The organism is Polynucleobacter sp. UK-Mo-2m-Kol15 (assembly GCF_018881505.1).
Lineage (GTDB): Bacteria > Pseudomonadota > Gammaproteobacteria > Burkholderiales > Burkholderiaceae > Polynucleobacter.
In genome coordinates this window covers 56,607-112,860 of record NZ_JACVQC010000001.1, presented here as the reverse complement: position 1 = coordinate 112,860, position 56,254 = coordinate 56,607, and the positions used below count along the sequence as shown (strand labels likewise).

Genomic DNA, 56,254 nt, shown 5'->3' with positions numbered 1-56,254 from the left:
AAAGGCTTATCGCCCACAGAAGCAACTATTTGGATAAATCGCCGTAAGGCTGCTGTTTTGGATTTGCGCCCAGAAGCGGACTACAAGATCGGCCACCTGCCAGGGGCGAAGCATATTTTGGCCGAGCAAATTTCTGCGGGAATCGATAAGCTCAAACTAGACCGCAAAAACCCCGTCATTTTGGTGTGTCAGTCTGGTATGAGTGCACGTAAGGCGGTTCCAGAGTTGAAAAAACAGGGTTTCCTTGAGGTTGCTGTCTTAGATGGTGGCGTTCAGGGCTGGCAGGCTGCAGCTCTCCCTTTAGTTAAATCATAGCGAGACGAAGATATGCCGCCAGTCACGATGTATAGCACGCAAGTTTGCCCTTACTGCGTAATGGCTGAGAAGCTTTTACAGAAGAAGGGGGTTGCCAATCTAGAGAAGATTTTGATTGATCGCGATCCTGCACAGCGCGAGATCATGATGACTCGCACGGGTCGCCGTACTGTCCCACAAATTTATATTGGTGAAACCCATATTGGTGGTTATGACGATCTAGTTGCATTAGATCGGGCCGGCCAATTAGACCCACTATTAGCTTAAAAAAATTTACCCAGAAAGCTTCCTATGACTGAACAAACCACTTTCGCTACAGGCGTCACTGATAACTCAAAAGAGCCTGGTTTCCGTATTCAACGGATCTACCTCAAGGACTTATCTTTAGAGCAGCCCAATGCACCGCAAATTTTATTGGTTGCAGCTGAGCCTCAAGTTGAGGTTGAGGTAGATGTTGCTGTTGATCGCCTGAGTGATGAAGTTTTTGAGGTTGCCTTAATCGCAACAGTTACTGCCAGGGTGGATGGCAAGGTACTTTTTTTGGTTGAAGCAAAACAAGCAGGTATTTTCGAATTTAGCAATATTCCTCCAGAGCAAATTGATCCAATGTTAGGTATTGCTTGCCCAACGATTTTGTATCCATATTTGCGTTCAAATATTGCGGACACTATTAGCCGTGCTGGTTTCCAGCCAATTCATTTGAATGAGATTAATTTCCACGGCATGTATGAGCATCGCCTGATGCAGGCTGCGCAATCTGCTGCAACCGAAAGTGCCTCTGTCGATCAAAGCAAAATCATTCTTCCTCACTAAGCAGATTTAATTAAGGCTCACAGATCATGAAAGTGACGCTGCTTGGAGCTGGATCATGGGGTACTGCCATGGCTGCGCAAGCAGCCCACTATCTTCGCGCGGGCGATGTCTGTCTTTGGTCACGAAGTGCTGAGCAGTTAGAGGGTATTCGGAAGTCTGGTGAGAACGTAGGCTACTTGCCTGGCGTCATCTTGCCTAAGGGCTTGCATTTAGAAGTGAGTTTTGAGCAAGCTATCGAACGCCTTTCTGAAAATGATCTTTTGGTGATTGCCACTCCAATGTCGGGTTTATCAGAAACGGTAGCGCAAGTTTTACGCCTCGCAACTCATCCACTCAATATCGTGTGGTTGTGTAAAGGCTTGGAGCCAAGTACAACATTATTGCCACATCAAGTAGTAGAGCGCGAAGATCAACTACATAGCCATGGCCTCCATCATTTTTATGGAGCTCTATCGGGACCTAGTTTTGCTCAAGAAGTTGGCAACGGCATGCCTTGTGCATTAACTATAGCTAGTAAATCAAATGCCTTGTGCGATATTGTTCAGGATGCCTTCCATCACGGCAATATGCGTATCTATGCCAGCGATGATTTGGTTGGTGTTGAGCTGGGAGGTGCAATTAAAAACGTTTTAGCAATAGCGGCTGGCATTGGAGATGGCCTAAATCTTGGCCTCAATGCACGCGCTGCAGTCTTAACTCGCGGCCTTGCGGAAATGATGCGATTGGTGAAGGCAGTGGGTGGTAGACCTGAGACCTGCATGGGATTGACCGGCGTAGGTGATTTGATTTTGACTGCAACTGGCGATCTCTCTCGTAATCGTCGCGTTGGTTTGGCGCTTGCTGCAGGAAAACCTTTACCTGAAATTTTGGATAACTTAGGTCATGTTGCTGAGGGTGTTTTGTGCGCTTCCGCGGTTGGCAGCCTTGCCCAACGCCTAGGTGTCGAAATGCCAATTACCGCCATGATGGGCGAAGTCTTGTCTGGAAAGCTTTCACCGCATGATGCAGTGAAAAAACTCATGGGGCGCGATCCCAAAGTCGAAGTTTAAGTTTCTTAGCTTCCGCCAAGCAATCCATTTTGGCGCCAAGCCTCATAAACCACAATCGCTACCGTATTCGAGAGATTCAAGCTGCGACTACTATTTTGCATTGCTAAGCGCATTTGGTTAGGCTGAGGAATTGAGTCTCTCACCTCCTCGGTGATGCCTTTGGTTTCTGAACCAAAAACAAAATAATCTTCAGGTGAGTATTGCCCGTCATGAAACTTTCCTGATCCCTTGGTAGTTAAGGCAAAAATACGCTCAGGTTTTGGTCTTTCATCAGCAAGAAATTGGGCCCAGTTTTTATGAACGTTTACTTTGGCAAACTCATGATAGTCCAGTCCAGCTCTACGAAGTTTGGCATTTTCCATCGGGAATCCTAAGGGCTCAATCAAATGTAGCTTAGCCCCCGTGTTTGCGCATAGACGAATGATGTTGCCTGTATTGGGTGGAATTTCTGGCTCGAATAAAACAATGTTAAACATGCTCTGATCTTTGCGATGGACGAAGTGTTCTCAGTAGAACCCAATTAATAACACGAGATGCACCATTGTCCTTCAATACGCGGGCGATTTCGTTTAATGTTGCGCCACTGGTCATTACGTCGTCAAATACAATCACTGAGGCAGACTCCAGTCGCCGCTGATATTGAGGGTGAATATAAAACATGCCTTGAATGGCGAGTTGGCGATTTTCACGGCTCTCCTTAGCCTGATTCTGGACAAAGTGATGCCGCCTTAAGATGTGCGGGTTTTTATGGATGCCTTTTTCACAATCAATCCGCCTAGCCAGCTCCCAGCTCTGATTAAAACCACGGCTACATAATTTCTCAGGGCTTAGCGGAACTGGCAAGAGAAAGTCTGCTTGTAAATTATTTAAGCTGGTAGCCATTAGTTGATTCCAAATTGACGCTAGTCCATGTGCATGAGCAAGTCGTCGCTGATATTTAAATTGATGCAAGGCAGACTGCAATCTGCCGTCATATCGATCAAGACAGTATGTTTCGTCAAAATCGGGTGGCTCTAAGATGCAGCTCTGACAATATTTTTTTAACAGTTCGTTTGCTTGAAGAGTATGGCCGCATTGTTGACAGCATTCGTAATTGAATAACTGCTCTGATTTCAATTGGGATGCGCAATTCATGCACAGGGTGCGTTTCTGAAATTCCCCGCAAATAGTGCAAGAGCTGGGTAGTAAATGAGCAGAAATTGCTTCAAAAATATTCTCTATTGTTCGCATGGGTCGCTGAGTATACTGAGCCAATGACCCAATCAATGAGATGGCTTCAGGATGAAATTGCAGCGCGTATGTTGCAAAAATTGGATATCGTGAAGTTGGAAGCAAAGGACGTCTTACTGATTCCAGATTTTCCTGGAGCGCATGCCCCTTTTCTGACAAAACGTTTTCCAGGAATTCGTTTTCATAGTGCGCCAGAATGCGAGCTATCCAGTTTTGATTTATTCAAACTGAGGGTCTCTCGTTTTTGGAATTCAAGAATGAAGTCAGCATCTATTATTTCTATTGCTGACTATAAGAAAACAGGCCGCATTAATCTTCCTAGCAATTCTATCGATTTAGTAGTCAGTGTTCTCCTAATTCAGGACTTAGCCGATCCTAAGCATTTCTTGCAAGAGTGCTGGCGAGTGCTCAAAGAGGGTGGATTGCTGACATTGAGTTACTTAGGTCCCGATACTGCCAAAGAGCTCAACTCCGAACTTTTGGCGCAGCAATTACCGCTTCAAAAGTTAGCCAGCCCCTGGGATATGCACGATATGGGCGACGCTCTACTAGGTGAGCGTTTCTCAGACCCAGTAATGGATATGGAGTTCCTGTGTTTAGATTATGAGTCTGACGCCGTTCTTCTGGCTGATGCAAGGGCATTACATTTGCTTAATCCCAGCAGTCAAAGTAGCGCTTTAGAGACTCCATTACCCAAAAAACTAACATTAGAGGTGGTTTATGGGCATGCCTGGGCTTTAGGTAAGCACCTTGCCAAGGCGCAGGATCATGTTGCTTATGTTGATTTAAATCAAATAGGGCGCAATACTAGGAGTGATTCTGCTTGAGTGTTAGTGCTCACTATCTATTAAACCATTGCCAAGATTGAGCCTGCCCTGCCCGGCCCGGTTTGTTGTTGAGCTTAATTAACCCTATAATTAGCGCTGGTTGAATTGCTTCAAACCGTTTTTTTGGGCTTTCTGAGGCCGTATCGCCGCAGTAGTTCACGACAATAAACAGAGAATAAGATGAATTTATTTGGAAAAGTCACTAGGGCTTCGCTCTATTTAGTAGCAGCCTTTGGCACAGCGTTAGCAAGCGCTGCAGAAGATATGCCAGGCGGCCCAGTAGTTAATCAGTTGAACTTTACGGCCCCAGCTACAAAAATCATGGCTGAGATCCATTGGCTCCATTGGATGATGCTGATCATCTGCGCGCTGATTTTTATTGGCGTTTTTGGGGTTATGTTTTATTCAATCTTGAAGCACCGCAAATCTTTGGGCGCCAAATCTGCCTCATTTCATGAGAGCACCACAGTTGAGATCATTTGGACAGTGATTCCATTGCTGATCGTTATTGGTATGGCTTTGCCTGCAACAAAAACTGTTGTGGCAATGAAAGACACCACCAATTCAGATATCACAATTAAAACTACTGGCTACCAGTGGAAATGGGGTTACGACTACATCAAAGGCGAAGGCGAGGGGATTAGCTTTTTGTCTACCTTATCGACCTCGCGCGAGGCTGTTAATAACTTGGCACCAAAATCAAGTACCTATTTGATGGAGGTTGATAATGAGATGGTCGTGCCTGTTGGTAAGAAGATCCGCATGATTACCACTGCAAATGACGTTATCCATGCATGGGCTGTTCCAGCATTTGGCGTAAAGCAAGATGCGATCCCTGGTTTCGTTCGAGACACCTGGTTCCGTGCAGAAAAAATAGGTACTTACCGTGGTCAATGTTCAGAGCTATGTGGTGCGCAACATGCTTTTATGCCGATCGTAGTGAGAGTCGTTTCCCAAGAGGATTACACCAAGTGGGTTGATGAGAAGAAAAAAGAAATGGGTGCTTCTTCCGATGATCCGACTAAGGTTTACACCTTAGATGAGCAAAAAGAGCGCGGCGCTAAGGTTTATGCAGCTAACTGCGCAGCCTGCCATCAGCCAAACGGCAAAGGTGCAGGGGCCTTCCCGGCGCTTGATGGTAGCAAGATGGTGCTTGGACCTAAAGCAGCTCAATACGACATTCTGATTAACGGTAAGGGTGCAATGCCAAAGTGGGCAGGCGTGATTTCTGATGGTGATATTGCTGCAGTAATGACCTACACCCGTAATGCATGGGGCAATAAAACGGGCGAAGCGATTCAGACCCAAGATATTGTCTCAGCACGTGCTAGTAAGTAATCAATTTAAGAATTTATACAGATCAAACTAAACCGGAGTAATCCATGAGCACCATTTCAACTACCCACGATCACGCACACGACCATGCGCATGATGATCACACGCCACATGGTTGGCGTCGTTGGTTGTTTGCAACTAACCACAAAGATATCGGTACGATGTACCTGATCTTCTCGTTTATCAGCTTACTGGCTGGTGGTGTGATGGCTTTGGGTATTCGTTTGGAATTATTCCAACCCGGACTGCAATTCTTGCGCCCTGAGTTCTTCAATCAGTTAACCACCATGCACGGTCTAGTAATGGTGTTCGGCGCGATCATGCCAGCCTTCGTTGGATTTGCGAACTGGATGATTCCTTTGCAAATCGGCGCATCCGATATGGCTTTCGCTCGCATGAATAACTTTAGTTTCTGGATTCTTCCGGTGGCTGCTTGTTTATTGTTTGGCTCATTCTTGGCACCTGGCGGTGCACCTGCTGGTGGTTGGACTTTGTATGCTCCATTGACCTCACAAATGGGCCCAGGCTTAGACATGGGTATTTTTGCGCTCCACTTATTAGGTGCATCTTCCATCATGGGTTCGATTAACATCATCGTGACCATCTTGAACATGCGTGCACCTGGCCTGACATTGATGAAGATGCCAATGTTCTGCTGGACATGGCTGATTACTGCTTACCTGTTGATTGCTGTAATGCCTGTGTTGGCTGGTGCAATCACCATGGTGCTCACGGATCGTCATTTTGGTACTTCTTTCTTCTCCGCAGTTGGCGGTGGCGATCCAATCATGTTCCAGCATATTTTCTGGTTCTTTGGTCACCCAGAGGTTTACATCATGATTCTTCCAGCATTCGGAATCGTGAGCGAGATTATTCCTGCCTTCTCAAGAAAAACTTTGTTTGGTTATAGCTCGATGGTTTATGCAACTGCATCCATTGCGATTTTGTCATTCATCGTTTGGGCTCACCATATGTTCGCAACTGGCATGCCGGTAACTGGCCAATTGTTCTTTATGTATGCCACGATGTTGATTGCAGTTCCAACAGGTGTAAAGATTTTCAATTGGGTTGCGACAATGTGGAAAGGGTCTATGACCTTTGAAACTCCTATGTTGTGGTCAGTTGGATTTATTTTTGTATTCACCATGGGTGGTTTTACTGGCTTGATCCTTGCGATGGCGCCGATTGATATTGGTCTTCAAGATACGTACTACGTGGTAGCTCACTTCCACTATGTATTGGTAGCTGGCTCCTTGTTTGCAATGTTTGCTGGCTTCTACTACTGGTGTCCAAAGTGGACTGGCTATATGGCAAGCGAAACTCGCGGCAAGATCCACTTCTGGACTTCTATGATTTTCTTTAACATTACCTTTTTCCCAATGCACTTCTTGGGCTTAGCTGGCATGCCACGTCGTTACGCTGACTACCCAACACAGTTTGCTGACTTTAATACGATTGCCTCTATTGGCGCCCTTGGTTTTGGTTTGTCTCAGGTTTACTTCTTGCTTTTTGTTGTGTTGCCAGCCTATAACGGCAAAGGCGAAAAAGCTTCGATGAAGCCATGGGATGGTGCTAAAGGTTTGGAGTGGACAGTTCCATCGCCTGCCCCACACCATACATTTGAGACGCCTCCTGACGCTAAAGAGTTACATGCTGCAGGAATCTAAGTTAACGGCCGTGCAAAAATCCCAATCTGCTAGTAATCGCAGATTGGGTTTTATCCTTTTGAGCGTTGCCATTGTGTTCTTTGTTGGGATTGTGCTTAAGCGGAGCTTACTGGGCTGAGGCTCATCACTCTTATGTCTGCTATTGCCTCCGTTAACCGCCAAATCTTGCTAAAGCTTCTGATTGCTTCGGTGATGATGTTTGGTTTTGGTTACGCACTTGTGCCAATGTATAAGGCCTTATGTGAGGTTACTGGTATTAATGTAGTGACTAGCAAGAATGACTATGGTATTCGCGCATACAGCGCCAATAAGGTTGGCAATACTCAAGTTGACTATTCGCGTAAGGTAACTATCGAGTTTGACTCGAATAGTCGCGGACCTTTTACGTTTCGTCCGGTGAAGAATTTTTTAGAGGTGCATCCAGGTGAGATGACAGAAATTGTTTACGAAGTAACAAACAATTTGAATCGTCCTGTCGATGCCCAAGCCATTCCAAGTTATGCGCCTAAGAGCGCTATGGAGTTTTTTACTAAATTAGAATGTTTTTGTTTTCAGCAGCAAACCTTGGCGGCTCATGAAATGAAGAAGATGCCGGTGATGTTTGTGATTGATGCTGGGCTTCCGGCTGATGTGAAAACGATTACCTTGTCATACACCTTTTTTGAGTTAGGCGTGGGTCAGCAGCCTGCAGGCTCAACAACCCCTAAATCGAAAACGGCGTCATGACTAAGAAAAGCACCTTTATGCAATCCATGATCGCAGTATTGTGGGCTTTTTTGGGTGTGCGTAAAAAATCAGGTTTACAAGAAGATGTTGCTTCATTAAGTTTTGTCCACATTATTATTGCGGGAGTTTTAGGTGCCTTGATTTTTATGGGCATACTCCTTTTGATAGTTAAAGCAGTTGTGTCCCATTGATTATTTTTTGATTGAATAGAGAGAATAAGATGTCATCCAATTCAACCCCTTACTATTTCGTTCCCGGACTATCCAGCCATCCAGCGTCAGCAGCTTTAGGTTTGCTGGCTTTTGGTGCCGGTATGTCTGGCTGGGTAAACCATGCGGCTTGGGGCGGACCAGTAACTGCAGTCGGTGTACTTTGGGTGATATTTGTCCTGTACAACTGGTTTGGAGACACTATTGCCGAGTCTAACTCTGGCAAGAATGGGGTGAACGTAGATATTTCCTACCGCTGGTCGATGGCTTGGTTCATCTTCTCCGAGATTATGTTCTTTGGCGCCTTCTTTGCAGCCTTGTTCTACGCGCGTAATATTGCGATGCCTTGGATGGGTGATGTGGAAAGCAAATTAATTTGGCCTAACTTCACAGCAGTTTGGCCAAATGATGGCCCTGCTGGTTTGGTAGAGAAATTTACAACCATGGGTCCATGGCCAATTCCTACGATCAATACTTTGTTGCTCTTGAGCTCTGGTGTCACTGTGACTTATGCTCACCATGCGCTTCGTGAAAACCACATGAAGAAAGCCATTAATGGCTTAGCTGCTACAGTTTTGCTTGGCATTATCTTCTTAGGCTTCCAGGTATATGAGTACTATCATGCTTACTCTGATCTGAATTTGAAGTTAACGTCAGGTATCTATGGTTCAACCTTCTTTATGTTGACGGGTTTCCATGGCTTTCACGTATTCCTCGGTGGTCTCATGTTGGCTATCGTATTGCGTCGCATGATTCGCGGTGACTTTACTGCTGAGCACCACTTTGCGTTTGAAGGTGCTGCTTGGTACTGGCACTTCGTTGACGTTGTCTGGCTTGGTCTTTACATCGCTGTATATTGGATGTAAATGATAAAAAAATCGGGGCAATGAGCCCCGATTTGCTTTGAGTTGTTGTGCGTAACAGTGGGTGATTAGTTTGTTCCCACTCGAACGCCAGTAGCTTCGATATACCCAAAGTAGTGGGCGATCAGAATCCCTAAGAAGAGTACGATTGATAGCCCAATGCGCAACATGAGCGACTGAACCATTCTTGAGCTCCCGCCTTTGTCTTTCATCATGAAGTAGAGAGCGGAGCCTAGGCTTCCTACAATCATTAGTAGTGCAACTGGAATAATCCATTTCATCTCAAAATACCCCTGTGAATATATTTACTAGCCTATTTACTAGCCGTGCAGTTGCTACATTATCAGCCCTTGTGGTTATTTTAGTGGGCTGTGGTGCTGGTATTTGGCAGTTAAATCGGGCAGAGCAAAAGATTCTCTTGGGTGAGTCCTTAGGTGCAAAACTACAAATGCCCATCTTGAATGTGAATGAGGATGACCTCAGCTTGGAGCAAGCTGCAGAGCGTCGTATTCTGGCTCGTGGCCGTTTTATGAAAGCCGAGGCAGTTTGGCTAGATAACCGCCCTCGTCCGATTCCTGAGGGTGGTACAGGTGCTGCTGGGCAATCAGGTTTTTATCTAATGATGCCGCTGAAATTGGATGGCCAAGAGACCATTCTTTGGGTCAATCGGGGATGGGCCCCTCGTAATAACGAAAATCGTATTGAGTTACCCCCAGTCAAAACAGTCGATGAAGTGGTGATGATTGAGGGAGTGGCTTTCCCTCATCCGGGCAGAGTTTATGAATTAGGCCAAAAAGACGATATCAAAGCCAGTCCCAGGATTGAGCAAAATTTTGATTTGGCCCTTGAGGCTAAACATTACGGATGGAAGCAATTGCCATTTATCCTTCGCGAGTCTAATTCCCTAAAAAAAGATGGTTTAGTGAGAAATTGGCCCTCCCCAACAAATGGAGTCGATCGCCATTATGCTTATGCCTTCCAGTGGTTTGCTTTGGCACTGACTGGATTTTTATTTTGGCTCATTAATGGGCTAATGAAATATCGGCGAGAGCTTGCTGCGAATGGAGACAGAGGGTGAGTGATAAAGAACTATTGATTCCAGCATCACAAACAGATGCATCTAAGGTGGATACCCAAACTCGACGTGGGCGCATTCAGATGCTGCTCTTATTGCTCGCCTGTGCAGCACCAGTCATCGCTTCCTATTTGGCTTATTACGTTTTCAAGCCAGAGGGTGGGAAGACCAATTTTGGAACTTTGGTTCAGCCGGTACAGGATATGAATCCAGCCTGGTTTGATATTCCTTTCAATGGAAAGTGGACCTTACTGGTGGCTAGGCCAGCGGGGGAGTGCACCATTAAAAATGAGTCTTGTCTTGAGGCTTTATTTTTAATGCGTCAATTGCGAATTGCAGTTGGTCGTGAGAGTAGTCGCGTTCAGCTAGTTTGGGTAAATATAGATGGCAAGCCAGTAGATCCAGAGGTATTACTGGCCTACGATCAAAAGACGGCAGGATTTCAGGTTGTAGATTTACCGGTGGATCCTAAATTAAGAGCAGAATTTGATGCATGGCTTAATCGCGATGGAGCTGGCCAGAAGATTCAGTTAATTGATCCGAGTCCAGCCAAGATGATGATCTTTCCTGTGACAAACTCCCCCAAGGAATTTGGCAGAATGAAAAAAGATCTCGAGAAGCTACTACGCCTCAATCGTAAGGGTGAAAAATTGCAATGAGTAGCTTGCTATTGCTTGCGGAGTTAGCTGCAATCGCAATTGTCTTTGCAGGCCTACCTTTGGCGTATCTCTGGACTAGGTCGGACTATCACTTTTTCCAAAAGCTCAATTGGGTTTTGGTATTCATGACATTTGATTTGATTGTGTTTGGGGCATTTACTCGACTAACTGACTCCGGCTTAGGCTGTCCAGATTGGCCTGGGTGCTATGGCACATCAAACCCATGGCATGCGATTGGTGAGATCCAGTTAGCTGAAGCCACCATGCCTACGGGCCCAGTAACCGTCATCAAGGCTTGGATAGAAATGATTCATCGCTATTTAGCAATGACTGTTGGAGCATTAATTTTGATTCAGGTAGTAGTTTCCTGGGGCAAGCTCAAGAGCTTGGGTAAGTGGCCCTTATTGGGTAGTCTTGGTTTACTGGTTTTAGTATGTATTCAGGGGGCATTTGGTGCCTGGACTGTGACCCTTAAATTGCAACCCATCATTGTGACAATTCATTTAATGTTGGCTTTGGTTTTGTTGGCTTGCTTAACTGCTTACGCACAAAAAAAATGGGAAGAAAAATCTTCCACAGTTCATTACTTTCAGGCCAAGCCACTTTCTGCAAAGTTGCTCTTACTTGCTGCGATAGTTTTATCCATGCAAATATTTTTGGGTGCGTGGGTAAGTACAAATTACGCAGTGTTAGCTTGCCCTGATTTTCCAACTTGTATGGGAACTTTTGCGCCTGAAATGGCTTGGCAAGAAGGTTTTACTTTATGGCGTCAATTGGGGCTAAATGCTCAGGGTGAATCCATTTCCCCTGTCGCTTTGCAAACCATACATTGGGCGCATCGCCTATTTGCTGTGATTGCTGTATTTGTCTTGGGATTCTTGGGGATAAGCGCCTTCCAATTAAATGATCCTGCATTATGCGGAATGGGTAGGATAGCCAAGCTGCTATTAGGCTTACTCATTCTTCAAGCGCTGACAGGAATTTCTAATGTCGTTTTTCAGTGGCCACTTCTCGCTGCATTAATGCATACCGGCGGTTCTGCCGCATTGGTATTCTGTTTAGTTCGCCTGACTCAATGGTCCTCTTGGAGCGCTCCGATTCATATTAAGATGGTCAAATCATTATGAGCAGCCCAACTTCATCTAAGCCTGTAGCGATGCCCCGTTGGCGTCAATACTGGGTTCTTACTAAACCTCGCGTCACTCAGCTGGCAGTTTTCTGCGCAGTGATTGGGATGTTCTTGGCCACTCCCGGCATGGTTCCTTATCCAGTTCTGATTGGTGGCATTGTTGGTATTTGGTTGCTAGCGGGCGCTGCTTTTGCGGTGAATTGTTTGATTGAGCAAGTTGTGGATGCGAAGATGAAGCGTACTGCTTGGAGACCATCTGCAACTGGCGAAGTAACCCCTTCTCATATCATCATTTTTTCGATTGTTCTCGGCAGTTTGGGAATGCTTATCTTGTGGAAATTCTGCAACCCATTAACCATGTGGCTAACCGTAGCAACTTTTGTTGGTTACGCTGTGATTTATACCTGGCTGCTCAAGCCTGCAACACCTCAGAATATTGTGATTGGCGGACTATCCGGCGCTATGCCGCCAGCCTTGGGGTGGGCAGCTGTCACTAATAGTTTGTCTGCTGAGGCCTGGCTCTTGGTGCTCATTATTTTTGTTTGGACTCCACCACATTTTTGGGCGCTCGCCCTATATCGTCGTGATGATTACGTGCAAAGTGGTCTGCCAATGTTGCCAGTCACTCATGGAGAGCGATTTACACTGCTCAATATTTTGCTGTATACCCTAATCTTGATTGCTGCTACTTTGCTGCCTTACATCTATGGCATGAGTGGTCTCTTATATTTAATCTCCGCAATTATTTTGGGTTTCATATTCCTGGCTTATGTGATTGCCTTGTTTGTTTCTTACACTGATGCGTTAGCAAAGAAGACTTTCCGTTTTTCAATTACTTACTTATCTTTACTTTTTGCAGCGCTATTAATAGATCACTATTTCATTTGAGATGAATATGCATTTATCAATACTTTCTATCCATCTTGTACGCATCTTGATGGTGTCCCTAATTGCTTCAGCTCTCGTGGCTTGCAGCCCCAAGCAGAGTTTCAAGAATGTCGATATTACTGGTAGCAAGGCATTTGGTACGGATTTTAGTTTGCTCGATCCCGATGGCAAAGTCAGGACATTAGCCGACTTTAAAGGTAAAGCAGTTGTTGTGTTCTTTGGCTATACGCAGTGTCCAGATGTTTGCCCTACGACACTGACTGAGATGCAGCAGGTCATGACTTTATTGGGTCCCCAGGCAGATAAGGTGCAAGTGCTATTTGTCACTGTGGATCCTGAGCGAGATAGTGCCAGCATCTTGAAGCAGTATGTGCCAGCATTTGATTCACGTTTCTTGGGCTTACGTCCAGCTGATGAGGTGGCATTAGAAAAAGTCGCTAAGGACTTTAAGATTTATTACAAGAGGGTGCCCGGCATGACTCCCGGTTCATACACGATGGATCACACTGCAGGAAGCTATGCCTTCGATCCACTAGGGCAACTTCGCCTTTATATCAAGCATGCGCAAGGCGCTGAGACCTTGGCGCAGGACTTGAAGGAACTACTGAAGTAAAAGCTGGAATGTAAAGGCTGCTTACGCAGTTTCAGTTAGCAAAAGGCTGCGCATCTTTTTAAGAGCAGCAGTTTCAATCTGACGAACACGCTCTGCGGAGATGCCGTATTCATTGGCGAGATCATGCAATGTTTTTGTGCCATTACCATCTGCGTCCATTGCTAGCCAACGTGATTGAACAATATTACGACTGCGCTCATCCAAGGCCATGAGTGCTTGACTCAGTTGTGGGCCATGTAAATCATCAGTTGCAGCAGCAGCCATCATCTCAGTAGGCTCTTGACTATTATCAGCCAACCATTGAATTGGAGCATAAGCTGAATCATCATCAGTGTCGTCAGCCTCTAGGGCTACGTCGCCGCCAGCAAGACGCATTTCCATTTCTTTTACGTCAGAGCCTTTGACATCCAAAGCCTTTGCTAAAGCCTCAACCTCATTTGGGGTGAGGGCGGCTAGAGTCGGTTTGTTACTGCGAAGATTGAAGAACAACTTACGTTGTGCTTTAGTTGTTGCAACTTTAACTAAACGCCAATTCTTGAGAATGTACTCATGAATCTCCGCCTTAATCCAATGGATTGCATAAGAGACTAAGCGTGCACCTTGGTTGGGGTCGTAGCGCTTGACGGCTTTCATCAAGCCAATATTGCCTTCTTGAATTAAGTCCGCATGGGGAATGCCATAGCCTAAGTACTGACGAGCAACGGACACAACCAAACGGAGATGCGAGAGAACTAAAGTTTTTGCAGCATCCACATTTTCAGTGCGACGAAATTCTTGTGCGAGGTGAAGTTCCTCTGCAGCGCTGAGCATCGGCACGCGATTGACGTAGGAGATATAAGAGTCGAGCGTGCCAACCCCAAGGGATGGCAACATCGGAAAGGCAAGCGAAGCCGCAGCAGTCTGCGCTGCTGGCAGTGTTTGCCTTGCTTGCAATTGCGGTTTGTATGCTTTCTTTTGAACCATTTTTTATAGATCTTTTAGGTGTTAATAGGCTTCTATTTTAGCACTCTTGTCAAGAGAGTGCTAATGGTTTTTTAATTCTATAAGCCTATGATTTAATTGAATAATTCAGAAGAATATTCGGTGGCTGTAAAGGGCGCTAAATCATTAATCCCCTCGCCTTTACCTAAAGCTAAAACTGCTGGTTTTGACCCCTCATTGAGGGTGTGAGCAAGTGCGCAGATCACGCCACCTTTGGCAGTACCATCTAACTTGGTCACGATTAAGGCAGAAAGCCCCAGGGCGGCATGAAAGGCCTTTACTTGGCTTAAGCCGTTTTGACCGGTATTACCATCAAGCACGAGCAAAGTCTGGTGAGGGGCCCCAGGAAGGGCTTTGCCAATCACTCTTTTAACCTTCTTCAACTCTTCCATGAGATGGTCTTGGGTAGCCAGTCTTCCCGCAGTATCAATGATGAGAATATCGCTCTTGCGAGAAATCGCAGCATGAATGGCATCGTGCGCTACCGCTGCCGCATCACCGCTCTCTTGCATGATGACATCAACCTGGTTACGTCCACCCCATTCAAGAAGTTGATTGCGTGCCGCTGCACGGAAGGTATCTCCAGCAGCCAGTAAAACGGATTTGCCTTGAGACTGAAAGAGTTTGCAGAGCTTGCCGATGGTAGTGGTCTTCCCTGCACCATTGACGCCAATCACAAGCCACACCTCTGGTATGGTCTTTTGCTCATGCACATATAGGGGGTTAGGGTTTGGCTCCAAAGATTTTAAGAGACTTGCGACCTCTTGAACTAATAGTTGCTTGAGATCATCAGGATTATTGGTCTTTTCTGATTTGGCGGCTTTACGAAGCTTGCTAATCAGTTGCTCAGTCGTAGGGAGACCCACATCGCTCAGTATGAGAGATTCTTCTAGGGCATCAAACCAGGCTTCATCAGTCTGATTGGATTTGAATAGGGATCCGAGGGTTTTACGTAGGCCGAACATAATCGATACAATTTAATACTTGCATCTTATCAATTAAATTCTTGGGATAGGTGATCTTACAGATGCGCTCCACTTTATTGCATTTTTCTTTCTTTTTGCTGATTTGTTGCCAAACTGCCTGGGCAGCCACTGACAATAGCACAGCCAATACTCATGAGTATCAACTCTCCAATGGACTCAAGTTAATTGTGCGCGAGGATCATCGTGCGCCTACGGTTGCACATATGGTCTGGTATCGTGCTGGATCCATGGATGAAGTCAATGGTAAGACCGGGGTAGCCCATGTACTTGAGCACATGATGTTTAAAGGTACCGATAAAGTGAAGTCAGGTGATTTTTCTCGTTTAGTTGCAGCGGTCGGCGGTCGAGAAAATGCATTTACCTCCCGTGATTACACAGCCTATTTTCAGCAAGTTGAAAAATCCAAACTAGATGAAGTCATGAAGCTGGAAGCTGATCGCATGTCTAATCTGAATTTTGACGATGCAGAGTTTCTGAAAGAAATTCAAGTGGTCATGGAAGAGCGTCGTTTGCGCACTGAAGATAATCCTACCAGCTTGCTATATGAATCGCTGATGGCGACTGCTTACATGAGCTCTCCTTATCGTCATCCGGTAGTGGGTTGGATGAATGACCTAGTGAATATGAAAGCTGTCGATGCACGTGATTGGTATCGCAGTTGGTACAAACCGAATAATGCAACAGTAGTAATTGCAGGTGATGTTGACCCTAAAGCTATTTTGCAAGCTGTGGAAAAATATTATGGAGTCGCTTCTGCAAAAGGGTTGCCAGATCGCAAGCCACAGATTGAACCTCTGCAAAGAGGAATTAAGCGGGTACAAGTCAAAGCGCCAGCAGATAACGCTCAGCTAGCAATGGCATGGAAGGTGCCCAAGCTCGAAGTGGGCAAGCTAGATGATGATGAGCCTTATGCATTGGAGATTTTGGCTGCAGTACTCGACGGTTACGACAACGCCCGTTTGAATCGTGTGATGGTAAAGCAAGAGCGTGTAGTTAATGATGTGGGTGTCGGCTATGACATGATCTCTAGAGGGCCTGAACTCTTTTTGATTAGCACCAGAATGGCTAAAGGCAAAACTGTAGAACAGGCTGAGAGCAGTATCCGGAAGGCCTTAAAAGAAATTGTCGATAAAGGCATTCTTGAATCAGAACTGAAACGTATCAAGGTACGCATTCTGTCTGATCAAATTTATAAGCGCGATTCAATCTTCGGTCAGGCAATGGAAATCGGCACAACAGAGATGGCGGGATTCTCATGGCGCGATATTGATGTGATGCTAGAAAAGATGCAGACTATTACTCCCACACAAGTCCAAGCCGTTGCAAAAAAATATTTAGTCGATGATGGGCTAACTATTGCTGTATTAGATCCGCAAGCGCGTCAGTCTGGTGAGAGCAAGCAAGGAGGTAATCATGCTGCTAAATAAATCAATTAAGCATGCTGGTCTGGCAATCTTACTGATAGCCGGAGTGGTTACATCTGCCTTTGCAATATTACCCATTGAGAAGCTAGACTCGTTCAAGGGCGCACAGGCTTATTTAGTTCAAACCAAAGCGCTACCCATGGTCGATATTGAAATCAGTATCGATGCGGGTGATCGCTATGATCCAGTGGTAAAGAGTGGCTTGGCCACCGTGGCTGGGAAGTTAATGAACTACGGCGCTAGATCTGAGAAAGGTGCCTTGAGTGAAGCGCAGATTGCTGATGAGATTGCAGACTTAGGTGCAAACCTTGGAGTTTCTGTTAGCGGTGAACGTGCTGTCATGCGCATTCGAACTTTGAGCCGTAAAGATTTACGTGATCGTGCTGTTCAATTAGCATCAGCCATGTTGAGTGCACCCACTTACGATCCCAAGATCTTAGTACGTGAGAAGCAAAGAATGACGACTGCATTGTTAGAGGCAGAGACAAAGCCGGAGTCAGTCTTAGATCGCCGTTTTAGAAAATCCGTTTATGGAAACTATCCTTTAGCCAATTCACCATCGGTGCAAAGTATTGCCAATATCAGCGCAACTGATTTGCAGCAGTTTCATAAACAGTTTTATCGTGGCGATCGGATGATTGTCAGCATCGTAGGTGATGTGAGTAGGGCAGAGGCTGCTGAAATCGTTCAAGGCTTATTACAAAGAGTTCCTCAGTCTGGCCCTTCTATAGCTAAGCTGCCAGTGTTTGAGCGCTCGCCGGTGGAGCCTTTAAGTCAACGCGAAGTTACCATTCCATTTGATACGCAACAAGCACATATTGCTATGGGAATGACTGCGGTAACCCGCAACAATCCCGATTATTTTCCATTGCTAGTCGGGAACTACATTTTGGGCGGCGGCGGTTTTGTATCTCGTCTGATGTCAGAAGTTAGAGAAAAACGAGGTCTTGCTTACAGTGTGTTTAGTTATTTTTCGCCAGGTAAGGATGCGGGAATATTTCAGGCTGGCGTACAAACAAAGAGTGATCAAGCTGCATTAGCACTTGATGTAATGAGCTCGACCATTGCGCAATTTATTACTGATGGGCCTTCGCAATCTGAGCTCGATGCTGCCAAAGCCAATTTGATTAATGGCTACCCCTTAAGAATTGATAACAACCGCAAATTACTTGATAACGTGTCGTCCATTGCTTGGAATGATTTGCCTCTCGATACAATGGAAGTTTGGACTAAGGAAGTTGAAGCAGTGAGTCTAGATCAACTAAAAGCAGCGTTTCAAAAATACTTAGCTATGGATCGGATGAAGATTGTGGTTTTGGGGGCTAAAAAATAAATAAGCTAGCAAAATCAGAAAAGGGAAGGCAGCCTAGTAAGTCTGCTAAACACTCAGATGCCCCCCAAAAAATTCGTATTATTGGCGGGATTTGGCGTAGTCGATTATTGAGTGTGTTGGATTTACCTGGCCTACGTCCGAGCACTGATCGCGTTCGTGAGACTTTATTTAATTGGCTTGGGCAGAATCTAGTAGGTTTGAGTTGCTTGGATATATTTGCTGGTACTGGTGCTTTAGGTTTTGAAGCTGCTTCACGACATGCTCATTCAGTAATTTTATTGGAAAAAGACAAAAAGGCCCATGCCAAGCTCTTAGCGAATTTTGCTTTGCTTCAGTCATTTCCTGCTCCTGGATCCGTACAGATTTTGCACAGAGAGGGCGTGGAGTTTTTAAAGCAGCAGGCCGATGGCTCATGCAATTTGATCTTTATAGACCCGCCATTTGAGGAAGAGGCCTTGTTAAATCAAGCGCTTGTAGAGGCTGCTCGTATTTGTAATGACAGGGCTGGCGGAGGGATTTATGTCGAGTTCCCTGCTAATCGCTCTCGTGAGCAGATTGAGGAATTGCTGCCTGATTGGCATTGTGGCAAGTACTTAGAGGCCGGGCAGGTAAAAGCTTGTCTATTTCGCTCTAAGAGGGACTAAACTCTTGCTTGTAGCTGAAAAAGCCTGAGGAGCATTATGACTATTGCTGTATACCCTGGAACATTTGATCCCTTTACTCGTGGTCACGAGGACTTGGTGCGCCGCGCCTCAAGTATTTTTGGCGAACTGATTGTTGGCGTTGCCGATAGTCGCAGTAAGCGCCCCTTCTTTACCTTGGATGAGCGTATTGCAATTGCTAAGGAGGTTCTTGGCCATTATTCCAATGTCAAAATTGTTGGTTTTTCTGGGTTACTAAAAGACTTTGCCCGTGAGCATAATGCCCGCGTAATCGTGCGTGGCTTGCGTGCAGTATCCGATTTTGAATACGAGTTTCAGATGGCTGGTATGAACCGCTATTTATTGCCTGATGTTGAAACTCTATTTCTAACCCCTTCCGATCAATACCAATTTATTTCCGGAACCTTTGTTCGTGAAATTGCTTCGATGGGTGGTGATGTCAGTAAGTTCGTATTCCCATCCGTAGAAAAATGGTTGGTCCAAAAAATTGCTGCCGTCAATCAAAGCAAAGAGTAAGGTTGGTAAGTAAATAAAATGGCTTTAATGATTACGGACGAATGTATCAACTGTGATGTGTGTGAGCCTGAATGTCCAAACGATGCAATCTACATGGGCCTGGAGATCTATGAGATTGATCCCAATAAGTGCACTGAATGTGTCGGTCATTACGATGCACCACAGTGCCAGCAGGTTTGCCCGGTTGACTGTATTCCAATGAACCCTGCGTTTCCAGAAAATCAAACGCAGTTAATGGTGAAGTATCAAGCCTTAACTGCAGCTAAAAAAGTGCTAGCTACTAAGTAGCACTCACTGTGGGCGTGCGATCTGTGCCCTAATTCGTTTTTGAATGAAGTTCTAGCATTGCCGCTTGAGCATCACCTTTGATAAATAACCCAAGAATTTGTAAGCCATTTCCAATGCTGGCGTCAATTTGTTTTTGTTCTGCCTGCAAAGGTCTTCTCAACACATAGTCAGCTACATCCATGACTCGTGCACCTTCTGCAGCCAGATCCCGGGGATGGCCAATACCCAGGCGTAAGCGCCAGTAGTCAGGCGTTCCCAGATGGGCATGGATATCTTTTAGGCCATTGTGTCCACCAGTACCCCCGCCAAGCTTAATGCGTGCAGTACCAGGCTTTAGATCCAGCTCATCTTGCACTACTAGTACATCCTGAGGTGTAATTTTATGAAAGCGACATAGTGCCCCAACAGCTTGCCCACTAAGATTCATATAAGTGCTGGGCTTGAGTAAGAAGAGATCCTCGCCCCCCCATATAGCCCTGGCTACTTTGCCATGAAAGCGTTTTTCAGTTTCAAAGCGGGTATTCAATTGTTTGGCAAGAGCGTCAACAAACCAGAAGCCAGCATTGTGCCGATCTTCTAGGTGCTCTTCGCCTGGGTTGCCAAGGCCAACAATTAATTTAGTCATGATGAATGCTCAAGGATAAAAGTATTTTCACAAAAAAGAAAACCCGCTTAGTAGCGGGCTTCCTCTGTCGCAAAGATTGGGCTTAAATAATTAAGCTTTGTCCTTGGGGGCTTCAGCAGCAGGAGCCGCAGCAGCTGCAGGAGCAGCTTCAGTATCGGCAGATTTCACCGCTGGGATACGTGCGTTAGCTAATACTGGGTTTTCTTGCTCAACATGCAATACCAAGGTAACACCTTTTGGCAATGCGATATCTTTAGCATGAATACCATGACCAACTTCAATCTTGTTCAAGTCCACTTCAATGAACTCTGGTAAGTCTGCTGGTAAGCAAGAAATTTCCAATTCAGTGGAGATGTGACTAATTACGGCGCCTTGCAATTTCACTGCAGCTGAAGTGTCAGCGTTGATGAAGTGCAATGGAACGCGCATGTGAACTTTTTCAGTCGCAGAAACACGCTGGAAGTCAATGTGCAGAACCAAAGGCTTAAATGGATGCATCTGGTAATCGCGCAACAACACTTTTTGTGCTTTGCCGCCGATTTCGAGATCAAGGATGGATGAGTGGAATGCTTCCTTCCGGAGAGCATGGAACAGTGCGTTGTGATCCAACTCAATTACAGTTGCGGCGTCTTTACCGCCGTAGATGATTCCCGGAGTTTTACCGGAGTTGCGCAGACGGCGGCTCGCACCCGTTCCCTGTACGCTTCTTTCAAAGGCTACTACTTTCATATCAAATTCCTAAAATTAAGGTTAATTTCCGTTCGCGACCAAACAGAAAAGCCTTTGATTATATCTTGGGAATTCAGGGTTTTGCCTAGAAATGGCACAATACTGCCAAAAACACGGCTAGAAACCTTATTTTTGGCTTATTCAGCGAACATCGACATTACTGAATCACCCTTACTAATGCGGGAAAGGGTCTCAGCTAGGATGGGGGCAACGCTCAATTGACGAATTTTGGCAATTTTCATTGCTTCTGGGGTCAACGGAATAGTGTCGGTAACGACTAATTCATCCAATTCGGAGGCTGCAATGCGGGCAACGGCACCGCCAGAAAGCACGGCGTGGGTACAGTAGGCAGTAACACCCTTAGCACCACGCTCTTTAAGCGCTTCAGCGGCCTTACAGAGCGTTCCGCCGGTATCGATAATGTCATCCATGATCACGCAATGGCGGCCTTCTACTTCGCCAATTAAGTGCATTACTTCTGACACATTAGCTTTTGGGCGGCGTTTATCAATAATCGCCAAATCTGTGCCTAATTGCTTTGCCATTGCGCGGGCGCGAACAACGCCACCGATGTCCGGCGAAACAATGATGAGATCTTTTTTGGTCTTTTGGGCCTCTAGATCGGCCAAGAGGACTGGTGATGCATAAATGTTATCAACAGGAATATCAAAGAAACCCTGAATTTGGTCGGCATGGAGATCCATGGTTAAAACACGCTCAATGCCAGCTACGGACTGGAGCATGTTGGCAACGATTCTAGCGGAGATGGCAACCCGAGCTGAGCGCGGGCGACGGTCTTGTCTAGCGTAACCGAAGTAAGGGATCACTGCGGTTATACGGCTTGCTGATGCTCGTTTTAGGGCATCAATCATAATCATGAGTTCCATCAAACTATCGTTCGTTGGGGCACAAGTCGACTGAATAACTACAACGTTCTTGCCACGAACATTTTCTTGAATCTCAACCTGGATCTCACCATCTGAGAATCGACCAACAAATGCTTTTCCCATCGGGAGATTGAGCTCTTTGGCTACCGCATGGGCCAAAACTGGATTTGCATTACCTGTGAAAAGAGTCAGTAAATCAGCGTTCATTGGAGCGGACATAGGTGATTTTGGAGTTTGGTAAGGGTCGAATGGATGTCTTTTGGTCTTATCTACAGTGCTTGGCAGGGGAAGAAGGATTCGAACCTTCGCATGCTGGAATCAAAATCCAGTGCCTTAACCAGCTTGGCGATTCCCCTACAGGTCAATCTGAAGAAATCAAATTGTAAGCGGGATTTTTATTTAGCCCTCGAACAATTCGACCTATCCATCCTTTTGGAAGATTTAGCAGAAGATTTTCTAGGTTTGCGGTGTCCGTCTTAGGGTCTAAGGCGGCAAATACACTGCTTCCAGATCCGGACATGCACGGGGCCGAGTTTGGCACTACCTTGTCAATCCAATCCAATGCTTGCTTCACTTCAGGACATTTCTGCACCGCTATTGCCTGACAATCATTTGACCGATATGAGCTTGGCGATGCAAGAAAGCCATCTATTGTAATCGGAGCATGATCTCTGGTCAATTGAGGGTCTTGAAAAATCTGAGCAGTGGCGATTCCTTGGTTCGGAAAGATCACAACAAAGTCTTGGGATTCCAGGGGAATTGTTTGTAATTTCTCACCAATTCCCTCGACAAAGGCATTTTGGCCAAAGATGAAAAATGGCACATCGGCGCCAAGTTTTAGGCCGAGCTGGCAAAGTGTGGCCTTTTCTAGCTGAAGGTTCCAAAGATGATTTAGGCCAATCAGGGTAGATGCTGCATCAGAGGACCCTCCGCCAAGGCCAGCTCCCATAGGAATATTTTTCTCTAGCCTGATTTCAGCGCCACCATCAATCTGGCAGAAATCTTTTAGGAGTTGGGCGGCACGGACCACTAAATCTTGTTCTGGGGGTATCCCTGGAATGGGGTCGATGCGACGAATTTCATTTTCGGGGATTTGCTTTAGGTTGAGGATATCGCACCAATCAATTAACTGAAAAACAGATTGCAGGAGGTGATAGCCATCAGCGCGTCGCCCAACAATATGAAGAAAAAGGTTGAGCTTTGCAGGGCAACGAAGTTCTATCCCATTACTCATCATTCATACTTCACTGGCTTGGAACATCAAAGACTAGACGGATATCAATTGACCCAATATTGGAGCTACGCGTCATTGTCAGCTTTTCTAACAGCTGAGCATTATTCCAACTGTAATTTAGAGTCCAGCCATCCTGAGTTATTTTACTAACTTGCCCCTTGTCATTACGCTCAATACTCGCATTGCTACCGGGGCGCGTATGTCCACGCAACCAGGTAGATAAACCCCGAGCAGGCAGGGGAAGTCCTAAGGTATTTTGAATAAGAGTGTCAGCATCAATAGCAGTGTTTAGTTGACCATTGCGCTCCAGAATTGCCTCACCAGGCTTGATTGTAATTTTTGCAATGGATCCACCTACTGGGTTACGAATTTCCAAAACATCAGTTAACGCATCTTGAGTCAAAGTGAATCCACCCGATCCACCTTGATTTTTACTTTCGGTGAGTCCTATGACCTTTACTGCAAAACGACCATCCCATGAGCCTTTGAGGGTATCATCCGCCACAGACCAATCAGGCTTCAAGCGCCTCAAGGTTTCTTTGAGAGTGGGGTTATTGGCATCTAACTGTTGCCCCTTACGCCACGCATCTTCAGCTTCGATCGGCCGATTCATAACCCACAAGACTTCACCGATATGTGCGGCAATATCGGCTTCAGGCTTCATATTAAAAGCTTGTTGTAGTTGCTCAAGCGCTAATTCATTTTTGCCCATGCGAAAGTTTACCCAGCCAAGGCTATCCAAAATAAAACCATCTCTAGGCGAGAGTTCGTGTGCTTTGCTAATGAGCCTATAGGCTTCAGGCAATTTCTGATTGCGATCAGCGAGTGAGTAACCAAGTGCATTCAAGCTATTTGCATCATTTGGATTCCTGCGCAAAATTTCACGCAGAATTTTCTCCATCACATCCAGGCGCCCAGATTTCTCAGCAGACATGGCATAGGTATAGAGAATGCTAGGATCCTTTGGCTCCGGCCTTAATGTCGAGACGATTTCGTAGAAAGCTCTTAATGCTTCTGATTCGTCGCTCGCTTTGGCCAGTAGGGCCTGAAGCTGAAGCAAGGTATTTTCTCGTTCTGGTAATGTCTGCTGATTCAATAAGGAGACAGCAGGCTTGACTGCATCTGACCAGCGTTGATTCAGAATCAAAAGGGTGACAAGAACCTCTTTGGGTCTAGTTTGCTTGGGCTCAGATAATTTATCCCAAGTTTGAGCAGCTTGCAGCGCAAGATCAGGCGCGCCGGCAGTAATCGCAATCTCCATAGCCCTCTGTGCCAAACGGGGATCATCCAATTGCCGAGCAAGCTCTAGATAGGTGTTGTAGGCAAGGCCAGCTTCGCCACGTTGTAAAGCGATTTCAGAGGCCAGGACCTCAAATACTGCTTGACCGCTATCCAGGCTACTGCTTTTAGCAACGGTAAAGCCAGAGGAGAGGCCTAAGCCAAGCCCAGCTGAGAGCAATAAGGCCCTTAAAGAAGGCTTTAATGAAAATTTGGTCATGAGCACATTCTAATCCGCGAATCTACAATCCATTTATGCCAGAACTTCCAGAAGTAGAAGTGACCCGTTTGGGTATTGCACCCCATTTAGAGGGGCGCAGGGTGAGTTCGGTCAAAATTATTGATGGTCGCTTGCGTTGGCCGGTACCCAGTAATTTAAATGCACTACTTTCTGGTCAGAAAGTCGTAGGAATAGAGCGCCGCGGTAAGTATCTTTTGGTGGAGCTGGATACCGGTCATCTGCTGATGCACTTAGGAATGACCGGAACATTGCGAGTACTTCCTGGTAGTGATCCCTTAAAGCCCCATGATCGCGTGACCTTTGAGTTTGGTAAGCTCAGTTTGCGTCTACATGATCCCCGAAAGTTCGGCGCTGTTTTATGGCATCCAAAATCCAAGGGGCCGATTGAGGCCAATAAGCTCTTACAAAAACTCGGGGTAGAGCCATTTTCTCCAGAGTTTTCAGGTGAATTGGGCGCGGATATCCTATACCGGCACTCACGCAAACGCAGTCTTGCGGTAAAGCAGTTTTTACTAGCAGGGCAGGCTGTAGTTGGTGTTGGCAACATCTATTGCTCAGAAAGTTTATTCGAGGCGGGGATACATCCGACAAAGGCTGCTGGAAAATTAACGCGGCCGCAATGCTCTAGGCTAGCTACTGCAGTGAGATTGATTTTGAAAAAAGCAATAGCTGCGGGTGGCAGTAGTTTGAAAGACTTTGTGAATAGTGACGGTAATCCAGGACACTTTATGGTGCAAACCAAAGTTTATGATCGTAAGGATCAGCCCTGTAGGGTTTGTAAGACGCTCATCAAACAGATAGTGCAAGGTCAGCGCTCTACTTATTTTTGTCCTCAATGTCAGAAGCGCTGATCAAGCACTTCGCCGTCAAGTTGATTGCTTGGCATGGTAAGGATGGGCGCCAAGGTTTGCCGTGGCAAAGTATTCGAGATCCCTACGCGGTATGGGTATCAGAAATCATGTTGCAACAAACCCAGGTAGCAACTGTTCTGGAGCGCTACCCCCGATTTATGAAACGCTTCCCAACGGTCAAAAAATTAGCTGCTGCACCATTGGATGATGTCTTGGCCGAATGGGCGGGGCTAGGGTACTATACACGCGCCCGTAATTTGCATGCCTGCGCTGTGCAAGTGATGGAAGAGTTTGGGGGAAGGTTTCCGGAGGACCCCATCTTGCTTGAGCAACTCAAGGGTATTGGTAAGTCTACTGCAGGTGCCATTGCAGCATTTTCATTTCATGTGAGGGCTCCGATTCTGGATGCCAATGTGAAACGCATTTTGGCAAGACTTTTTGGTATCGAGGGTTCTATCCAAGAAAAAGTAGTGAATGATGAATTGTGGTTATTAGCCGAAACACTCCTTCCCAAAAAAGCTACAGATATGCCGGTGTATACGCAGGCTCTGATGGACTTTGGGGCAACGTGGTGTACCTCTCGGAAACCGGTGTGTTTAGGTAATGAAAAGAAATGCCTATTCGAAAAAGAATGCCAAGCCAATCTTAGCGATCAAGTCTTGTTATTGCCTCGTAAAGTAGTTAAAGCAAAATCTCCTGAATTTAATTGCGACATGTTGTTACTTAGGCATGGTGACTCAGTCTTATTGCAAAGGCGTCCCGAGAAGGCTATCTGGGGTGGGCTATGGTCTTTGCCTGAATCTACTTGGAGCGCAAAAGAAGAAAGCACACAATCTGCAGCCAGCAGTCGGGCCAATCTGACAGCAAAAGAATTACTACAGTTGGTGCTGCCAGATGAAAAGATCTCTAGCGCTTTAAAGCATTCTCAATTGGTCGAGCGGGGGATAGAGATTAAGCATGTCTTTACGCATCGTCGTTTATGGATGCAGATTTGGAATATGACATCGAGTGATGCCGTGAAATTTACAAATGCTGATTTAAAGTGGATTCCTTTGCGGGAGCTAGGAAAGTACGGCTTGCCGCAACCGATTAAATTACTGTTGCAGGGACTGAGTCTAGCTCGCGGTGACGACTTAAGAAGTTGATTTGTAGTGCTGCTAAATCTTTTTGAGGTAAAAAGTGCGCCATGACGCGGCTAACAAGATAAACCGAGCGATGTTGTCCACCAGTGCAGCCAATTGCGACGGTAAGATAACTGCGACCATCTGCAATGTAGTGGGGCAACCATTTTTCAATAAATTGAACAATGTCATTTTCCATGCTGACGACCTCAGGAATTTTTTCCAAGAACTCGCGCACGGGCTGGTCTTTGCCAGATAGTGGGCGCAAAGTTTTGTCGTAGTGTGGGTTAGGCAAACACCGAACATCAAACACGAGATCAGCCTCGGTTGGCAAACCTTTTTTAAATCCAAAAGATTCAAAAATAACGGTGAGTCCTTGAGGTTTATCTTTTAGGAGATCCTGAATCCATGACCGCAATACATGGGCAGGCAGACTGCTGGTATCAATGCTGTGAGCCTGTGCACGCAAAGGTTCTAGGAGATTTCGTTCTTTATCAATCGCCTCTATCAGCGTCGCAGCCTGAGTCTCTTGAGTTTTTCCAGAGAGGGGATGACGTCTCCGGGTTTCGGAGAAGCGCTGAATCAGTGTGTTTGTATCGGCATTTAAGAAAATAATGCGCACCTGATTACTGCGACGAAGATTTTCTAGGATCTGGGGTAGCTCAGCAATTGACTGGCCACGACGAGCATCAATGGCTACTGCAATACGCTCACCCTTTTCATTTTCTAGCGTGGTGATGAGGCTTTCCAAGAGGGTGACTGGTAGATTATCTACGCAGTCGTAGCCCGCATCCTCAAAAGCTCTTAGTGCAACAGATTTACCTGAGCCGGAGATGCCGGTAATCAGATTGATTTGCATATTAAATGAGTCGACCTTGATTCTTGGAGGACTCTGCCTCAGCATTCATTTGTAAACGCTGGCGCTCCATAAATTCTTTTAGGGTATCGATACCGCGTAGCTGCAAAATGGTATTACGAACTGCTGCCTCTACAAGAACTGCTAAGTTTCGTCCTGCGGCGACCTGAATTTTGACGGTCCTAATGGGGACGCCTAATACTTCAATATGCTGAGCTTCTAGAGGTAAGCGCTCGAATTCACCATCATTACGACGAACTAATTGCACTATTAAGCGCAATTTCAATTTCCGGCGCACGGCTGTTTCACCAAAGATGGTGCGGATATCTAATAAACCCAGTCCACGAACCTCTAAGAGGTTGCGCAAGATTACGGGGCAGCGACCTTCAATATAGTCTGGCCCAAGACGAGCGAAGTCTACCGCATCATCGGCTACCAAACCATGGCCACGAGAAATCAGCTCTAAACCCAATTCGCTTTTGCCAAGACCGGATTCACCCATAATTAGGACGCCTAAGCCCAGGATATCCATGAATACGCCATGCATGGTGATCTGAGGGGCGCCAATCTTAGTAAGATAGGTTCGCAGGTGGTCAATCACCTCGGCGGCTGATATGGTTGTTGTAAAGAGTGGAGTGGAAGATCTTTGGCAGAAAAGTTGTAGGTCAGCGTCAGCTACTTTGCCATCCGCGACTATGACGCAAGGTGGCGTCTTGGAAATTAAGCTAGAGATCTGATCTTGTTTTTGCTTTGGTTCAAGCTCGGCATGATAGTCAACCTCTTGCTCACCAAAAATCTGAATACGGCTCGGATGAATGAGATTTAAGTGACCTACTAGGTCTGAGCTAGCTGCAGCCGCTTTCACTGCCTCTGGAGGGAACGTGCGGTCAGCGCCTTCAAGGCCGCCAATCCAGGAGAGCTTTAAGTCCGAGACATTGTCATCAAAGATCTGTTGGGCAGTAACTCCATCTAGGAGTAAGGTCTGGGTTGTCAAGCTGCGCCCCAATTTTGTAATAGTTGGCACACCTTCTCTGGGTTGTCTTCCGAGATAAGCAATTTACGTACGTCTTGGTCAGACAGGAGTTGTGCAATCGAGGACAGAATTTCTAGGTGCTGCTGGGTTGCTTTTTCTGGAACGAGTAAAAAAATCAAAATAGAGACTGTTTGACCATCGGGCGCAGCAAATTCAATCGGATCTTTTAATTTTACGAATGCAGCAATCGGATTCTTCAGTCCTTTTACTCGACCATGTGGAATAGCAACACCAGCACCCAGAGCGGTAGAGCCTAAGTCCTCACGAGCATTTAAGAAGCTAACAATCGCCTCTGCTTCGAGTCCCGCTTGCTTTGCAAAGAGTTGTCCTACGGCCGCAAATATCTCAGCCCGATTTTTGGAGGGGCTATTTAAGGCAATGCGGTCTAAGGCGAAAAGATCGGTCAGGGAATTCATGTTGCTTGATTATAGGTGTCCTGACAATCAGGATCACTCAAAGTGTTTATCGTGGTGATGATCTTGGATCTTTTCTTTATGTTTAACTACCTGGCGCTCGAGTTTATCGACTACAGCATCCATGGCATGGTAGAGGTCAGCATTATGTGCCTCAGCATAAAGATCCTTGCCCTTAAGATGAATAGTGATCTCGGCTGCTTGACGAAGATTTTTTTCTTTAGCGTTATCGACAATCAAAAACGCAGAAGCATCTAAGACATGATCAAAGTGTTTGCGAATTTTGGCTAATCCAGCCTCGAGGTGGGTACGCATGGCTGGAGTAACTTCGACATGACGGCTATTAATTTTTAGATTCATCAGCAGCTCCTATTCATAGCAAAACAAAATGCATGCGCAAATAATTACTCGGAGTGCGCAGCAGGCCCCTGTAATGTCGTACTTGTTTTTATAGAAATGAACTTCATGAACCTCCAGCGTATCAGCGATTATGCTGAAAACCAAGGGGGGAGATCATTTTTATTTAATAAATATTCGAAAAAATCTGAATATCTACATGCGGAAGTTTTCGCCCAAGTAGACTTTTCTGACGGAATCGTTTTCGATGATTTGGTCTGGTTTGCCTTCCGCCAGCACGCTACCCTCGCTGATGATATAGGCGTGATCACAAATACCCAAAGTCTCGCGAACATTATGGTCGGTAATGAGAACGCCAATTTGGCGATCCCTTAAGAAGCGCACAATCCGTTGAATCTCTCCAACAGCGATTGGGTCAACACCGGCAAAGGGCTCATCCAATAGAATGAACTTAGGCTGTGAGGCTAGGGCCCTAGCAATCTCAACACGACGACGTTCTCCACCAGAGAGGGAAAGTGCTGGGTTATCGCGTAGATGGCTGATTTGAAGTTCGCCCAAGAGCTCATCTAAGCGACGTGCTATTTCAGTCTTGCTTAATCGCTTGCCACCTTGAACTTGGAGCTCTAATACTGCTTGAATATTCTCTGCCACATTTAACTTTCTGAAAACAGAAGCCTCCTGTGGAAGATAGGATAGCCCCATGCGAGCCCGCTCATGAATAGGAAGTCGCGTGATGTCTGTGCCATCCAGAATAATATTGCCGCCGTCTAATGGAACCAAACCAACAATCATGTAAAAAGAGGTTGTTTTGCCGGCACCGTTTGGCCCCAAAAGTCCGACTACTTCGCCGCACTTGACTTCAATCGACACATCTCGCACTACCGTGCGGGATCCATACCGCTTTTGAAGATGATGGGCACTTAAGGTTGCTGGGGTTTGCTTATTGCTGGAATCCGTGGTCATTTTTCTAGTGTAGCTTTTCTTCTTGGTGAAAGGATCGCTCTAGCCTGAGGCAGGTCTTCTGCTTTGGCGTTGGTAGGTGGTGAGACTTGATAGCGCTGCTTGACATCGTCATAGTCGATTTTCCAGCCGCGTAATTGATCCAACATTTGCATATTGAGAAGACGCTTTAAGTTGGCATCTCCGGTTAGCGTCAGAAGTTCAGTCTTGGCGTTGTAGGTAACGGCTTTACCTAGACCCTGCATAAACTCATTGGCGGGGCCTTCACGTCTTTGCCTAAAGCTGGCACTAGCCTTAGGATTGCCTTGCATATCAATGTATTCAAAACCCTCAGGATCGACCTTGATATTAGCTTTCTCGCCGGTAATCAAAATACTACCTTTGATTAAGAGTACTTCACCATCTAGTTCATAAACTTGTTGTACATCATTCACAGAAACTTTTTCTGCCTCCAAGATAATCGGTTTATCTTGATCAGCTTTCTCAGCATGAGAGCTGCTGATGAAGACATTCACTAGCAACACAGTTGCAATAGTCCTACTACGAAATAGACTCATGGCTGTCCACCTTGTTGCTCACGCTCGATACGACCTCTTACTTGGCCAGATAAAACCATGCTTTGTTCGATGTTATTAAATATGCCGCCATCAGTTGCTTGGATGACAGAAAACCCTTGCTCAAGCGTAATAGGCTTATCAGTCTCAATGATGTCATCATTGATAAGTACTTTGAAATAAGAGGAGCGCGCAAGCATGCGAGGTCTTGCCGGCTCTGTTGCTGATGCAGCTTGTGGCGGACGATAGATTTCAGCGTTATCCATAAGATCTAAAATCGTTAGATCACCATCTAAATGGCCCATATCTGCTTTAACAGTAATCGGTGATTTTGCGGGCGGAAACAAGCGTATGCGAGGTGTTTCAATGTCAATCGAAGCATCGTCGTCGTAGTGAATCACTTTTTTACCGAGCACTCGGTATTTAGTGTTGCCAAATTCATCAAGAGCAGATAAGGCGCCATTGGTAATGATGTAGTCTGGCACATGAAGGCGCACACGTTCAATTGCCGATTTTTCTGCAGGGGTATTTTTCTTAACCAACCAAAATGTGACGAGTGTGAGCGTTCCCATCAGAATCAAAGGCATAAGGCGTAACGATGTACGCCAGATACCAAGTTTGATTTTTTGGGTGTTCAGTTCCATTGCAAAATGACCTTAAGCGCGTGCTTTGGCAAGTAATTCCTCGTAGCGATTTTGTGCTTTTAGAATCAGGTCGCATACTTCACGCACTGCGCCACTACCGCCGGATCGAGCGGTGACGAAGTGAGCTGTTTCTTTCACAGCATCATGCCCTTGTGCGGGACATATCCTCAAGCCAGCAGACTTCATTATTTGAAAATCGGGCCAATCATCGCCCATGACGGCGCAATCGGATGGCTTAAGTCCAAGCGATTGCAGTATCTTTTCTAAAGCTACAGCCTTATCTTCAACGCCCATATGAACATGAGTAATGCCTAACTCTTCACAACGACCAATCACCATTTTTGAGCTACGCCCGGTAATGATCGCTGTCTGAATACCAATTTTTTCTAACAGCTTAATTCCTAATCCATCCTGAATATCAAAAGCCTTGAGAGATTCTTTGCCGTTCTCACCAATGAATACTTGACCATTAGTCAGAACGCCATCGACATCGAGAACAAGCAATTTGACTGCACCAGCGCGCTCCCAAGCTTGTGGATATTGACTCAGAGGGTTGGTATTGTGAGCGTTAAAGGCGCTAGGCATATTGGTGGATCAATGTGTTGTTAAGAGTGGATAACTTAAATGACCTTGGCAGCAAATAAATCATGGAGGTTGAGTGCCCCAAGCAGCTTGCCCTTAGGGTCAGTTACGACCAGATGATTGATGCGATGTTTTTCCATCATCTCAATAGCCTCTTCTGCCAACAGCTCGGGAGGAATCGTACGTGGCTCTGAAGTAATTGCTTGTTTTAAAGTGAAGCCGTCTAAATTAGTACTTTTTTCTAGTAGGCGACGTAAGTCACCATCAGTAAAGATGCCGGCAACTTTACCTGCATTGTCTAAGACAACTACCATGCCCATACGTTTAGCAGTCATCTCAAGTAAAGCATCTTGCAAAGAAGCGGATATTGCAATCTTAGGAGTCTCATCGAAGCTCCGCATAACTTCGCTAACATGCATAAGCTGTTTGCGACCTAGGCGACCGCCCGGATGTGAGCGTTGGAAATCTTCCGCTTGAAAGCCGCGAGCATCTAGCAAGGCAACTGCTAGTGCGTCACCCATAGCGAGCGCTGCAGTTGTGCTGGTGGTTGGGGCTAGGTTGAGAGGGCAAGCCTCTTTCTCAACGCTAGTATCTAAATGGGCATCTGCTAATTTAGCTAGTGATGAATTTGGGGCTCCGGTGAGTGCAATCAGTTTTGCACCAGTGCGCTTGACAATTGGCACGATAGTGAGAAGTTCATCAGTTTCTCCAGAATTCGATAGAGCAACAAAGACGTCATCACGGGTCACCATACCTAAGTCACCATGACTGGCTTCAGCAGGATGAACAAAAAAAGCAGGTGAGCCAGTTGAGGCAAATGTTGCTGCAATCTTTCGAGCAATATGTCCTGATTTACCAATTCCGGAGACAACGATGCGGCCTTTACAGAAGTGCAGTAAATCTACCGCCAATAAGAGTGCGTCAGCGTTGGCGCCTTCAAGGCGATCACGCATGGTGTGCAGTGCAGCAGCCTCAATTGTGAGAGTGTCACGTGCAAGCTTTAGGGTTCGGTCACGAGTCTTAGCTATCATGGGGTGAGTATATGCCGTCAGTCCTTCAGTTAACTCTCATCTTGCTGGCCTCTGGAGTGGCCGGGGTGGTTATTTTCCGCTATTTTGGGCTACCCCCCATTTTGGGCTATTTAGCCATTGGCGTCCTCATTGGGCCGCATGCCCTTGGTTTGGCCAACGATTCAGAGACTGTAAAGTATTTAGCTGAATTTGGGGTGGTTTTTTTGATGTTCTCAATTGGTCTGGAATTTAATCTCCATAAGCTGCGGGCCATGCGGACTATTGTATTTGGCTTGGGCGGTAGCCAGGTCATTTTGACCATGTTGCTAGCAGTGCCTGCTAGTTTGCTAATGAACTGGATTTATCCTATTTCTTGGCAGGCAGCCATCGCTCTAGGGGGCGCCCTAGCGATGTCCTCAACCGCCATCGTTACTAAGCTCATTGCCGATCGTTCAGAAATAGAAACTGAACATGGACGCAACATCATTGGCATCTTGCTATTTCAGGATTTGGCAGTAGTTTTTCTGCTTATTTTGATTCCTTCGCTTGGTAAAAATCCTGGAGATTTGTTTTTGGCGCTAACAGCGGCATCCATCAAGATCACAGTAGCTTTAGCTCTCATTTTCGTCATAGGCCAAACTTTGATGAGTCGCTGGTTTAGTTTGGTGGCTAAATTGCGCTCCCAAGAGCTATTCATGCTCAACCTCCTTCTCATTGTTTTAGGTATGGCAGGCCTAACTGAACACTTTGGCCTATCTCTAGCCTTAGGCGCGTTTTTGGCTGGAATGTTAATTGCCGAGACGCCTTATCGCCATCAGGTGGAAGAAGATGTCAAGCCCTTTAGAGACGTCCTCCTCGGCCTCTTCTTTATTACTGTTGGCATGCTGTTGGATTTTGAGGTCATTCATCAACAGTGGATGCTAGTCTTACTTTTGCTGATTGGACCTCTAGTATTTAAGTTTGGTTTGATTGCCTTACTCTCACGTGCTTTTGGCTCAAGTCCTGGCATCTCCATTCGGACAGGTTTGTGTTTGGCGCAGGCCGGTGAGTTTGGTTTCGTATTGCTCAATCAAATCGATGGTTTAGATTTAATTGATCCCGCTTTGAGTCAAGCTGTGTTAGCGGCAATGTTACTCTCCATGTTCGGTGCACCTTTCTTGATTCACCATAGCGATCAGATTGCGATGCGCTTCTCAACGAATGAGTGGTTGCTTCAGTCACTGGCATTAACTCGAGTTGCAGCAAAAAGTGTTCGCACAGAAAAACATGTAATTATTTGTGGGTTTGGTCGCTCAGGCCAAAGCTTGGCTCGGATGCTTGACCAAGAAAAAATTCCATACATTGCCTTAGACATGGATCCTGATCGTGTCAAGGAGGCCGCTACCGCTGGTGATAATGTGGTCTATGGTGATGCGAGTCGAGAAAATTATTTAGTAGCTGCAGGCTTATCCAGAGCGAAGGCTGTGGTGATTACTTATGCAGACACACCCGCCACATTAAAAGTATTGCATCAAGTTGAGCATCTTCGTCCAGGTATGACAGTATTAGTACGAACCAAAGATGATGCAGACCTAGGCAAGCTACAGGCAGCTGGTGCAACTGAGGTAGTACCTGAGCTGATTGAGGGTAGCCTGATGATGGCATCTCATGTCTTACTGATAATGGGTGTGCCCATGCGTAAGGTGGTGCGCCGGATTACAAGTGCGCGTGAGGCTCGCTACAGTCTTTTGCGTGGTTACTTCCGTGGCGTTGCTGATGAGGTAGATTCAAAGGAGTCATGGCGCTTGCATTCGGTAACTTTACTGCCCGAGTCAGCCAGTATTGGGCAGACCCTGGAAGAGTTGCATCTTGACAATGAGGGTGTAAGCGTACAGGCAGTCAGGCGCAAGATCGGTGGTTCTGATTATGTCAAGCTAGAGCTCACTCCAGACTTGCGCTTACAGGCCAACGATATCTTGGTGCTCTCAGGCAATTCAGAAGCGACTGATTTAGCCGAATCGAAATTGCTTGGGTGACCTAATTAAACAGTCTCAGTTTAAGTCACCTTTTCTTTTTTGCAGACGTCGGTTTGCGAATCAGTAGTGGTGCCAAGTAGTGGCCAGTAAAGCTTGCCCCATTCTTTGCAACCTCCTCAGGAGTACCAGTAGCAATAATCTGCCCGCCGCCAGCCCCCCCTTTAGGGCCTAAGTCAATAATCCAATCAGCGGTCTTGATCACATCTAAGTTGTGTTCAATGATGACAATCGTATTACCTTGTTTCTTTAGGGTCTGAAGAACAGTCAGCAATAACTGAATGTCATGGAAATGCAGGCCTGTAGTTGGCTCATCGAGGATGTAGAGAGTTCTGCCGGTATCGCGTTTAGAAAGCTCTAGAGAGAGTTTGACTCGTTGCGCCTCACCGCCAGATAATGTTGTGGCACTTTGACCCAACTTCACATAACCTAAGCCTACATCCAGCAAGGTTTTAAGTTTTCGTTTGACGATGGGAACTGCTTCAAAGAATTCATGAGCCTGCTCAATGGTCATCGATAACACTTCATGAATATTCTTTCCCTTATAGCGAATATCCAATGTCTCACGGTTATAGCGTTTGCCGTGACAGACATCACAAGGTACATAGACGTCTGGCAAAAAATGCATCTCCACTTTAATAACGCCATCACCTTCACAGGCATCGCAACGACCACCTTTCACGTTGAAGGAAAAACGTCCAGCTTCATAGCCTCGCTCGCGAGCAGCGGGTACGCCACAAAAGAGCTCTCTAATGGGCGTGAATAAGCCGGTATAAGTGGCAGGATTAGAGCGCGGCGTTCTACCAATGGGTGATTGATCTACGCTGATAACCTTGTCAAAGTTCTCGAGACCCTTGATGGCATCGTGTGCTGCAGGTTCTGCGTTCGAGCCATAGATGTGCTGCGCAACTGCGTGATGTAGTGTGTCATTAATGAGTGTGGATTTACCAGAACCAGATACACCAGTGACACAGGTTAATAAGCCAACTGGAATCTTGGCATGAACAGCTTGCAAGTTATTGCCGCGAGCACCAATGATTTCAAGGAACTTATCATTTACAGGAATCCGTTTTTCTGGAACAGCAATCCATTCACGTCCAGATAGATAGGCGCCTGTTAAAGACTTTAGATTGGCTTCCACTTCTGCTGGGGTACCTTCAGCAACTACTTCACCTCCATGCACGCCGGCACCAGGGCCAATATCAATCACATAGTCGGAGGCACGAATCATATCTTCATCATGCTCAACCACTAGCACGCTGTTACCTAAGTCACGCAAATGCTTCAGGGTACCGATCAGTCTATCGTTATCACGTTGATGTAAGCCAATAGAGGGTTCGTCTAGGACGTACATTACGCCAGTTAGACCAGAGCCAATCTGAGAAGCCAGGCGAATTCGCTGGGCTTCACCACCAGAGAGGGTATCTGCACTTCGCTCTAGCGACAGGTAGTCCAGGCCCACATCATTGAGGAATCGTAGGCGCGAACTAATTTCCTTAACAATCTTGTCAGCGATTTCTCGTTTTGCACCTTTAAGCTCTAGAGACTCAAAATATTCTTTTGCCTCTTTTAGCGGTAGGGCGCTGATTTCATAAATAGCGCGGGATTGTTTGCCTTCACCTACTTTGACAAAGCGAGCTTCTTTACGCAATCTACTGCCGCTACATGATGGGCAGATTTGAACATTTTGGTAGCGCGACAACTCTTCACGAACTGTTGCTGAATCAGTCTCGCGATAGCGACGTTCAAAGTTAGCAACAATACCTTCAAAGGCATGCTCACGAATACTGTTCTTGCCACGCTCATTAATATATTCAAAGGGAATAGTGATGTCACCTGAGCCCAGCAAAATCAGATCCTGCTGTTTTTTATTGAGAGTCTCAAAAGGTTTTTCAACATCAAACCCACCATGCTTAGCGAGAGTTTGTAACAGCTTAAAGTAAAACTGATTACGGCGATCCCAACCCTTGATTGCGCCAGATGCGAGCGATAAATCGGGATGCGCAACAATACGTTTTGGATCGAAGAAAGACTGATGACCCAAGCCATCACAAGATGGGCAGGCACCCATTGGGTTATTGAATGAGAAAAGACGTGGCTCTAGCTCTTGTAATGAGTAGGAGCAAATCGGGCAGGCAAACTTGCTTGAGAAAATCATTTCCTTGCCAGTGTCCATATTCACAATCATGGCTTTGCCATCAGCAAGGCGAAGGGCAGTCTCAAAAGACTCTGCTACCCGTTGCTGAATATCTGGACGTACTTTAATGCGATCTACAACTACTTCAATAGAGTGTTTATCGTTTTTCTTGAGAGTCGGTAATTGATCAACTTCAAAGATTTCTGCTTTTGCAGTATTAGTTGTGCCGCCACCAGAGCGCACACGAAAGCGTACAAAACCTTGAGCCTGAAGATCTTGAAATAGGTCTACGAATTCACCTTTGCGCTCACTCACTACTGGGGCCAAGATCATGAGCTTGGTATCCTCCGGCATGGCTAAAACCGTATCCACCATTTGCGATACGCTTTGCGCTTCTAGTGGCAAATCATGATCTGGACAATGTGGCGTTCCAGCGCGTGCAAATAGTAAGCGCAGGTAATCATGAATTTCTGTCACTGTGCCTACGGTTGAGCGAGGATTGTGGCTGGTAGCCTTTTGCTCAATTGAGATTGCTGGGGAGAGGCCCTCGATCGTATCAACGTCCGGCTTTTCCATTAATTGCAAAAACTGACGTGCGTAGGCAGATAGTGACTCAACATAGCGACGTTGACCTTCTGCGTAAAGGGTGTCAAAAGCCAAGGAGCTTTTGCCAGAGCCAGATAGACCGGTCAAAACGACCAATTTCTCTCTAGGGATATCTAGATTGATGTTTTTGAGGTTGTGCGTGCGTGCACCGCGGATCTTAATTTCGTTATTCATGATTTTTTAGCGTAACTTGTTAATATAGCTCTTTCCCATGAATCCTTCTGAACTTCGCTCTACTCTAGCCTTAGCAGGCATATTTGGCCTTCGTATGCTGGGCTTATTCCTCCTTTTGCCTGTTTTCAGTATTCATGCGCGGGGTTTACCCGGCGGTGAGCATGCTCTGTGGGTTGGCTTAACCCTCGGAATTTTCAATATTGTTCAGGCTTGTTTTTATATTCCCTTAGGCCGTCTTTCTGACCGAATCGGCCGAAAACCAGTTGTTTTATGGGGCTTATCCCTATTTGTTGCTGGTGCTTTGATATGTGCCGCAAAGGATGATCTCCTTTGGATTGCCATCGGGCGCGGCATTATGGGTGCTGGCGCAGTTTCTGCTGCAATTTCTGCCTGGGTTTCTGATTTAACACGTGAGCAGGTTCGTACTCGGGCAATGGCCCTAGTAGGCGGGAGTATTGCACTTTCATTTGCTTTATCCCTCGTGATTGCAGCGCCCATTTATCGGGTCATGAGTTTGAGTGGTATTTTTGTGGTCTTAGCCATTTTGGGCGTATTCGCAATGTTTGTGACCCTCTATGTTTTACCTAGTAACAAGATAGAAGTAAGGGTGCAGCAAGCCTCCTTAAAAGAGGTTTTCTTTATTCCCGAATTGATGCGTCTGAATTTTGGCGTACTCCTATTGCACGCAACACAAGTTGCCATGTTTCTAGTGATGCCACATTTATTGGTAGAAGCAGGTCTGCCGCTGACTGAACATTGGAAAATATATTTATCGGTTGTCCTATTATCATTTTTAATGATGGCGCCTATTTTGATATTTGGTGAGAAACGTCACCGCCTGCGACTAGTTTTTTTAATTGCGATCATTTTTCTTATTATTGCTGAACTTTTATTCTCCCAGGCAAGATCAATTCTCTTCATAGCACTCTCTTTATTGATTTACTTTATTGGTTTTAATCTTTTGGAGGCCCTACTGCCTTCCCTAGTGTCTCGGTTTTCAAATCAATCGAAGGGAACCGCCTTAGGTATTTTCAATACTACCCAATCAATAGGTTTATTTTTTGGCGCTGCTGTAGGAGGTTACTTAATTGATATCCTTGGCGATATGGCGGTCTTTGAAATCAGCGCAACACTCCTTTTGTGCTGGCTTATAATTGCTTGGTTCATGGGCGAATTGCCTGCGAAAGCAGTAGATTCAAAAAATGCAGCAGAAGTAAAGACATAACCTTTAGTAGTAATAACAGCAGTATTTTTCTTCGGGAGACAACATGGCTTCGGTAAATAAGGTCATCATCGTAGGTAATGTAGGGCGCGACCCAGAAACACGTTATATGCCAAGCGGCGACGCAGTAACTAATATTTCAGTAGCGACATCAGATCGTTACAAAGATAAGCAGTCTGGCGAAATGAAAGAAACCACAGAATGGCACCGCGTTGCATTCTTTGGAAAACTTGCAGAGATCGCTGGTCAATATCTCAAAAAAGGTTCACAAGTTTATGTAGAAGGTCGTTTACGCACGCGTAAATGGACTGATGCTAGTGGTCAGGAAAAATATTCTACTGAGATCGTTGCAGAAACAATGCAAATGCTTGGTGGCAAGCCAGTGGGTGGCAGTGGTGATGGTGGTGAAAGCTACAGCCGCTCAAAGCCGGCTGAGCAATCTGCACCAGCATCTTCAAATGCTGCATCCCTTGGCGCAATGGATGACGATATTCCGTTTTAAGTAATGCATTAATTCGTTTTGCTCAATATAAAAAGCCCTTCAAGAAGGGCTTTTTGCTTACCTACTGATTTGTTTATTGTCTTGAATGACGAATATTTTCCGGCCAAGGTGCATTGTGATCGGTGCGGAAAGGGTTGATATCTAGTCCGCCACGTCGGGTATAACGAGCGTAGATGGAGAGTTTCTCTGGCTTGCATTTGCGTTTGATATCGGTAAAGATCGTTTCAACACAATGCTCATGAAATTCGCCTAATTGTCTAAAGCCAATCAGGTAGCGAAGTAAGCCTTCTTCCAAAATCGGACGACCCTGATAGCGAATTTGTACGCTTGCCCAGTCAGGCTGTCCAGTTACCGGGCAATTTGATTTGAGTAAATGAGAGACTAAGCATTGCTCAATCGGTCCAAAAGATTCATTTACTTCGAGCAAGGCAGGGTCAGCAGATAGGCTTGGATCGATCTCAATATCGAGGCGGTCCATCAGAACACCACTCATCTCCTGCATTCCCTTTTTTGCAACTATCTCATTTTGATTGACGCGAGTAGCAACCTTGCTGCCAGCTACTGCTGATAAGTCCGCAATCAATCTTTCGCGCACTTCCGCCTCATCTTCAAAGCGTGCACTATTAAGGCTATTCAGATAGAGTTTGAATGATTTGGACTCAATCATGTTTGGTGAATCCGCTGGTATCTGAAATTCTGCAAGTGCAATCTGTGGCTTCCCTTTTTTATTGAGCCAGCTGAGCTCAAAGGCATTCCAAATATCAACACCCACAAAAGGCAAGGATTGATTAGGTTTGATATCCAGCTTAAGGCGATTTTCAGAACGCGGAATGGGAAAGAGCAAGCCCGGATCATATTGATCTGGATATTCCGATGCTTTACCAAGAGGGATTGTGGACATTAGCTTTTAGGTTTATTGGACACACCAGATACAACGTGACCAGTAGGCGCTACTGATGCGGCAGATTGGCAATGACCCGTTTGGTCATCAAAGAAAAAGTCTGGCTCGAATTCGCGAAGGAATTCACTTTTGGAAAGTCCACCAAGAAACATGGCTTCATCTACATCGATGCCCCAGGCCATCAGCGTACGAATAGCACGTTCATGTGCGGGCGCAGAGCGAGCGGTAACTAAGGCAGTGCGAATACGCATCCCCTTCTCGCTAGTACTGCGTTGCAGCCGGTGTAGGGCTTCTAGTAAGGGTTTGAATGGGCCTGGTGGAAGAGGGATTGCAGCCTTCTTGCTTTCGTGATCTACAAAGGCTATTAAACCTTCGCTCTGAAAGACTTGTTCCGCTTCATCGGAAAAGAGAACGGCATCTCCGTCAAAGGCAATACGAATTTCATTGGGGTGAGACTCTGCTGTCTTGCTGGATTCTGGATAAACGCGGGCCGCAGGAAAACCTGCATCAATAGTGGCACGCACATCATCTTCATTAGCCGAGAGAAACAGATTCGCATGCAAGGAGCGGAGGTAGTGATAGGGTGGTCGCCCCCTTGTAAATACTCCGCGCTCTAAATGCAAACCATGGTGTTCAGCTGAGCGAAATACGCGTAAGCCACTCACAGGATCATTGCGAGAGAGAATTACCACCTCAACACGCTGCTCACCCTCTTCATTAAAAGCAAGCAACTTCTTTACTAATGGAAAGGCTACACCTGTTTGTGCTGCCTTAGAAAGGCGCTCTAATTGTAGTTTCATATAGGCGCTGTCATCAGTTGACTCAAAGATACGATTCTCTTCTTCAAAATCAAATAACGCACGCGATGAAATCGCAACAACGAGTTTTCCAGTGAGTGTGTATGACATTGCTAGTTACATCTCATTTAAGGAATAAGCGGTAAGCCGGGTTATCAGTTTCGTTCCAGTGTGGATAACCCAATTGAGCTAAAAAGCCTTGGAATTTCTTCTGTTCATTTTTGGGAACCTGAAGACCTACCAAAATGCGACCATAGTCTGCGCCGTGATTGCGATAATGGAAAAGACTGATATTCCAATTGGGCGCCATGCTGGTGAGGAACTTCATGAGTGCACCTGGGCGCTCTGGAAATTCAAAGCGGTAGAGTAATTCATCTTGAGCAAGAGAAGAACGGCCACCCACCATGTGGCGCAGGTGGGATTTCGCGAGCTCATCATGCGTGAGATCGATGGTTGCAAATTTTGCTTTACGGAAATGCTTTGCGATAGTGGTGCTATCGGTTGCCTTATTCGTGCTAATACCTACAAAGATATGCGCTTCACTTTGATCGGCAATGCGATAGTTAAATTCTGTAACATTGCGATTACCGAGTAACTCGCAGAAGCGTTTGAATGAGCCACGTTCTTCAGGAATAGTGACAGCAAAAATAGCTTCACGGAATTCGCCAACGTCGGCGCGTTCAGCCACAAAACGTAGGCGACTAAAATTCATATTCGCGCCGCAAGCAATTGCAACTAAAGTTTTCTTTTTCAGCCGATGTTTCTCTACATACCTCTTCATCCCTGCAATAGCCAGGGCACCAGCAGGCTCCAAAATGCTACGAGTATCAGTGAAGACATCATTGATGGCAGCACAGATTTCATCAGTATCAACGGTGATGATGTCATCGACTACGCGTTTGCATATGCGGAAAGTTTCTTTCCCAACGAGTTTGACTGCAGTGCCATCTGAGAAAAGACCGACATCTTTCATCTCGATGCGCTTGTTAGCTTCGAGTGATCGTCTCATTGCATCTGAGTCAACTGACTGAACGCCAATCACTTTAGTTTTAGGGCTGACTGCTTTGACATATTCGCCGATACCTGCAATCAGGCCGCCGCCACCAATTGCAACGAAAATGGCATCAATTGGTTCTTGGTATTGTTGAAAAATTTCCTGGGCAATCGTGCCTTGCCCTGCGATGACATCGGGGTCATCAAAGGGGTGGACAAAAGTTAAACCCCGTTTTCTCTCTAATAGCTCAGAGTGTTTGAAGGCGTCGCTGTAGGATTCTCCATGCAGGATTACCTCAACCCAGGGTCCGCCACGCGCCTTTACAGCATCAATTTTGACGCTAGGGGTGGTGAGTGGCATCACGATAACTGCCTTGCACTTCATTTTGGCTGCTGCAAGGGCCACACCTTGGGCATGATTGCCTGCTGAGGCTGCAATAACCCCTCTTTTTAAGGCTTCTGGGGGCAAATGGGCCATTTTGTTATAGGCGCCACGTAGTTTGAAGGAGAAAACCGGTTGGTTGTCCTCTCTTTTGAGTAAAACTTGGTTGCCTAAGCGCTTCGTGAGTTCGGGGGCTACTTGGAGCTCTGTTTCCCTAGCCACATCGTAGACTCGGGCCGATAAAATTTTCTTTAAATAGTTCGTTGCCATGCGATGAGCGTACCATGAATGGGCGCTAAGCCCTTAAATTTGCAAGGGTTTATCCCTTAAGTCAACAACTTTCCACGTTTCCTGCCAATATCAGTATCCCTCAATTAAAATGCATATTTATCAAATATGACGCTATGAACGCTCCATTAGCTTTGAACCAGTTGTTAGATGCCGAAGCGGGTTCCCCCCGCCTTCGTGAAATTCCCTACAACTACACCTCTTTTTCTGATCGTGAAATCGTTATCCGCTTATTAGGGGAGGAGTCTTGGCGAGTTCTGAATGATTTACGTGGTGTTCGTCGTACCGGCCGTTCTGCGCGGATGTTGTTCGAAGTCTTAGGTGATATTTGGGTAGTGCAACGCAACCCTTTCTTACAAGACGACTTATTGGATAACGCCAATCGCCGTCAGTTGTTGATTGACGCTTTGTGGCATCGCCTTGGTGAGGTAAAGAAAAGGTCTAGCGGCGAATCTGTTGAGCAAGTGCAGGTCTTGCTAAAGGCAGCGCATCTGGCTGTAGAGAATTTTGAGCAAGGATTCAAAGAGGTTGCAGAAATACGGAAGCGCGCTCGTAAGGAGTTGGGCCGCATTACAGCTGCAGATAATATTTGCTTTGATGGTGTTTCTCGTGCAGCACATGTGACTGATGCGACAGACTGGCGTGTTGAGTTTCCGCTAGTGGTTCTCAAGCCAGATTACGAATCTGAAATTCCTGGCTTGGTTAAAGCTTGCGTTAAATTGGGTTTAACCATTATTCCGCGTGGAGGTGGCACGGGTTACACCGGTGGCGCTATCCCTCTCTACGCTATGTCGGCAGTTATCAATACTGAGAAGCTTGAACAAATCGATGCGGTCCAGCTTAAACGTTTACCGGGCGTGGATCATGAAGTGTCTACGATCTTTACTGGCGCTGGTGTTGTGACCCGGAGAGTTTCTGATGCTGCAGAGCGCTCTGGGCTGGTGTTTGCGGTCGATCCAACTTCTGCTGATGCCAGTTGTATTGGTGGCAATATTGCTATGAATGCCGGCGGTAAGAAGGCGGTGCTTTGGGGTACTGCGCTCGATAACTTAGCCAGCTGGCGTATGGTGGACCCAGAGGGTAACTGGCTTGATATTGAACGTCTTGATCACAACCTAGGAAAAATTCACGTTGTAGATAAAGTACGATTTCAACTGACTTGGTCTGATGGTGCGAGTGAGCCAGGCGAGCATGTTCTTAAAACGGAAATTTTAGAAGTAGAAGGTAAGCGCTTCCGTAAAGAGGGCTTAGGTAAGGATGTGACTGATAAGTTTTTATCAGGCTTACCTGGTGTTCAAAAAGAGGGTTGTGACGGTTTAATCACTAGCGCTACTTGGATTTTGCATCGCATGCCTAAATTCATGCGGACTGTTTGCTTAGAGTTTTTTGGTCAAGCCCAAGAGGCAATTCCAAGCATCGTAGAAATTAAAGCTTACTTAGATGGTTTGAGTAAGAATGGTGGACCAATTCTCGCTGGTCTAGAGCATTTAGATGATCGCTATTTGAGGGCGGTTGGTTATTCCACCAAGTCAAAACGCAATGCTTTGCCTAAGATGGTATTAATTGGTGATATCGCTGGTGATGACGAAGAGTCTGTAGCGGGTGCGACTAGTGAAGTTGTTCGCATGGCTAATAACCGAGTAGGTGAAGGCTTTGTAGCGGTTAGCGCTGAAGCGCGAAAGAAATTTTGGTTGGATCGCGCACGTACCGCTGCGATTGCTCGTCACACCAATGCTTTTAAGATTAATGAAGATGTGGTCATTCCATTGCCACGCATGGGTGAGTACACCGAAGGTATTGAACGTATCAATATCGAGCTCTCCCTTAAAAATAAATTACAAGTTTTAGATAGTCTTGAAGCTTTCTTGAAAAAGAGTGCATTACCACTTGGAAAGGCAACAGAGGATTATGAAATCCCTAGCGCTGAAATCTTGGGTGATCGTGTGCAACAAGCTCTTGAGCTGATTTCCAAGGTGCGATCGCGTTGGTCAAACTGGTTGATGCAGATGGATACATTTTTCCCGGATCTGCAGAATTACAGTCTCCGTGCCTCATGGAAGACCGAAGTGCGCGCTGAACTCAGAATCATTTTTGGTGGACTGGCATTTGAGCCTATCCTGAATGAATTAGAAGCAATCCATAAAAATATTTTGCGCAAGCGCGTATTTGTAGCGCTGCATATGCATGCTGGTGACGGTAATGTGCATACCAATATCCCGGTGAATTCAGATGACTATGAGATGTTGCAAGATGCACATCGTGCAGTCGCTCGGATTATGAAATTGGCCCGCTCATTGGATGGTGTCATTTCTGGTGAGCATGGTATTGGTATTACCAAACTCGAGTATTTGACTGAGGAAGAGCTCAAAGATTTTCGCGCATACAAGAAGCGTGTAGATCCTGAAGGCCGCTTTAATAAAGGCAAGTTAATGCCGCATGCGGATCTCAGTATTGCCTACACTCCAAGTTTTGGTTTGATGGGGCACGAGTCCATCATCATGCAGCAAAGCGATATTGGCGCTATTGCTGATAGCGTTAAAGATTGTTTACGCTGCGGTAAATGCAAGCCAGTCTGTTCTACGCATGTACCACGTGCTAATTTGCTATACAGTCCGCGTGACAAAATTTTGGCAACCTCATTGTTGATCGAGGCTTTTTTATACGAAGAGCAGACACGTCGTGGAGTATCAATTCATCATTGGGAGATGTTTGATGACGTTGCAGCACATTGCACCGTATGTCATAAGTGTCTAACGCCATGCCCAGTCAAAATTGACTTTGGTGATGTGACAATGAACATGCGTAATTTATTACGCAAGATGGGTCAGCAACGTTTTAATCCAGGAACGGCAGCATCTATGTTGTTCCTAAATGCTACCGATCCAGACACAATTAAGTTAGTTCGTAAGTCTATGATTGGTTGGGGTTATAAGCTCCAGCGTTTGGGCAATGATGTATTCCGTAAGTTGGCACGTAAGCAAACTGCACATCCTCCTGCAACAGTCACAAAGCCAAATATTAAAGAGCAGGTCATTTTCTTTGTTAACAAGAAGATGCCCGGCAATTTGCCAAAGAAAACTGCTCGTGCACTGTTAGATATTGAAGATGCGAATTACGTTCCGATTATTCGCGATCCAAAGACAACTTCTGCTGATACTGAAGCAGTATTTTATTTTCCAGGTTGTGGCTCTGAGCGTTTGTTCTCGCAGGTGGGCTTAGCCACGCAAGCCATGCTGTGGAATGTGGGTGTACAGACTGTATTGCCTCCAGGTTACTTATGTTGTGGCTACCCACAGCGCGGTAATGGTGACTTCGATAAAGCGGAGAAGATGATTACAGACAATCGTGTTCTCTTTCATCGCGTAGCTAATACCCTAAATTACTTGGATATCAAGACAGTCGTGGTTTCATGCGGTACTTGTTATGACCAGTTGGCAGGCTATCAATTTGAACAGATCTTTCCTGGTTGCCGCATCGTAGATATTCATGAGTATTTGCTTGAGAAGGGTGTCAAGCTTTCAAATGTGACTGGCGTAAAGTATATGTATCACGATCCATGCCACTCCCCAATGAAGTTGCAAGACCCACTCAAAACAGTGAACGAGCTAATTCAGTTGGAAGATGGTAAAGCTATCCAGAAGAACGATCGTTGCTGTGGTGAGTCTGGAACCCTTGCAGTGACGCGCCCTGATATTTCAACTCAAGTACGCTTCCGTAAGCAGATTGAAATGGAGAAAGCTGCCAATGAGTTACGTAAAGATGATTTCACCGGTGATGTTAAAGTGCTGACAAGTTGCCCATCCTGCCTGCAAGGCCTTACTCGCTTTGATGCGGATAGCGATACGACCGCCGATTACATCGTTGTTGAAATGGCTCAAAAATTATTAGGCCCTGATTGGATGCAAGATTATGTTGCCAAGGCTAATCAAGGCGGCATTGAGAGGGTATTAGTTTGATGATTCCAACTAATGTTGTAGTGCATCAGCAGTCAAAAGTGCTGGAGCTTGCTTATGAAAATGGCAATACTTATCGCCTACCTTTTGAATTTTTGAGGGTGGTATCCCCTTCTGCTGAAGTGCAGGGTCATGGGCCTGGTCAGGAGACTTTGCAAACCGGTAAGCGCGAGGTGCTCATTGCTAACATTGAGCCGGTTGGTCATTACGCTCTGAAGCCTTCTTTTTCGGATGGGCATGACTCCGGCTTGTACTCGTGGGATTTTTTGCAATTTTTATGTGAGAACTATGAGGCCCTGTGGAAAGAGCATTTGGATAAATTGGCTGCTGCTGGTTTAGACCGTGACGCTCCAATGATTGTTGGTAGCGGTAAATCTTGCGGTAGTCATTGAGCAGGCAATTAGATAAAGCGAAGAATATGAGTAAGACCCACTTTGGATACCAAAGCGTTGATGAGACTGAAAAAGCTGGCAAGGTCGCAGAGGTATTTCATTCTGTAGCTAGCAAATACGACGTGATGAATGATTTGATGTCATTCGGTCTTCATCGTCTATGGAAGAAAGTAACTATTGCTCGAGCTCAGGTCCGTCCCGGTCAAAAAGTATTAGACATTGCTGGGGGTACGGGCGACTTGGCCGCGGCCTTTGCGCGTGCTGCTGATTGGGGTCATAACCCAGAGGCGCAAGTATGGCTAAGTGATATCAATGCTTCGATGTTGGGTGTTGGCCGTGACCGTCTTTTGGATAAAGGCCTATCTTTACCTTCCGTTCAATTCGATGCAGAAAAGATCCCTTTTCCAGCCAATCACTTTGATGTTGTAACGGTCGCCTTTGGATTGCGCAATATGACCCATAAAGACCTTGCTTTGAAAGAGATGCTGCGGGTTATTAAGCCCGGGGGTCGAGTATTGGTTTTGGAGTTCTCTAAGCCAGATGCATTTTTACAGCCGGTTTATGACACCTACTCATTTAAGGTTTTACCTTGGTTGGGTGAAAAAATTGCTCAAGACTCTGAGAGCTATCGTTATTTGGCTGAATCCATTAGGATGCATCCAGATGCAGAAGCCCTTAAGGAATTGATGCTAGGGGTCGGTTTTGATGAAGTGGATACCCATAGAATGACTGGGGGTATCGTTGCGCTGCATATTGGTATTAAATACTAGTGAATTTGTAGTTTTTGCTGATCAAGAATATAAGAAGTTCTAAAGGGGATGGAAAAATATGAACAAGCATTTTTTTAAGGCAGTTCTATTAAGCGTCAGCTTAATATTTGCAACTGTTGGTCATGCTAATGCTGCTCGTTTAGGTGGTAGTAAAAGTATCGGTAAGGCACCAAGTGCACCTATGCAAAAACAAGCTGCTCCAGCACAAAAGCCAGCTCAACAAGCTCAACCGGCTGCACCGGCCGCCGCTGCTCCTCAAGCACCAGCACCAAGCCGCTTTGGCGGTATGGGCGGTATCCTGGGTGGTCTTGCTGCAGGACTTGGTATTGGATACCTTTTATCCCATTTTGGTATGGGTGAGGCTGCCTCTTCATTGATTACTGGATTATTGATTGCAGTTTTAGCAGGCTTTGCCATCATGTTTGTGATGAGAAGAATGTTGCCTGCCTTATCTGGCGCCAATAAAGGTCCTCAAGTGACTTCTCAGGGAATGCAGCGTGCAAATATGGATCAAGCACCAAGACAAGAGCCTGCATTTACGCCAGCTGCCAGTGCTTTCGGTGGAGTTGCTGCTGAGCCCGCAGCGTTTCAGTCAACCCTGCCACCAGGATTTGATGAATACGCATTTTTGGATAATGCTAAGCAATACTTTTCAGGCCTCCAAAAGGCATGGGATCAGGGTGATTTAGCTGCATTGCGTGAGTACACCACACCAGAGATGTTTGCAACGATCGAACAGGATCTTGCTGGTCGTGCGGATGCTGCCAATCAAACCGATGTAGTTACGCTCAATGCGCAGTTACTCGGCATCGAGACAACTGACAACACTTATTACTGTAGCGTGCAGTTCACGGGCATGATTCGTGAGCAAGTAGGCGCACAAGCCAATAACTTCTCTGAAATTTGGAATTTAAGTAAGCCAGTCAATGGCCCCGGTGGCTGGGTACTAGCGGGTATCTCCCAGTTAGTTTAAGCTTGTAGTACTTTCCACTGAAAGCCCGCACTTGTGCGGGTTTTTTACACTGATGAACACCGTATCTCCCACCACTCACCATATTGCAGCCTCCGCCGCTTGCCGAGGAATAAATCATGTTCTCAAGGCTGAGCCATGGGCTATGGTGGAGTTGGCGCGCCATGTTGGCAAAGTCATTTTGCTCAGTTTGCCGATTGGGCAGCTCTTTTTTGAGATAGCACCCGAGGGCTCTCTAGTTGCCTTGACTCATGGGGATACCCCGTCATTAGAGTTAGAGGTTTCTCCTGAAGTGTTGAGCGCTTTAGCCGGTAGCTCTGGCAACATACGTGAGCAAGCAATGAAGTCAGTGAGGATTACTGGTGATGCTGACTTGGCACAGCTATTAGGCCGCTTAGTAGGTCAAATTCGGTGGGAGTATGAGGAAGACTTGGCGCGTTTCATTGGCGATGCGCCTGCAAACTTTGCTGTACGTCAAGGTAAGAAATTCATTTCTGCTGGGAAATCTGCCGCTACTGATCTACTGGAAAATGCAATTGAATATGTCAGCGAGGAAAGAAAAGTACTTTTGAGTAAACGGGATTTTATGATTCATAAGAATGAATTAAGTAGCTTGCGTGATGCGGTTGATCGTATGGAAAAGCGTATACAACTTTTAGAGCGAAAAGGTTAATTCATTGTGCGTCGTTTAGCCCGCCTCTATTTCATTTTCTTCACTGCATGGCGTTATGGCTTATTACCTCTGTTGCGCGATATTCTGAAACCCGGTATTCGTCGTGGCCTATTAACTATTCTTTGCTGGGTATCACCGGGGCAATCGCTACCAAGAGGCGAACGTATTCGTTTGACCTTAGAAGCGCTCGGTCCGATCTTCGTAAAATTTGGACAAGTGCTTTCTACGCGACGTGATTTATTGTCAGAAGATATTGCAAATGAATTGGCAAAGTTACAGGATCAAGTGCCACCATTTTCTAATACAGAATCACGACTCTTAATTGAGAAAGCGCTGGGTTTACCTGTTGAAGAAATCTTTATTAGTTTTGATGCAACGCCGGTAGCTAGTGCTTCTGTTGCTCAGGTACATTTTGGAACTTTACGTGCCACTGAGAGGCATCCAGAGTGGGGTGGGCGAGAAGTTGCGATAAAGGTCCTACGTCCAGGCATCCTCCCGATCATTGATAGCGATATTGCTTTAATGTACGACCTAGCAAGAATTATTGAAAAATTATCTTCTGATGGTCGTCGTTTAAAGCCCACTGAAAACGTTGCTGAGTTTGATAGACACCTGCATGATGAGCTCGATCTCATGCGTGAGGCTGCTAATGCCAGTCAGCTAAGAAGGTATTTTGTTGATTCAGACAAGCTCATGATTCCAGAAATGTATTGGGATTTGTGTCGCACGAATGTGATTGTCATGGAAAAAATGAACGGTATATCTATCGGTCGTTTTGATGAATTACGTGCTGCGGGAGTGGATTTCAAAAAATTAGCGGCAGAGGGTGTGGAGATATTTTTTACCCAAGTTTTCGAACATGGTTTTTTCCATGCAGATATGCACCCGGGAAATATCATGATCAGCTTAGAGCCAGATAGTTTTGGACGATTCATTTCTCTGGACTTCGGAATTGTTGGTGCATTAAGTGAGACTGATAAAAACTACTTGGCACTCAACTTTTTGGCCTTCTTTAATCGAGACTACCGGCGTGTCGCAGAATTACATGTGGAATCGGGTTGGGTGCCTGCAGATACTCGTGTGGAAGAGTTGGAAGGTGCGGTACGTTCCGTTTGTGAACCTTACTTTGATCGACCTCTTAAAGATATTTCTTTAGGCATTGTTCTGGTGCGTTTGTTCCAAACATCTCGTCGCTTTAAGGTTGAAGTGCAGCCACAACTATCCCTGCTATCAAAGACATTGCTCAATGTGGAAGGTTTGGCACGTGAATTAGACCCCGATCTCGATCTATGGCAGACTGCAAAGCCGATTCTGGAAAAATGGATCAGTCAGCAGTTGGGTTGGCGCGGATTGGTTGAGGGACTTAAAAATGAAGCGCCCTCTTGGGCAAAAATACTGCCAACCTTACCCCGCCTGATTGCGGAGAGTTTGGCGCAAGGGCGCGGCCCACAAAGAGAGCAAAACGCTGAATTAGAGGTCTTAAAGAGCCTTTTATTGCAAGAAAGACGCACTCATAGCCTCTTAGTGGGAGTTTTGCTATTTGCGGGCGGCTTTTTGCTTGGGATTCTAATAATCGGCCTTGGTCTTCATTAGTCTGTCGCCGGCCGGCGCTTAAACCGCTAAAATACGAGGTTAAGCAAAGCATAAGCATAAGCAAATGAAAAAATACTTTATCGCAGGCATTTTGGTGTGGGCACCGATGTCAGTCACAATCTGGGTTATTGCAGGGGGTCTTGGCTTACTTGATGGCGTTTTTGGTTCCGTAATGCACGCCATTATTGCCGTATTCCCCAATCAGTTTTCTGGTGATTTACAGCATTTCCGTGAGATACCCGGAGTGGGTATTCTGATTGTTGTTTCAGTCATCATGATCACTGGATTTCTTGCTATCAGTTTTGCTGGGCAATGGTGGATGAAGGTATGGAACCGCTTGATGAATCGCATTCCGATTGTGCGATCGATTTACTCTAGCGTTCAACAAGTATCTTCCACCTTATTTTCTGGCAGCGGACAAGCTTTTAGTAAGGCATTACTTATTCGCTATCCCCATGCGGATTCTTGGGCGATTGCATTCCAAACTGGTATGCCAGCAAAAGAGGTTGCTGCGAAGTTGGGCGAGGATTACGTCAACGTATTCCTGCCAACCACTCCAAATCCAACCTCTGGATTTTTTATGATCGTCCCACGTACGCACACCATTGAATTAGAGATGAGTGTCGAAGAGGCCCTCAAGCATATTGTTTCAATGGGATCAGTTCCCCCCACCAGTTCAACTGGTTTGACCTCTGCTGGGTCAAAACATCATCTTTGATTTATAGGAAATTGTTATGTCGATGCGAAGCCATACCTGCGGCCAGGTAACTGAATCACTCATTGGTCAAGAAATTACCCTCTCTGGTTGGGTGAATCGTCGCCGTGATCATGGTGGCGTGATCTTTATTGACTTGCGTGATCATCAAGGTTTTGTTCAGGTAGTGTGTGATCCAGATCGTCCAGAAATGTTTGCCTTGGCTGAGCAGGTTCGAAACGAGTTTTGCATTCAAATTAAAGGTTTAGTCCGTGCCCGTCCAGCCGGTACAGAGAATAATGATTTAGCCAGTGGCAAGATTGAGGTGCTGTGTCATCGTTTAGTGATTTTGAATGCATCTATTACCCCTCCATTCCAATTGGAAGATGAGAATTTATCGGAGACTACTCGCTTAACTCATCGTGTGCTGGATTTGCGTCGCCCTCAAATGCAAAAGAACTTGCGATTGCGTTACAACGTGGCCATGGAATGCCGCCGCTACTTGGATGCTGCAGGTTTTATCGATATTGAAACGCCGATGTTAACTAAGAGCACCCCTGAAGGGGCACGTGACTACCTAGTCCCTTCACGTGTTCATGACGGCCAGTTCTTTGCTTTGCCACAGTCACCTCAGCTATTTAAACAGTTATTAATGGTGGCTGGCTTTGATCGCTACTACCAAATTACGAAGTGTTTTCGTGATGAGGATTTACGTGCTGACCGGCAACCAGAATTTACTCAGATCGACTGTGAAACAGCTTTCTTAGATGAATTGGAAATCCGTGAATTATTTGAAAATATGATCCGTCATATTTTCAAAACCACGATGAATGTCGAGTTGCCTAATCCATTTCCAACAATGCCTTATTCAGAGGGTATGGCGCGCTTTGGTTCGGATAAGCCAGATCTGCGTGTGAATTTTGAATTTACTGAATTGACTGACTTAATGAAGGATGTCGATTTCAAAGTATTCTCCGGTGCAGCAAACCAAGAGGGTGGTCGAGTAGTTGGCTTGTGCGTCCCCGGCGGTGCTGAGATTAGCCGCAGCGAAATTGATGACTACACTCAATTTGTGGCAATTTATGGTGCCAAAGGTTTAGCATGGATCAAGGTGAACTCGGTTGCAGAAGGTCGCAACGGTTTGCAATCACCCATTGTGAAAAATTTGCATGATGCTGCTATCGAAGGCATCTTGAAGCGCACGGGTGCTAAAGATGGTGACATTATTTTCTTTGGTGCCGATAAAGAAAAAGTGGTCAATGATGCAATCGGTGGGTTGCGTTTGAAAATTGGTCACTCTGCTTGGGGTAAAGAGCATGGCCTCTCCACTGAGGGTTGGAAACCATTGTGGGTGGTTGACTTCCCAATGTTTGAATACGATGAGGATAATGCCCGTTGGGTTGCCTGTCACCATCCATTCACAAGCCCTAAGGATGAGCATATGCAGTATCTTGAATCAAATCCAGGTAAGTGCCTAGCTAAAGCCTACGATATGGTTCTCAATGGTAGCGAGATTGGAGGCGGATCAGTTCGTATTCACCAAGAGGTAGTTCAGAGCCAGGTATTTCGTGCGCTGAAGATTGGCGCCGAAGAAGCTCAGGCCAAGTTTGGATTCCTGCTAGATGCCTTGCAATACGGTGCCCCTCCGCATGGTGGTATTGCGTTTGGCTTGGATCGCATCGTCACCATGATGACTGGTGCTGAGTCTATTCGTGATGTGATTGCCTTTCCTAAAACACAGCGTGCACAGTGCTTGCTCACGCAGGCTCCTAGCCCAGTAGATGAGCGTCAGTTAAAAGAATTGCATATTCGCTTACGCCAGGCCACTCCAGCAGCTTAAGTAAGAACGTATTTAAAGCATCTTGAAAATCCCCATTTCGGTTTTGGTTGTGATCCACAAATCGAATGGGGAGGTCTTGCTAATAGAGCGAGCTGATAAACCTAACTTCTGGCAATCAGTTACTGGGAGCCTTGATTTCCTTGATGAGGATCTCAGTGTGGCTGCTACTCGTGAAGTCTTTGAAGAGACAGGTATTAATATTCAATCCCTTCCGGTAAATTCTTTGCAAAATATGCAGCATCAGATTGAGTACGAGATTTATCCGCAATGGCGTCACCGCTATGCTCCTGGGGTAAGCAGAAATACTGAGCATTGGTTTTCATTGCTAGTACCAGATAGCACTCGAGTTCAATTAGCCCCAAGAGAGCATGTCGCCTACCAGTGGTTGCCATCTGCAGAAGCCGCTAGAAAATGTTTTTCTCCTAGTAATGGCGAGGCGATTCTGAAATTATTTTCTGCACGCTAGAGCGGAAGTGACTAAGATAGTGTGATGAGACATTCATCAGGGCATCATCATTCGGCAGCAGACCCCAAACCTTCTCAAGGGAGTGATTGGAAAGTCATTCGAGATTTACTGCCCTACCTATTGGAATACAAATTTAGGGTTGCAATTGCCCTGACATGTTTGGTCGCCGCTAAGGTGACTAACCTCGGCATTCCAATTTTGATGAAGCAGTTGATTGATGTCCTCAATATCAAGGCAGATTCTCCTCAGGCTTTATTGGCAGTTCCTGCTAGCCTAATATTGGCCTATGGCCTATTAAGAATCTCCGCCTCGTTATTTACCGAATTGCGTGAATCCCTCTTTGCGCGCGTTACCCAAAATGCAGTTCGTAAGGTAGCCCTACAAGTTTTTGAACATCTGCACTCCCTAGCGCTTAGCTTTCATTTGGCCCGTCAGACTGGTGGCGTCAGTCGAGATATTGAGCGCGGTACACGTGGTATTCAGTCGCTGATCTCATATTCGCTATATAGCATCCTACCGACCCTAATTGAATTTTGCTTGGTGCTGGGCTACTTTGCTTATGCCTACGATATTTGGTTTGCTGCTATCACGCTGGTCGCCTTGGTGCTCTACATTGGCTTTACAGTTGTGGTGACCGAATGGCGGACGCATTTCCGTCGCACCATGAATGATATGGATTCGAAGGCAAATCAGAAAGCGATTGATTCATTGCTGAACTTCGAGACAGTAAAGTATTTTGGTAATGAGGCATTTGAAGCTAGTCGCTATGATCAGAATCTAGTACGCTACCAAGCAGCCGCTGTTAAATCTCAGAAATCCTTAGCAGTTCTGAACTTTGGACAGCAGACTATTATTGCGGTCGGTTTAGTTCTGATTCTTTGGCGTGCAACCTTAGGCGTAATAGATGGATCTATGACTCTGGGCGATTTAGTCTTAGTCAATACTCTAATGATTCAGTTATATATCCCACTCAATTTCTTGGGCGTGATCTATCGGGAGATTAAGCAGGCGTTGACGGATATGGATCGCATGTTCTCACTTCTGAATACGGAGAAAGAGATTGCTGATGCGCCTAATGCTAAGCCTTTACATATCAACAATCAAGGACGCGGCCCAGATGTTCATTTTGATAATGTTTCGTTTCATTACGATACCAAACGTGAAATCCTGAAAGATGTCAGTTTTCATATTCCAGCGGGCACGATTACTGCAGTTGTGGGTCAGAGTGGTGCAGGTAAGAGTACCTTGGCGCGTCTACTGTTTCGCTTTTATGATGTCCAGTCCGGAAAAATCCTCATTGATGATCAAAATATTGAGGATGTTACCCAATCAAGCTTGCGCAAGGCAATTGGTATCGTTCCACAAGATACCGTTTTATTCAATGACACGATTGGATACAACATTGCCTATGGCAACCCCAATGCTTCGATTGAAGAGGTACATGAAGCAGCTCGAGCTGCCCAGATAGATCGCTTTATTAAACATCTTCCAGATGGGTATGACACCCAAGTGGGTGAGCGTGGCTTGAAGTTATCGGGGGGTGAGAAGCAGCGTGTTGCGATAGCGCGTACCTTACTCAAAAAGCCAACGATGTTGATTTTCGATGAAGCGACTTCAGCATTGGACTCTAAAACAGAGCGGGCATTTCAGGAGGAGCTACTTGGTTTGGCCAAAAATCGTACCACTTTGATCATTGCCCATAGACTTTCTACTATTGTCCATGCTGATCAGATTTTGGTTATGGATCATGGGCAGATTGTGGAACGCGGCACGCATGCTGAGCTATTGGTGGCCAATCGTCGATACGCTGAGATGTGGCAAATGCAAGAGCGTATTGCGCTTGATTAGAATATCTTGATGAGTCAGCAAGAAACTATTCTTAGAAGTGCCTTTGCGGCAGCTTTAGCGGTTGCTGACCCAAAGGAA

Annotated in this window: 60 protein-coding genes, 1 tRNA gene and 1 pseudogene (2 of these 62 only partly in view); 37 read left to right on the top strand and 25 right to left on the bottom strand. The window is 45.9% G+C overall.

The window, feature by feature from the left end:
* The 4 genes in view from ICN43_RS00595 to ICN43_RS00580 are tightly spaced (at most 26 nt apart) and all read left to right on the top strand, a layout consistent with a single transcriptional unit that may run on beyond the window.
* Positions 1–315 carry the 3' portion of a rhodanese-like domain-containing protein gene (locus tag ICN43_RS00595; RefSeq protein ID WP_216196749.1) on the top strand. 102 nt of this gene lie to the left of the window's left edge, so only the last 315 of its 417 coding nucleotides appear in the window; the start codon falls outside the window, past its left edge; the stop codon is at positions 313–315.
* A gap of 12 nt (positions 316–327) precedes the next feature.
* Positions 328–582, top strand: a complete 255-nt coding sequence (gene grxC / locus ICN43_RS00590) for a glutaredoxin 3 (RefSeq protein ID WP_216196748.1) — start codon at positions 328–330, stop codon at positions 580–582.
* A 24-nt stretch (positions 583–606) separates the two neighbouring features.
* Complete coding sequence (gene secB, locus ICN43_RS00585) at positions 607–1,128, top strand: protein-export chaperone SecB (protein WP_216196747.1); 522 nt, start codon at positions 607–609, stop codon at positions 1,126–1,128.
* Between the two features lie 26 nt (positions 1,129–1,154).
* Positions 1,155–2,177, top strand: coding sequence for an NAD(P)H-dependent glycerol-3-phosphate dehydrogenase (locus tag ICN43_RS00580; RefSeq protein WP_216196746.1), 1,023 nt, complete (start codon positions 1,155–1,157; stop codon positions 2,175–2,177).
* Positions 2,178–2,182: 5 nt separating this feature from the next.
* Here the strand turns inward: ICN43_RS00580 and trmL are convergent, their stop codons facing one another.
* From trmL to ICN43_RS11120, 3 genes and pseudogenes are all read right to left on the bottom strand, one after another.
* Positions 2,183–2,653, bottom strand: coding sequence for a tRNA (uridine(34)/cytosine(34)/5-carboxymethylaminomethyluridine(34)-2'-O)-methyltransferase TrmL (trmL, locus tag ICN43_RS00575; protein ID WP_216196745.1), 471 nt, complete (start codon positions 2,651–2,653; stop codon positions 2,183–2,185).
* Positions 2,646–3,059, bottom strand: a complete 414-nt coding sequence (locus ICN43_RS11125; RefSeq protein WP_255533539.1) for a ComF family protein — start codon at positions 3,057–3,059, stop codon at positions 2,646–2,648. Before ICN43_RS11125 ends, trmL begins: the two co-directional genes overlap by 8 nt.
* 150 nt (positions 3,060–3,209) lie before the next feature.
* Positions 3,210–3,407, bottom strand: a pseudogene (locus tag ICN43_RS11120) (double zinc ribbon domain-containing protein); the annotation flags it as partial.
* A 23-nt stretch (positions 3,408–3,430) separates the two neighbouring features.
* On the opposite strand from ICN43_RS11120, the gene ICN43_RS00565 reads away from it, so the two are divergent.
* From ICN43_RS00565 to ICN43_RS00535, 7 genes are all read left to right on the top strand, one after another.
* Complete coding sequence (locus tag ICN43_RS00565) at positions 3,431–4,234, top strand: methyltransferase domain-containing protein (RefSeq protein WP_255533367.1); 804 nt, start codon at positions 3,431–3,433, stop codon at positions 4,232–4,234.
* 180 nt (positions 4,235–4,414) lie between these two features.
* Positions 4,415–5,572 carry a cytochrome c oxidase subunit II gene (gene coxB, locus ICN43_RS00560; protein WP_216196743.1) on the top strand — a complete coding sequence of 386 codons (1,158 nt, stop codon included), beginning with the start codon at positions 4,415–4,417 and terminating at the stop codon, positions 5,570–5,572.
* Between the two features lie 44 nt (positions 5,573–5,616).
* Positions 5,617–7,236: a cytochrome c oxidase subunit I gene (ctaD, locus tag ICN43_RS00555; RefSeq protein ID WP_216196742.1), complete on the top strand. Its 1,620-nt coding sequence runs from the start codon at positions 5,617–5,619 to the stop codon at positions 7,234–7,236.
* Positions 7,136–7,354 carry a cytochrome oxidase small assembly protein gene (locus tag ICN43_RS11230; protein WP_370623135.1) on the top strand — a complete coding sequence of 73 codons (219 nt, stop codon included), beginning with the start codon at positions 7,136–7,138 and terminating at the stop codon, positions 7,352–7,354. The genes ctaD and ICN43_RS11230 overlap by 101 nt, the downstream gene beginning before the upstream one ends.
* A 14-nt stretch (positions 7,355–7,368) precedes the next feature.
* Positions 7,369–7,962, top strand: coding sequence for a cytochrome c oxidase assembly protein (locus ICN43_RS00545; protein WP_216196740.1), 594 nt, complete (start codon positions 7,369–7,371; stop codon positions 7,960–7,962).
* Positions 7,959–8,153, top strand: coding sequence for a DUF2970 domain-containing protein (locus tag ICN43_RS00540; RefSeq protein WP_216196739.1), 195 nt, complete (start codon positions 7,959–7,961; stop codon positions 8,151–8,153). The genes ICN43_RS00545 and ICN43_RS00540 overlap by 4 nt, the downstream gene beginning before the upstream one ends.
* A gap of 29 nt (positions 8,154–8,182) precedes the next feature.
* On the top strand, positions 8,183–9,037 hold the full coding sequence (locus ICN43_RS00535; RefSeq protein WP_216196738.1) for a cytochrome c oxidase subunit 3: 855 nt from the start codon (positions 8,183–8,185) through the stop codon (positions 9,035–9,037).
* Positions 9,038–9,102: 65 nt separating this feature from the next.
* On the opposite strand, the gene ICN43_RS00530 is transcribed toward ICN43_RS00535, so the two are convergent.
* Positions 9,103–9,315 carry a twin transmembrane helix small protein gene (locus tag ICN43_RS00530; RefSeq protein WP_215376027.1) on the bottom strand — a complete coding sequence of 71 codons (213 nt, stop codon included), beginning with the start codon at positions 9,313–9,315 and terminating at the stop codon, positions 9,103–9,105.
* 14 nt (positions 9,316–9,329) lie between these two features.
* Here ICN43_RS00530 and ICN43_RS00525 point away from each other — a divergent pair, with 14 nt between their 5' ends.
* Genes ICN43_RS00525 through ICN43_RS00505 form a run of 5 tightly spaced genes read left to right on the top strand, consistent with a single transcriptional unit; the run spans position 9,330 to position 13,398 of the window.
* Complete coding sequence (locus tag ICN43_RS00525; RefSeq protein ID WP_370623134.1) at positions 9,330–10,112, top strand: SURF1 family protein; 783 nt, start codon at positions 9,330–9,332, stop codon at positions 10,110–10,112.
* Positions 10,109–10,768, top strand: coding sequence for a hypothetical protein (locus ICN43_RS00520; RefSeq protein ID WP_216196737.1), 660 nt, complete (start codon positions 10,109–10,111; stop codon positions 10,766–10,768). Before ICN43_RS00525 ends, ICN43_RS00520 begins: the two co-directional genes overlap by 4 nt.
* On the top strand, positions 10,765–11,895 hold the full coding sequence (locus tag ICN43_RS00515) for a heme A synthase (protein WP_216196736.1): 1,131 nt from the start codon (positions 10,765–10,767) through the stop codon (positions 11,893–11,895). The genes ICN43_RS00520 and ICN43_RS00515 overlap by 4 nt, the downstream gene beginning before the upstream one ends.
* Entirely contained in the window at positions 11,892–12,785 is an 894-nt protein-coding gene (gene cyoE, locus ICN43_RS00510; protein ID WP_216196735.1) for a heme o synthase, read from the top strand. The genes ICN43_RS00515 and cyoE overlap by 4 nt, the downstream gene beginning before the upstream one ends.
* A 49-nt stretch (positions 12,786–12,834) precedes the next feature.
* Entirely contained in the window at positions 12,835–13,398 is a 564-nt protein-coding gene (locus ICN43_RS00505) for an SCO family protein (RefSeq protein WP_370623185.1), read from the top strand.
* Positions 13,399–13,419: 21 nt separating this feature from the next.
* Here the strand turns inward: ICN43_RS00505 and rpoH are convergent, their stop codons facing one another.
* Both rpoH and ftsY read right to left on the bottom strand, forming a co-directional pair.
* Positions 13,420–14,361 carry an RNA polymerase sigma factor RpoH gene (rpoH, locus tag ICN43_RS00500; RefSeq protein WP_216196733.1) on the bottom strand — a complete coding sequence of 314 codons (942 nt, stop codon included), beginning with the start codon at positions 14,359–14,361 and terminating at the stop codon, positions 13,420–13,422.
* Positions 14,362–14,453: 92 nt separating this feature from the next.
* Complete coding sequence (gene ftsY / locus ICN43_RS00495) at positions 14,454–15,344, bottom strand: signal recognition particle-docking protein FtsY (protein ID WP_216196732.1); 891 nt, start codon at positions 15,342–15,344, stop codon at positions 14,454–14,456.
* 62 nt (positions 15,345–15,406) lie between these two features.
* Between ftsY and ICN43_RS00490 the strand changes: the two genes are divergently transcribed.
* From ICN43_RS00490 to ICN43_RS00470, 5 genes are all read left to right on the top strand, one after another.
* The gene (locus tag ICN43_RS00490) at positions 15,407–16,792 is read left to right on the top strand and encodes a pitrilysin family protein (RefSeq protein ID WP_216196731.1); all 1,386 of its coding nucleotides are present in this window, start codon (positions 15,407–15,409) and stop codon (positions 16,790–16,792) included.
* Entirely contained in the window at positions 16,779–18,122 is a 1,344-nt protein-coding gene (locus tag ICN43_RS00485) for a pitrilysin family protein (RefSeq protein ID WP_216196730.1), read from the top strand. Before ICN43_RS00490 ends, ICN43_RS00485 begins: the two co-directional genes overlap by 14 nt.
* A 113-nt stretch (positions 18,123–18,235) precedes the next feature.
* Entirely contained in the window at positions 18,236–18,766 is a 531-nt protein-coding gene (gene rsmD, locus ICN43_RS00480) for a 16S rRNA (guanine(966)-N(2))-methyltransferase RsmD (RefSeq protein ID WP_370623184.1), read from the top strand.
* Between the two features lie 36 nt (positions 18,767–18,802).
* Positions 18,803–19,300, top strand: a complete 498-nt coding sequence (gene coaD / locus ICN43_RS00475) for a pantetheine-phosphate adenylyltransferase (RefSeq protein WP_216196729.1) — start codon at positions 18,803–18,805, stop codon at positions 19,298–19,300.
* Between the two features lie 18 nt (positions 19,301–19,318).
* The gene (locus ICN43_RS00470) at positions 19,319–19,588 is read left to right on the top strand and encodes a YfhL family 4Fe-4S dicluster ferredoxin (protein WP_216196728.1); all 270 of its coding nucleotides are present in this window, start codon (positions 19,319–19,321) and stop codon (positions 19,586–19,588) included.
* Positions 19,589–19,616: 28 nt separating this feature from the next.
* On the opposite strand, the gene pth is transcribed toward ICN43_RS00470, so the two are convergent.
* From pth to ICN43_RS00440, 6 genes are all read right to left on the bottom strand, one after another.
* Positions 19,617–20,213 carry an aminoacyl-tRNA hydrolase gene (gene pth / locus ICN43_RS00465; protein WP_216196727.1) on the bottom strand — a complete coding sequence of 199 codons (597 nt, stop codon included), beginning with the start codon at positions 20,211–20,213 and terminating at the stop codon, positions 19,617–19,619.
* 90 nt (positions 20,214–20,303) lie between these two features.
* Positions 20,304–20,942 (bottom strand): 50S ribosomal protein L25/general stress protein Ctc, encoded by a 639-nt coding sequence (locus ICN43_RS00460; RefSeq protein WP_216196726.1) that lies wholly within the window; start codon positions 20,940–20,942, stop codon positions 20,304–20,306.
* Positions 20,943–21,079: 137 nt separating this feature from the next.
* Complete coding sequence (locus tag ICN43_RS00455) at positions 21,080–22,036, bottom strand: ribose-phosphate pyrophosphokinase (RefSeq protein ID WP_216196725.1); 957 nt, start codon at positions 22,034–22,036, stop codon at positions 21,080–21,082.
* Between the two features lie 72 nt (positions 22,037–22,108).
* Positions 22,109–22,185: transfer RNA gene (locus tag ICN43_RS00450), tRNA-Gln, on the bottom strand.
* Between the two features lie 5 nt (positions 22,186–22,190).
* Entirely contained in the window at positions 22,191–23,063 is an 873-nt protein-coding gene (gene ispE / locus ICN43_RS00445; protein WP_255533365.1) for a 4-(cytidine 5'-diphospho)-2-C-methyl-D-erythritol kinase, read from the bottom strand.
* Between the two features lie 10 nt (positions 23,064–23,073).
* Positions 23,074–24,561 carry an outer membrane lipoprotein LolB gene (locus ICN43_RS00440; protein WP_216196723.1) on the bottom strand — a complete coding sequence of 496 codons (1,488 nt, stop codon included), beginning with the start codon at positions 24,559–24,561 and terminating at the stop codon, positions 23,074–23,076.
* Between the two features lie 35 nt (positions 24,562–24,596).
* On the opposite strand from ICN43_RS00440, the gene mutM reads away from it, so the two are divergent.
* Together mutM and mutY are read left to right on the top strand one after the other, a co-directional pair.
* Positions 24,597–25,433, top strand: coding sequence for a bifunctional DNA-formamidopyrimidine glycosylase/DNA-(apurinic or apyrimidinic site) lyase (gene mutM / locus ICN43_RS00435; protein ID WP_216196722.1), 837 nt, complete (start codon positions 24,597–24,599; stop codon positions 25,431–25,433).
* Positions 25,418–26,578 carry an A/G-specific adenine glycosylase gene (mutY, locus tag ICN43_RS00430; RefSeq protein WP_216196721.1) on the top strand — a complete coding sequence of 387 codons (1,161 nt, stop codon included), beginning with the start codon at positions 25,418–25,420 and terminating at the stop codon, positions 26,576–26,578. Before mutM ends, mutY begins: the two co-directional genes overlap by 16 nt.
* Here the strand turns inward: mutY and rapZ are convergent.
* From rapZ to ICN43_RS00385, 9 genes are all read right to left on the bottom strand, one after another.
* A complete protein-coding gene (rapZ, locus tag ICN43_RS00425; RefSeq protein WP_216196720.1) occupies positions 26,523–27,413 on the bottom strand; it encodes an RNase adapter RapZ in 891 nt (296 codons plus the stop codon). The genes mutY and rapZ overlap by 56 nt on opposite strands.
* Position 27,414: 1 nt before the next feature.
* Positions 27,415–28,404 (bottom strand): HPr(Ser) kinase/phosphatase, encoded by a 990-nt coding sequence (gene hprK / locus ICN43_RS00420; protein ID WP_216196719.1) that lies wholly within the window; start codon positions 28,402–28,404, stop codon positions 27,415–27,417.
* Entirely contained in the window at positions 28,401–28,859 is a 459-nt protein-coding gene (locus ICN43_RS00415; RefSeq protein WP_216196718.1) for a PTS sugar transporter subunit IIA, read from the bottom strand. Before ICN43_RS00415 ends, hprK begins: the two co-directional genes overlap by 4 nt.
* A gap of 33 nt (positions 28,860–28,892) precedes the next feature.
* Entirely contained in the window at positions 28,893–29,216 is a 324-nt protein-coding gene (hpf, locus tag ICN43_RS00410; protein ID WP_216196717.1) for a ribosome hibernation-promoting factor, HPF/YfiA family, read from the bottom strand.
* Positions 29,217–29,408: 192 nt separating this feature from the next.
* Entirely contained in the window at positions 29,409–30,176 is a 768-nt protein-coding gene (gene lptB, locus ICN43_RS00405; RefSeq protein ID WP_216196716.1) for an LPS export ABC transporter ATP-binding protein, read from the bottom strand.
* Positions 30,173–30,730, bottom strand: coding sequence for a lipopolysaccharide transport periplasmic protein LptA (gene lptA, locus ICN43_RS00400; RefSeq protein WP_216196715.1), 558 nt, complete (start codon positions 30,728–30,730; stop codon positions 30,173–30,175). Before lptA ends, lptB begins: the two co-directional genes overlap by 4 nt.
* Complete coding sequence (lptC, locus tag ICN43_RS00395; RefSeq protein ID WP_216196714.1) at positions 30,727–31,371, bottom strand: LPS export ABC transporter periplasmic protein LptC; 645 nt, start codon at positions 31,369–31,371, stop codon at positions 30,727–30,729. The genes lptA and lptC overlap by 4 nt, the downstream gene beginning before the upstream one ends.
* 12 nt (positions 31,372–31,383) lie before the next feature.
* A complete protein-coding gene (locus ICN43_RS00390) occupies positions 31,384–31,956 on the bottom strand; it encodes an HAD family hydrolase (protein ID WP_216196713.1) in 573 nt (190 codons plus the stop codon).
* Between the two features lie 35 nt (positions 31,957–31,991).
* A complete protein-coding gene (locus ICN43_RS00385; protein ID WP_216196712.1) occupies positions 31,992–32,984 on the bottom strand; it encodes an SIS domain-containing protein in 993 nt (330 codons plus the stop codon).
* A gap of 11 nt (positions 32,985–32,995) precedes the next feature.
* On the opposite strand from ICN43_RS00385, the gene ICN43_RS00380 reads away from it, so the two are divergent.
* Positions 32,996–34,978, top strand: coding sequence for a monovalent cation:proton antiporter family protein (locus tag ICN43_RS00380; protein WP_216196711.1), 1,983 nt, complete (start codon positions 32,996–32,998; stop codon positions 34,976–34,978).
* A gap of 25 nt (positions 34,979–35,003) precedes the next feature.
* On the opposite strand, the gene uvrA is transcribed toward ICN43_RS00380, so the two are convergent.
* Positions 35,004–37,892, bottom strand: coding sequence for an excinuclease ABC subunit UvrA (gene uvrA, locus ICN43_RS00375; RefSeq protein WP_216196710.1), 2,889 nt, complete (start codon positions 37,890–37,892; stop codon positions 35,004–35,006).
* Positions 37,893–37,929: 37 nt separating this feature from the next.
* On the opposite strand from uvrA, the gene ICN43_RS00370 reads away from it, so the two are divergent.
* Positions 37,930–39,117, top strand: a complete 1,188-nt coding sequence (locus ICN43_RS00370) for an MFS transporter (protein ID WP_216196709.1) — start codon at positions 37,930–37,932, stop codon at positions 39,115–39,117.
* 43 nt (positions 39,118–39,160) lie between these two features.
* Positions 39,161–39,616, top strand: a complete 456-nt coding sequence (ssb, locus tag ICN43_RS00365) for a single-stranded DNA-binding protein (RefSeq protein ID WP_215333974.1) — start codon at positions 39,161–39,163, stop codon at positions 39,614–39,616.
* A 73-nt stretch (positions 39,617–39,689) separates the two neighbouring features.
* On the opposite strand, the gene queF is transcribed toward ssb, so the two are convergent.
* The 3 genes from queF to ilvA are packed head-to-tail and all read right to left on the bottom strand — an operon-like array spanning position 39,690 to position 42,959.
* On the bottom strand, positions 39,690–40,517 hold the full coding sequence (queF, locus tag ICN43_RS00360) for an NADPH-dependent 7-cyano-7-deazaguanine reductase QueF (RefSeq protein WP_216196708.1): 828 nt from the start codon (positions 40,515–40,517) through the stop codon (positions 39,690–39,692).
* A complete protein-coding gene (locus ICN43_RS00355; RefSeq protein ID WP_216196707.1) occupies positions 40,517–41,425 on the bottom strand; it encodes a 5'-nucleotidase in 909 nt (302 codons plus the stop codon). The genes queF and ICN43_RS00355 overlap by 1 nt, the downstream gene beginning before the upstream one ends.
* A 13-nt stretch (positions 41,426–41,438) precedes the next feature.
* Complete coding sequence (ilvA, locus tag ICN43_RS00350) at positions 41,439–42,959, bottom strand: threonine ammonia-lyase, biosynthetic (RefSeq protein WP_216196706.1); 1,521 nt, start codon at positions 42,957–42,959, stop codon at positions 41,439–41,441.
* A 134-nt stretch (positions 42,960–43,093) separates the two neighbouring features.
* Here ilvA and ICN43_RS00345 point away from each other — a divergent pair, with 134 nt between their 5' ends.
* The 11 genes from ICN43_RS00345 to ICN43_RS00295 all read left to right on the top strand — a co-directional run.
* Entirely contained in the window at positions 43,094–46,933 is a 3,840-nt protein-coding gene (locus ICN43_RS00345) for an FAD/FMN-binding oxidoreductase (RefSeq protein ID WP_216196705.1), read from the top strand.
* Positions 46,933–47,322, top strand: a complete 390-nt coding sequence (locus ICN43_RS00340) for a gamma-butyrobetaine hydroxylase-like domain-containing protein (protein ID WP_216196704.1) — start codon at positions 46,933–46,935, stop codon at positions 47,320–47,322. Before ICN43_RS00345 ends, ICN43_RS00340 begins: the two co-directional genes overlap by 1 nt.
* Before the next feature lie 26 nt (positions 47,323–47,348).
* Positions 47,349–48,092 (top strand): bifunctional demethylmenaquinone methyltransferase/2-methoxy-6-polyprenyl-1,4-benzoquinol methylase UbiE, encoded by a 744-nt coding sequence (ubiE, locus tag ICN43_RS00335; protein WP_216196703.1) that lies wholly within the window; start codon positions 47,349–47,351, stop codon positions 48,090–48,092.
* 58 nt (positions 48,093–48,150) lie between these two features.
* Positions 48,151–49,065, top strand: a complete 915-nt coding sequence (locus ICN43_RS00330) for a Tim44 domain-containing protein (protein ID WP_216196702.1) — start codon at positions 48,151–48,153, stop codon at positions 49,063–49,065.
* A gap of 52 nt (positions 49,066–49,117) precedes the next feature.
* Positions 49,118–49,735, top strand: coding sequence for an SCP2 domain-containing protein (locus ICN43_RS00325; RefSeq protein WP_216196701.1), 618 nt, complete (start codon positions 49,118–49,120; stop codon positions 49,733–49,735).
* A gap of 6 nt (positions 49,736–49,741) precedes the next feature.
* Entirely contained in the window at positions 49,742–51,328 is a 1,587-nt protein-coding gene (gene ubiB, locus ICN43_RS00320; RefSeq protein ID WP_216196700.1) for a ubiquinone biosynthesis regulatory protein kinase UbiB, read from the top strand.
* A gap of 64 nt (positions 51,329–51,392) precedes the next feature.
* Positions 51,393–52,046 (top strand): DUF502 domain-containing protein, encoded by a 654-nt coding sequence (locus ICN43_RS00315; RefSeq protein ID WP_216196699.1) that lies wholly within the window; start codon positions 51,393–51,395, stop codon positions 52,044–52,046.
* Between the two features lie 16 nt (positions 52,047–52,062).
* On the top strand, positions 52,063–53,862 hold the full coding sequence (aspS, locus tag ICN43_RS00310; protein WP_216196698.1) for an aspartate--tRNA ligase: 1,800 nt from the start codon (positions 52,063–52,065) through the stop codon (positions 53,860–53,862).
* Between the two features lie 22 nt (positions 53,863–53,884).
* Positions 53,885–54,328 carry a dihydroneopterin triphosphate diphosphatase gene (nudB, locus tag ICN43_RS00305; RefSeq protein WP_216196697.1) on the top strand — a complete coding sequence of 148 codons (444 nt, stop codon included), beginning with the start codon at positions 53,885–53,887 and terminating at the stop codon, positions 54,326–54,328.
* Between the two features lie 24 nt (positions 54,329–54,352).
* Positions 54,353–56,176 carry an ABC transporter ATP-binding protein/permease gene (locus ICN43_RS00300; RefSeq protein WP_216196696.1) on the top strand — a complete coding sequence of 608 codons (1,824 nt, stop codon included), beginning with the start codon at positions 54,353–54,355 and terminating at the stop codon, positions 56,174–56,176.
* A 9-nt stretch (positions 56,177–56,185) separates the two neighbouring features.
* Positions 56,186–56,254 carry the beginning of a glycerate kinase gene (locus tag ICN43_RS00295; protein ID WP_216196695.1) on the top strand. Its footprint extends 1,254 nt past the window's final position, so 69 of the gene's 1,323 nt are visible here — the first part of the coding sequence; the start codon lies at positions 56,186–56,188; the stop codon falls past the right edge of the window.

Excerpts from the sequence above, each read along its gene's own strand:
- ICN43_RS00385 (WP_216196712.1), bottom strand. The coding sequence starts at position 32,984 with ATGATAGCTAAGACTCGTGACCGAACCCTAAAGCTTGCACGTGACACT.
- ssb (WP_215333974.1), top strand. The coding sequence starts at position 39,161 with ATGGCTTCGGTAAATAAGGTCATCATCGTAGGTAATGTAGGGCGCGAC.
- ICN43_RS00580 (WP_216196746.1), top strand. The coding sequence starts at position 1,155 with ATGAAAGTGACGCTGCTTGGAGCTGGATCATGGGGTACTGCCATGGCT.
- ICN43_RS00535 (WP_216196738.1), top strand. The coding sequence starts at position 8,183 with ATGTCATCCAATTCAACCCCTTACTATTTCGTTCCCGGACTATCCAGC.
- ICN43_RS00415 (WP_216196718.1), bottom strand. The coding sequence starts at position 28,859 with ATGAATTCCCTGACCGATCTTTTCGCCTTAGACCGCATTGCCTTAAAT.
- ICN43_RS00490 (WP_216196731.1), top strand. The coding sequence starts at position 15,407 with ATGCGCTCCACTTTATTGCATTTTTCTTTCTTTTTGCTGATTTGTTGC.
- ICN43_RS00330 (WP_216196702.1), top strand. The coding sequence starts at position 48,151 with ATGAACAAGCATTTTTTTAAGGCAGTTCTATTAAGCGTCAGCTTAATA.
- coxB (WP_216196743.1), top strand. The coding sequence starts at position 4,415 with ATGAATTTATTTGGAAAAGTCACTAGGGCTTCGCTCTATTTAGTAGCA.
- aspS (WP_216196698.1), top strand. The coding sequence starts at position 52,063 with ATGTCGATGCGAAGCCATACCTGCGGCCAGGTAACTGAATCACTCATT.
- ICN43_RS00565 (WP_255533367.1), top strand. The coding sequence starts at position 3,431 with ATGACCCAATCAATGAGATGGCTTCAGGATGAAATTGCAGCGCGTATG.
- cyoE (WP_216196735.1), top strand. The coding sequence starts at position 11,892 with ATGAGCAGCCCAACTTCATCTAAGCCTGTAGCGATGCCCCGTTGGCGT.
- ICN43_RS00345 (WP_216196705.1), top strand. The coding sequence starts at position 43,094 with ATGAACGCTCCATTAGCTTTGAACCAGTTGTTAGATGCCGAAGCGGGT.
- lptA (WP_216196715.1), bottom strand. The coding sequence starts at position 30,730 with ATGAGTCTATTTCGTAGTAGGACTATTGCAACTGTGTTGCTAGTGAAT.
- ICN43_RS00515 (WP_216196736.1), top strand. The coding sequence starts at position 10,765 with ATGAGTAGCTTGCTATTGCTTGCGGAGTTAGCTGCAATCGCAATTGTC.
- ICN43_RS00300 (WP_216196696.1), top strand. The coding sequence starts at position 54,353 with ATGAGACATTCATCAGGGCATCATCATTCGGCAGCAGACCCCAAACCT.
- ICN43_RS11230 (WP_370623135.1), top strand. The coding sequence starts at position 7,136 with ATGGTGCTAAAGGTTTGGAGTGGACAGTTCCATCGCCTGCCCCACACC.
- ICN43_RS00355 (WP_216196707.1), bottom strand. The coding sequence starts at position 41,425 with ATGTCATACACACTCACTGGAAAACTCGTTGTTGCGATTTCATCGCGT.
- ubiE (WP_216196703.1), top strand. The coding sequence starts at position 47,349 with ATGAGTAAGACCCACTTTGGATACCAAAGCGTTGATGAGACTGAAAAA.
- coaD (WP_216196729.1), top strand. The coding sequence starts at position 18,803 with ATGACTATTGCTGTATACCCTGGAACATTTGATCCCTTTACTCGTGGT.
- ispE (WP_255533365.1), bottom strand. The coding sequence starts at position 23,063 with ATGAGTAATGGGATAGAACTTCGTTGCCCTGCAAAGCTCAACCTTTTT.
- uvrA (WP_216196710.1), bottom strand. The coding sequence starts at position 37,892 with ATGAATAACGAAATTAAGATCCGCGGTGCACGCACGCACAACCTCAAA.
- ICN43_RS00530 (WP_215376027.1), bottom strand. The coding sequence starts at position 9,315 with ATGAAATGGATTATTCCAGTTGCACTACTAATGATTGTAGGAAGCCTA.
- ilvA (WP_216196706.1), bottom strand. The coding sequence starts at position 42,959 with ATGGCAACGAACTATTTAAAGAAAATTTTATCGGCCCGAGTCTACGAT.
- ctaD (WP_216196742.1), top strand. The coding sequence starts at position 5,617 with ATGAGCACCATTTCAACTACCCACGATCACGCACACGACCATGCGCAT.
- lptC (WP_216196714.1), bottom strand. The coding sequence starts at position 31,371 with ATGGAACTGAACACCCAAAAAATCAAACTTGGTATCTGGCGTACATCG.
- mutY (WP_216196721.1), top strand. The coding sequence starts at position 25,418 with ATGTCAGAAGCGCTGATCAAGCACTTCGCCGTCAAGTTGATTGCTTGG.
- ftsY (WP_216196732.1), bottom strand. The coding sequence starts at position 15,344 with ATGTTCGGCCTACGTAAAACCCTCGGATCCCTATTCAAATCCAATCAG.
- rapZ (WP_216196720.1), bottom strand. The coding sequence starts at position 27,413 with ATGCAAATCAATCTGATTACCGGCATCTCCGGCTCAGGTAAATCTGTT.
- trmL (WP_216196745.1), bottom strand. The coding sequence starts at position 2,653 with ATGTTTAACATTGTTTTATTCGAGCCAGAAATTCCACCCAATACAGGC.
- ICN43_RS11125 (WP_255533539.1), bottom strand. The coding sequence starts at position 3,059 with ATGGCTACCAGCTTAAATAATTTACAAGCAGACTTTCTCTTGCCAGTT.
- ICN43_RS00485 (WP_216196730.1), top strand. The coding sequence starts at position 16,779 with ATGCTGCTAAATAAATCAATTAAGCATGCTGGTCTGGCAATCTTACTG.
- ICN43_RS00455 (WP_216196725.1), bottom strand. The coding sequence starts at position 22,036 with ATGAACGCTGATTTACTGACTCTTTTCACAGGTAATGCAAATCCAGTT.
- mutM (WP_216196722.1), top strand. The coding sequence starts at position 24,597 with ATGCCAGAACTTCCAGAAGTAGAAGTGACCCGTTTGGGTATTGCACCC.
- ICN43_RS00505 (WP_370623185.1), top strand. The coding sequence starts at position 12,835 with ATGGTGTCCCTAATTGCTTCAGCTCTCGTGGCTTGCAGCCCCAAGCAG.
- ICN43_RS00325 (WP_216196701.1), top strand. The coding sequence starts at position 49,118 with ATGAACACCGTATCTCCCACCACTCACCATATTGCAGCCTCCGCCGCT.
- ICN43_RS00540 (WP_216196739.1), top strand. The coding sequence starts at position 7,959 with ATGACTAAGAAAAGCACCTTTATGCAATCCATGATCGCAGTATTGTGG.
- ICN43_RS00315 (WP_216196699.1), top strand. The coding sequence starts at position 51,393 with ATGAAAAAATACTTTATCGCAGGCATTTTGGTGTGGGCACCGATGTCA.
- lptB (WP_216196716.1), bottom strand. The coding sequence starts at position 30,176 with ATGACCACGGATTCCAGCAATAAGCAAACCCCAGCAACCTTAAGTGCC.
- ICN43_RS00380 (WP_216196711.1), top strand. The coding sequence starts at position 32,996 with ATGCCGTCAGTCCTTCAGTTAACTCTCATCTTGCTGGCCTCTGGAGTG.
- grxC (WP_216196748.1), top strand. The coding sequence starts at position 328 with ATGCCGCCAGTCACGATGTATAGCACGCAAGTTTGCCCTTACTGCGTA.
- pth (WP_216196727.1), bottom strand. The coding sequence starts at position 20,213 with ATGACTAAATTAATTGTTGGCCTTGGCAACCCAGGCGAAGAGCACCTA.
- ICN43_RS00440 (WP_216196723.1), bottom strand. The coding sequence starts at position 24,561 with ATGACCAAATTTTCATTAAAGCCTTCTTTAAGGGCCTTATTGCTCTCA.
- ICN43_RS00545 (WP_216196740.1), top strand. The coding sequence starts at position 7,369 with ATGTCTGCTATTGCCTCCGTTAACCGCCAAATCTTGCTAAAGCTTCTG.
- queF (WP_216196708.1), bottom strand. The coding sequence starts at position 40,517 with ATGTCCACAATCCCTCTTGGTAAAGCATCGGAATATCCAGATCAATAT.
- rpoH (WP_216196733.1), bottom strand. The coding sequence starts at position 14,361 with ATGGTTCAAAAGAAAGCATACAAACCGCAATTGCAAGCAAGGCAAACA.
- ICN43_RS00390 (WP_216196713.1), bottom strand. The coding sequence starts at position 31,956 with ATGCCTAGCGCCTTTAACGCTCACAATACCAACCCTCTGAGTCAATAT.
- secB (WP_216196747.1), top strand. The coding sequence starts at position 607 with ATGACTGAACAAACCACTTTCGCTACAGGCGTCACTGATAACTCAAAA.
- hpf (WP_216196717.1), bottom strand. The coding sequence starts at position 29,216 with ATGAATCTAAAAATTAATAGCCGTCATGTCGAAGTTACTCCAGCCATG.
- ICN43_RS00340 (WP_216196704.1), top strand. The coding sequence starts at position 46,933 with ATGATTCCAACTAATGTTGTAGTGCATCAGCAGTCAAAAGTGCTGGAG.
- ICN43_RS00470 (WP_216196728.1), top strand. The coding sequence starts at position 19,319 with ATGGCTTTAATGATTACGGACGAATGTATCAACTGTGATGTGTGTGAG.
- ICN43_RS00460 (WP_216196726.1), bottom strand. The coding sequence starts at position 20,942 with ATGAAAGTAGTAGCCTTTGAAAGAAGCGTACAGGGAACGGGTGCGAGC.
- ICN43_RS00370 (WP_216196709.1), top strand. The coding sequence starts at position 37,930 with ATGAATCCTTCTGAACTTCGCTCTACTCTAGCCTTAGCAGGCATATTT.